Raw genomic sequence first — 57,671 nt, 5'->3', positions numbered from 1 at the left:
CCCGACGCCGAGGACGACCGTCGCGACGAGGCTCGCGACCACGCCGTTCCGGGACTTGCGTTCGGCGGCTTCGAGCGCGAGGATGACCGTGAAGCTACTCGTCAACAGCAGGTACGTGTTGATGAGCCCCGGGATGACGTTGTCCGGGATGGGCTCCCACGCGATCCAGCCCGAGGAGAACCTGAGGAACACGTACGCGCCGATGAACGCCCCGAAGAGCACGACGTCGCTCACGAGGAAGATCCACATCCCCGTCTTCATGTTCGAGACCTTGTCGAACGGCCAGCTCTCGCCGTAGGGGCCGCTCGGGCCGACGAAGTGCTCGCGAGTCATCCCGACGAGCGCGCCGAAGGTCACGACGGCGCCGAGACCCGTCGACGCCTGATGGAGCGCCCCCATCGTGCCGTCGGGCCAGGTCGCGTTCGTGAACCCGGAGAGCCCGAGGAGCAGGAACAGCGACCCGACGCCGACGAGGAACGGCCAGATGCTCGCGTGACTCGCGTGGTGGTCCTCGCCGGCCTGGACCTCCTCGGCGGTGTGCGCGCTCGCCGCGAGCGCCGCCGAGTCTTCGAGCGTCGCGGGCGCGCCACCGTCGGTCGCGGCGCCAGTGCCGCCGTCGGCGGCCGCGGGCGCGTCGTCGTCGACGGTGTCGAGTGCGCTCGAGGACCCGCCGAGGAACTCGAGTTTCCCGCTCGCGTACGACGGCAGCCCGGGGAAGTTCTCCAGTGGCGGCGGCGACGACACCGCCCATTCGGCGGTCGTGACGTAGTTCCAGGGGTCCTCGTCGGCGACCTCGCCGCGGTACGCGCTCGTGACGAGGTTGTAGATCATCACGAGGAAGGAGGCGCCGAGGACGACGGCGCCGACGGTCGCCAGCTGGTGCCAGACGGTCATCCCGGGGTCGTAGTCGAAGACGCGCCGCGGGGTCTCCCACGCGACGAACATCGGGAAGTACAGCAGGTTGAACCCGACGAAGTACAGGACGAAGTGGACCTTCCCGAGGAACTCGTCGTACATCCGCCCGACCATCTTCGGGTACCAGTAGTAGAGCCCGCCGACGAGCGCGGTGACGCCGCCGACCATGACGTAGTGGAAGTGCGCGACCACCCAGTACGTCCCGCGGAACTCGTAGTCGAGGACGACCGCGCCGAGGAAGACGCCGGTGATGCCGCCGAGGATGAACAGGAGGAGGCCGCCGAAACTGAAGAGGAACGGCGTCTTGAATCGTATCTTCCCCTTCACCATCGTGTAGATGAGCGAGAACACCATCAGGTCGAAGGGGAGTGATATCCCGATGGTGGTCGCCATGAACAGCGTCTTGATCTCGAGATTGATGCTGGTGAGGAACATGTGGTGCATCCAGACGATGAAGCTCTGGAGCGCGACGAGGACCATCGCGGCGATGAACCACTTCCGGCCGACGATGCGTCGCCCCGTGAACGTCTGGAAGACCTCCGCCATCACGCCGAGGGCGGGGAAGAAGACGATGTAGACCTCGGGGTGCCCGAAGAACCAGAACAGGTGCGTCCACAGGAGCGCGCCGTTCGCGCCGTTCATCGCGAAGTACGTCGTTCCGAGGAGGCGGTCGGCGGAGAGCAGGAGGAGTGCGGCGAGGAGTGCGGCGAACGCGAACAGCATCATCCAGACGGTCAGCAGGATGGTCCACGAGAACAACGGGAGCCGTCGGAGCGTGAGGCCTTCGGCGCGCATCCGATGCATCGTGGTGAGGAAGTTCACCGAGGACACCGTGACGCTCGCGACGAACAGCATGAGTGCGAGGACGGCGGCGCTCCCGCCGACGCTCGGCGTGAACGCGGGCAGGTTCAGCGGCGCGTACATCGTCCAGCCGCCCGCGAACGTCCCGCCCTGGAAGAACGAGACGAACAGGAGGACCCCCGAGGAGAGGTACAGCCAGTAACTGAGCGCGTTCAGTCGCGGGAACGCGAGGTCCTTCGCGCCCATCTGGAGCGGGACGACGTAGTTCGCGAACCCGAACGCGAACGGTGACAGGAACCAGAACACCATCACGAGCCCGTGCACGCTGACGGCCTGGTTGTACGCCATCGCGGACAGCGGGCCGGCACCTGGGGCTCGAGGCACCCAGAGCTGGGCGCGCATGAGGAGCGCGAGGACGCCGCCGAGCATGAGGAACGAGAGGCTCGTCGCGATGTAGAGCAGCCCGACGTCCTTGTGGTTGGTCGTGACGAACCAGCGCTTCAACGAACTCGTCGGCGGCATCGCGTGCTCGTCGTGGGCGTGCCCGTCGGCGGCTTCGAGCGCGCCACCGTCGGCGCGTGCGCGCTCAGCGTCGTTGTCGTCGATGGCTTCGTCGGTCGGTTCGTCGCCGTGTTCGGTCGGTTCGTCGCCGTGTTCGGTCGGTTCGTCGCCGTGTTCGGTCGGTTCGTCGCCGTGTTCGGTCGGGTCGTCGGTCATGTCAGATCACCTCTGGGTGGTGTCGGGTGGCGATGGGGGCGTGTCGCGCAGGCGCGGCCGTCGGTGCCGGCGAGGCGGGAAGCGCCTGCGTCGACGGCGCGGTCGCGGTGTCGTTCCCAGTCGCGTTCCCGTCCATCGACGCCGCGGTGTCGTTCGCGCTCTCGTTCCCCATGTCCTGGTACCACGACTGGAACTCGGACTGGGAGACCACCTGGACGGTCGCGGTCATGTGCGAGTGCCCGGCGCCGCAGAGCTCGTAGCAGTTCGCCTGGTACGTCCCGGTCTCCTCGGCGAGGAACCACGTGTTCGTCTCCTGGCCGGGGATGGCGTCCGATTTGGCGCGTAGCTCGGGGATACCGAAGTTGTGGAAGACGTCCTCGGACGTCACCACCAACCGGACGCGGCGGTCCTCGGGCACGACGAGCTGGTCGTTCACGGACTGGCCGTTCGGGTACACGAACTCCCAGTAGAACGCGTGGCCGACGACGCGGACCTCGAGCGGTTCCTCCTCGTCCTGGACGGGCTCGGGGTTCTCGACGTAGAGGAGCGTGAGGTACGTCCAGGAGATGAGGGAGACGACGACGATCGCGGACAGCGAGAACGAGAGGAAGAGCTTTCGGCCGCCACCGCCGCCACTTGGGAGTTCGCCGAGTTGCGGGCGGTCGGCGTCGTCGCCGTGGTCGGCGCTGGCGCGGTACTTCCAGGCCTTCCAGAGCATGTACGTGATGACGATCACGCCAACGGCCGTTCCGAGAACGAGGAAGACCTCGTAGATTCGCCTGAAGACGACCGCCCGTGACCCCTCCGGTACGAGCTGCGCGGGGACGACCAGTCCCGCGAGCAGGTTGGCGAATGTTAGCATGGTTCGTGTTCTCATGGCCCTTCACCGTGAGAGCACTTAGAAATTCGGTACGGCACGGTGGTTGGCGCAGGCGTGCTGGCAGTCGCCGCGAACGCCGAACGCGCGGTTTCTGACCCGGCAAACGCCACCGTGGGTTTTCGGCGCGTGCGTCGGGAGACGAACGCATGCCAGAGCGCAGCGACCCAGCGAACCGCATCGACGACGAAGCACGACCGCGCGTCGCCGACGACCGCGAGGACGACGCGCCTGACGTCCCCGAACTCACGCGGTTCGAGCAGGCGTTCCTCGACCACCCGGTCGCTCGCGACGTCGCGCTGTTCGCGTTCCTCGCCGGGTTCTACGGCGGCGGGATGTCGCTCGTCCTCCCGTCCTCGCTCCCGGTCACGTGGCCGGTCGGGATGGGCGTCGCGTTCGCCGTCGGGTGGCTCGCGCTCATGGAGGTGTACGCGCGACGGACGGGGTCGTCGATGGTTCGGTCGCTCGGGGCCGACCCGCACGCCCCGCTGCTCGACGACCGAGAGTGAGAGCGAGTCGTCGCGTCACAGTCTGGAGAGCGCTATCGCTCCAGCCGACCCGATGAGCGTGCTGACGACGGCGACGAGAAGGAGCGCGCCCGCGGCGTCGGCCGTGACGAACCCGACGAGGTGGCCGACGACCGCCACGGCCGCCACCGTCGACGCGCTCGCGCTGGCGCGTCGCTGGACGCGCCACCCGTACGGACGCCCCGACCCACCCATACATATTCTGTTATATCCTGTCGTGTAAAAAATATCGGGGTCGGCATATCAGGGTCGGCGCTGGCCGTGGTCCGTCTGCAATCGAAAGACAAGGTCGAGCGTGCTCGGAGAGTCACCGCACGTCCAGGAGGACTCGGAGAGTCAGTGCGACGCGTCGTCGAGGACGTCGACGCCGTCGGCCGTCACCGAGACCTCGAGGAGTGACTTGACGTCCACGTCGACGAGGTCGTCGCGGGACTCGACGCGTCGAAGGACGCACGCGACGTCCACGAGGTTCGCGCCGACGTCGTCGATCGCCTCGACGATCGCCGCGATGCTCTGGCCAGTGTTCACGAGGTCGTCGACCACCACGACGTCGTCGCCCGCAGTCACGTCGTTCAGGTAGTACTCGCCGTCCGGATGCTCGAACGGAACCTCGTCGTCGAACCCGTACTCGCGGCTCCGGATGACGACGAGCGGGACGTCCGTCGTCAACGAGAGCGCGGTCGCGACGTGCACGCCCATCGTCACGGGCGTGACGATGACGTCCGCGTCCTCGAAGTCGACGAGCCGGAGCAAGCCGTTGACGACCTCCCGCATCAGTTTCGGGTCGAGCGTCGGGATGCCGTTACTGACCGGATGCACGAGGTACCGGTAGCCGTCGCGTTCGACGACGGGCGCGTCGTGGATGGACTCACGGAGTCGGTTCATGCGACCAGAACGCGCGAGAACGGGCTAAAACGCGTCGATTTCGACGGCGTACTCAGGCTCGCCGACGTCCGGACGGCGACCATGACGTCTTCGCTGACACCGCGTCTAACAATGCGTTTCGGTCGGTCTCGTTGAATCGTCCTTGGCGGTATCGTGAACTATCCCACCCTACTCGCTCACCGTTTGCGTGGTTCGCTCCTCGAGGATAGGACTTCCTGTTTCAACGACACACTTTGCATCCACGACGGCAGACGACCCACCAGTCGCGGACGTAGGGAGTGCAGTCTTCGCAGGCGTGACTTCGGCGTGTCCCACGCCTAACGCTGAAAGACCGCGCTGTAGCACGTTGTACGCGGCGTTCTCATCACGGTCAGTCTCGAACCCGCACGTCGGGCACGAATGCTCGCGCACCCACAACTCCTTTTCAGCCTTGATACCGCATTCGGCACACTCCTGTGTCGTGCCTTCGGGTTCGACTTTCACAAAGTGCGTGCCCTCGCGCTCGCACTTGTATTCGAGGAACTCGATGAACGTCCGCCATGACGCCGATGCTCGATTCCGACTGTTCGATGGCAGTTGTATCATTCCGTGAACATCGAGGTCTTCGACCGCTATGAGGTCGTACTCCCGAGCATAATACATCGATAATTTGTGCAGGAAGTCGCGACGCTTCCGAACGATCCGAGCGTGGATACGGGCAACACGACGGCGTTGCTCGTGCCAGTTCTGCGAGCCCTCTTCTTTGCGACTCAATGCTCGTTGCTCGCGTTCGAGCCGCTCGTACTCAGCGTCGAAGTCGAGACTACCGACCATCGTGCTGTCGGTGTCGTGAACGTACTTGGTGATGCCCACGTCGATGCCGACCATATCATCGCGGTTAACCTCATCCAGAACCGGTTTTTCGGGCGCGTCGTCCTCGGTTTCGATGCCGAAGATCGCGTACCACTCGCCCGTTGTCTCTTGCTTGACTGTGACCTGTTTCACATGGACATCGTCGGGAACGTCGCGGTGGAGGTGTATCGGCATCTCACCAATCTTGGATAGGGAAAGGACGGTCTGGTCACTCGTGTTCTTGAGTTCGAAACCAGACTGGTTGTAGGTGAGACTCCGATACTCTCGTGGTGGCTTCCACTTGAGCATCCCGACCCTGCGCCCGTCGTCTTTCTGGTCTTTGAGGCGGTTGAGGTTGTCGCTGACGCGGCGGGCGACCATCTGCAACACCTTCGAGTACACGTCGTTCAACTCAGCCCACCAGTCTTTCATGTCGGGCAGCATATTCTGTATCGCGGTGTAAGACAGGTACTCGTCGGTGTTGCGGATCTCGTACAGGAAGTGATTGTAGAGTTGCCTACAGGTATCGAGGTGCCGTTCTAGCTCGGTTTCGACGGCTTCGGTAGGATCAATGCGATACCTGTAGTTGTAGTTCATCTTGTTAACCGTCCATTATTTCTTCGGGGTCATTTCGTCACCAGCTGGTTCGAACGTGCTCACACACGATGTTATATTTCGCGTTTCGGTTGAACATGAGACTGGGTTGCGACTGTATTTCTGCCCCTTAGCGCTACTCGTTCCCGAAGCTCACTGCGAAGCTCAACGAGGGTAAGGATTTAGCTGGAAAGGTTAAATAGTGATGCCAGCGAAATCCAAGGTGGAATGAATATTTCTGATATCGCGACCGAGGATTACGTCGAAGTCGACGTCGGCACGCGCCTGGGGAAGGTCCGTTCTCGCTTCACCAAGGACAACCTCAAGGGCATCATCGTGACCCGCGACGGCTCCTACGAAGGCGTGCTCAGCGAACGCGAGCTCCTCCAGAGTCACGTCGAGGACGACGCGAAGGTCGCCGCGCTCGTCAAGCCCTCGCGGAACGCGCCCGCGCCGAAGGTCCGCCGACACGAGGACGTCCGTGAGACCGCGCGCGTCCTCGTCGAAGGCGGCGTGAAGGTCGCACCCGTCTTCGAAGGCGAGAACCTCTGGGGGATCGTCACCGTCGACGCGATCCTCGAAGCGGTCCTGCACAACCTCGACGCGCTCTCCGTCGGCGACATCTACACCGACGACGCCGTCGTCATCGAGGAATCCGGGACGCTCGGCCAGGCGATCAACCGCTTGCGCGAGAACGGTATCTCGCGACTCCCCGTCGTGAACGACGACGGCCAGCTCTCGGGTATCGTCACGACCCACGACCTGACCGACGTCGTCGTACGCGGCGACAAGCAGATGACGACCGGGAACCGCGCTGGCGAGTCCGACCGCGTCCTCGACCTCCCGGTGTACGACATCATGTCCAGTCCCGTGCAGACGACGACGACCGCGGAGAGCGTCGAGGACGCCGTCGCGACGATGCTCGAGGACGACCTCGGCGGGCTCGTCGTCACCCCGGACGACGACGACACGGTCGTGAAGGGCGTCATCACGAAGACGGACGTCCTCCGCGCACTCACGTTCACGGAGGAGGACCACCTGGACGTGCAGGTGTCGAACATCTCGCTGCTCGATACGCTCACCCGGGACGACATCCGCGACGCCATCACGCAGGTCGTCGACAAGTACCAGGACATGGACGTCCTGCACGTCCACGTCCGCTTCCAGGAGCACAAGGAGAAGCTCCGCGGGACGCCGCTGATCTACTCGCAGATCCGCATCCGGACGGACAACGGCGGCGTCGCCGGCTCCGGCGAGGGGTACGGCGCCGAGAACGCGTTCCGCGTCGCGCTCGACAAACTCGAGCGGAACGTCCTCGAGATGAAGGAGTACCGCGCGGACGAGGAGTACGAAGGCCAGCTCAAGCGCAAGCTCAACGAGCTCTGAGCGGGTCGTCGTTCCAGGAAGATCGCTTTTTTCGAAGACGCCGATAGCTGCCGTCGAGTCGGTTCCGGGGTCGGGCCGTCGGAAGGTCGGTCGCGTCCCGTCGCTTCAGAACGTGAGGTGTTCGAGGAGCGCTTCGGCTTCCGTGAGCGTCATCGGTTCGTCGTAGATGCGAGCGCCCGGTTCCATGAGGTGGCCGTTCGTGAGCCGACCCATGTCGACGGGTGCGAACCCGGCGTCCTCGATGAGGTCGGCGACGGTTGCCTTCGCGAGCGCGTCGTCGCCAGCGAGGAACACGACGAGTCGGTCCGAGAGGTCCTCGTCCGGTCGCGATTCCTCGCGGAGCGTGTCGTGGTGCATCGTGTTGAACGCCTTCATGACGCGCGATTCCTCGAGGTGGTCGGCGATGAGTTCGGTGTGCGTGCGGCCGTCGAAGTCGATATCGCCGTCGCGGTCGGGGTAGTAGTTCGACGCGCTGATGACGGTCTTCCCGGCGAGTTCCTCGGCGGGGAGCGTCTCGTACTCGCCGAAGGGAATGGCTTCGAGGACGACGCGACCGAACGCCGCGGCGTCCTCGACGGTCGCCGCGTGGACGTTCGAGCCGAGGTCTGTTGCGGCGTCCTCGAGGGACTCCGGGCCGCGCGAGTTACTGATCGCGACGTCGTGTCCGGCGTTCGCGAAGTGCCCTGCGACGGTTCGACCGACCTTCCCCGCGCCGATGATTCCGATCTGCATACCTACCACTACGAGGAGGGGGACGTTAAGCGCACGTTCTCGTCGAGCAGTCATCGGCAAACCCACGTACTCGTCGTGTACGGCTATTTCGAGGGTTCACTCGCCGAATCGACGGTTCCGGTCCTGGTACTCGCGGATGGCTCGCAGGTAGTCGCGTTCGCGGAAGTCCCGCCAGTTCACGTCCGTGAAGTAGAGTTCGCTGTAGACGCTCTGCCAGATCATGAAGTCGCTGAGGCGTTCCGCGCCGGTCTTGATGACGAGATCCGGGTCGTTCGGGAACACGAGCCGGTCCTCGATGGCGGTCTCGTCGACGTCGTCGGGGTCGAGGTCGCCGTCGTCGACGGCGGTGGCGAGGTCGCGGATGGCGGCGGTGAACTCGCTGCGGCCGCCGAGCCCGATGCCGACCGTGATGGGGGCGTCCGCACGTTCGACGTCGTCGGGCTGCCGGACGGCGACCTCGCGCGGGGCGTCCAGGTCCTCGAGTTCGCGGGCGAGCGTCGGTGCGGCGGCACGGTCGAGGACGCTCACGTACACCGTGACGTCCGTCGCGCCGTACTCGAACGCCCACGCGAAGAAGTCCCTGAGGGTGTCGTACGCGCCCTGTTCGAGGAGGTCGCGTTCGGTGATGACGAGCGCGACGTGCTCGGGGACGGCAGCGTCCGTGGTGCGGACGCGGAGCGCGAGGTAGCGGTCGTAGAGGCCCACGACTCGAGGATAGCTCGTCGGTGCCGGTAAAACGCTCGGGTTCACGGTCGACGCGAGTGGGTCGACCGACGACCCACGACGCGGTCGTCCTGAGGAAGGGGGAAGAAGGGACAACCCGGTCACGCGCCCGTCGCGACGCGCGCCGTGCGTGCTCGACCGCACCCGGTAGGGGGAGCGGGCCGCGGTCGGGTGTGTCGACAGGCGAGTTCGGTCGCGTCGCGAGCGCACGCGGACTCGCGGCGCTTCGACGTCGAGGTCGGCCCGGTCCGCGGGCCGACCGAATCGTCGTCGCCAGTAGCGCCGTCGTTACTGGTACTCCGTGATGGTCAGCGTGTAACTCCCGCTGCCACTGTAGGAGTCGACGTCCACCTGCATGTCCGTGGAGTCGTCGGGGCTGTCGATGGTGATGGACTCCTGGCTGTCCGTGGACCGCGACGCGTAGTCGTAGTCCGACGGCGACGCCGCGGCCGTCGTGCCGGTGTTGACGTAGAGGTCGAAGTCGGCGTCGCTCGGGCCGTCGAGTTCGACGACGACCTGGCTCGGCGAGGAGTAGTTCCAGCCGTAGCTGTAGTCGTCGTAGTCCCAGTACCCGTCGAGGGTGCCCGAGACCGAGCTGGACGTGGAGTCACCGCCGTCACCGCCGTCGCCGCCGTCGCCGCCGTCGCCGCCGTCGCCGCTCGGGTCGGTGGTGACCGCGGCGTACGCGTCCACCTGCCCGCTGCCTTGCTCCTGGCTGGAGAGGCCGATGTCCTCGGCGGTGTTCTTGAGGTGGTTGCGGAGTTCGTTGTTCGTGAGGTCCCACTTGGCGAGCGTGAGACCGGCGACACCGGACGTGACCGGGGTCGCCATCGAGGTGCCCGAGAGCTGCTCGTAGCTCCCGCGGGTCTCGGTCGACGTCGACAGGACGTCGACGCCGGGGGCGGCGAGTTCGACGCTGTCGCCGTACTGGCTGAAGCTCGCGAGCTGCTCGTTGTCGTCGACCGCGGACACGGCGACGCACTCGCTGTACGCCGCGGGGTAGGAGACGCCCTGCGTGCCGTTGTTCCCGGCAGCGGCGAAGATGAGCGAGCCGTTGTTCGTCGCGTAGGAGACGGCGTTCTTCATCGTGTCCGTGTACCCGCCGCCGCCGAGGCTCATGTTGATGACTTCCGCGCCCTGGTCGGCGGCCCACTTGACCGCGTCGGCGATGTCAGAGAGGCTCCCGCCGCCGGATTCGTCGAGCGCGCGGCCGCTGATGAGCGTGGAGTTGCTCTGGCCGGCGACGCCCGTGCCGTTGTCGATGACGGCGCTCGCACAGCCGGAAACGTGCGTGCCGTGGTACTCGTCCTGCGGCGCGTCCGGGTAGGGGTCGGCGTCGTTGTCGACGAAGTCCTCGCCCTTGTCCGCGCCGAAGTTCCCGGCGAGGTCGGGGTGGTCGTACTGGACGCCCGTGTCGATGACCGCGATCGTCACGCCCGAGTCACCGAAGGTCGTGTCCCACGCCTGGTCGGACTGGACCTGCTGGGGGGCGTACTGGTCGCCGAACTGGGGGTCGTTCGGTGTGGCGAGTGCGTGGAACGTCGCGTTGTCCTCGGCGTACTTGACGTGGTCCCGCTTCGTGATCGCGTCCTTGAAGTTCTCGCGTGCGGTGTCGCTGCCCTTGAATTTCACCGCGACGTACCGGAGGTCGTCGTTCTGGTGGACGACCTCGGCGTTGCCGGGGACGTGCTGTTCGACGGTCTGTCGGAGGTCGGCGCCGGCGGAGACGCCGACGAGGACCTCGTCCTCTTTCGGTCCGGGGTCGCGTCCGGGTGTGGCTGCCGCCGCGCCCGAGAAGGCGGCCGCCGCGCCCGCTGCACCGGTTGCTTTCAGGAAGGTTCTACGCCCGTGGTCTTGAATGCCATCGTCTACCATGCTGCACGCCCACGGTCTGCGAGGTTATATTAAAGAATTGCGGACATCGAGGAAAGAATGTAAAATTGCTAATGGCAATTTCCAATGGTTATATAAGGGTTTTGGCAGGGTCGAACATGATATAAATTACACTGACCAGAATAGATAGTGATTTTAGAAAATAAAGCCTGGAAACTGGGCGAGTCGAACGCGCGCGACACCACGAGCCCCACGCGTTCACAAACCACACCCACCAGACCACCCCACCGAACGCATCACTCACCACTACCGGACAATGGCACGTCCACGAACGACTCGAACCACAGAAAGAACGGAACGGCGCGCACAGCGATTCGAACCGCAACAGATGGGGATGGGAGCGGACGACAGCGCGTCGCGGGTTACTTCCCGAGCTCGTCCACCGAGATGGTGAACGAACCGCGACCGCGGTAGGAGTCGACGAGGATGCCGAACTCCTGGTCCGGGTCGACGTCGTCGACCACGATCTGCTCGTCCGGACCGTACGTGATCGAGCGCGCGTCGTAATCGTACGTCGACGGCGTCCGGCCGTCGAACGTCACGTACAGGTCGAAGTCGACGCGGCTGCCCGCGTCGAGGTTGAACGTCGCCTGGCACGGGTCGTCGAGGTCCGGCACGAACGTGAAGTTCTCGTCGTCGTACCAGCCACGCAGGTACCCCTGCGCGCTCGAGTTCGCGGACGTGTCGCCACACGACCCACCGGACTGCTCCTCGACCGTGACCTGCAGGGACTTCGTCGAGCTCGCACCGTCGTCGTCCGTGACCGTGAGCGACACCGTGTACTCGCCAGCCGCGTCGTACGCGTGCATGACCGTCGCCGTGCTGCCGGTCGTGCCGTCACCGAAGTCCCACGCGTAGGACTCGATGGAGCCGTCCGAGTCACTGGAGCCGGTGCCGTCGAACTCGACCTCGGCGCCGACCGGGATGGTCGTCGCGCCAGCGTCGATGGAGACCGTCGGCGCCTGATTGTCCTCGTCCTCGGGCTCCTCGACGGTCACCGAGACCGCGTTCGTCGAAGATGCACCGTCGTCGTCCGTGACGGTGAGCTGGACGTCGTACGTGCCCGCGTTCTCGAACGTGAACGTCGCGCTCGGTCCGGTCGCGGTCGCGCCGTTGTCGAAGTCCCAGTCGTAGCTCTCGATGGAGCCGTCGGGGTCACTGGAGCCAGTGCCGTCGAACTCGACGGCCTGTCCGGCGTCGACCGTCGTCGAGGACGCGTTGATGGACACCGTCGGCGGCTGGTTGTCCGGGACGGTCCCGGCTTCGACGATGTTCTTCGCGTCCACGCGACCCGACCCCTGCTTCTCCTCGCTCAGGCCGATGTCCGCCGCGGTGTTCTTCAGGCGTGCGCGGAGCTCGTTCGGACCGAGGTCGGGGTCGGCCGCGAGGCCGAGCGCGGCGACGCCGGAGGCGTTCGGGCACGCCATCGACGTCCCGCTGATCTTGTTGTACTCGCCGTAGCTCGTCGACTCCGTCCACGTGGAGAGGACGTCGACGCCCGGGGAGGCGACGTCGCACTTGTCGCCGTACTGGCTGAAGCTCGCGAGCTCCTCGTTCTCGTTGACCGCGGACACGGCGACGCACTCGCTGTACCCCGCGGGGTAGGAGACGGACGACGAGCCGTTGTTCCCCGCGGCACAGATGGGGAGGGCGCCGTTGGAGACGGCGTAGGAGACGGCGTTCTTCATCGTGTCCGTGTAGCCGCCGCCGCCGAGGCTCATGTTGATGATGTCCGCGCCCTGGTCGGCCGACCAGCGAACTGCCTCCGCGATGTCCGCGAGCGACCCGCTGCCCTCCTCGGAGAGGGCGCGCGCGGAGAGGAGCGTGGAGTTCGAGATGCCCGCGATGCCCGTGCCGTTGTCCGTCACCGCGGCCGCGCTCCCGGCGACGTGCGTGCCGTGGTACTCGTCGGCCATCGAGTCCGGGTACGGGTCGTCGTCGTCGTCGACGAAGTCCTTGCCCTTCACCGAGCCGAACGCACCCTCGAGGTCGGGGTGGTCGTACTTCACGCCCTGGTCGACGATGGAGATGACGACGTCCGAGCTGCCCTGCGTCGTGTCGTAGGCCTGCGGGGCGCGAACCTGCTGGGGCGAGTACTGCTGGTCGTAGAGTTCGTCGTTCGGTGCCTCGAACGCGTGCATCTGGACGTCGTACTCCGCGTACCGGAACTCGGGCTTGTTCTCGAACGCCTCGAGGACGCGGTCGGCGGCCTCCTCGGGGACGTCGACGGAGACGAACCCGAGCGCGTCGGACGTGCGGTAGATTTCGGCGTCCGCGGGCGTCTCGGACTGGACCTGTGCCTGCGCGGTCGACATCGACGTCGTCATCCCGATGCCGAGGTTGATGCGCTTTCGCGTGGTGCCGGTGTCGGCGGAGACGGTCGTGGTGACCGTCATCGCTGCGCCGGCGGCGCCGGCTGCTTTCAGGAACGTTCGCCTGCTACTGTCCGGAATGGAGTCATCCACCATGTTACAACACGACGAACAGCACGCCCAGTATTAAATTTTAGGATATTTACTGCGAAATGTACGTGTTTGTAGCTAGAAATTATGCGTTTCAGGCCCGTAACACGCACTCTGTCGGCACCCCGGCAGTAGATAAAAATATGGATGCAGACGCCTCCCTCTTCATACGGTCACCGAACCGCTCGTGGACCACGACCGACACATTACCGGAGCAGAAAATTAGGCGCGTTACCGCACCACACGGGGACGGCCCGATGGCCGGGACACACCACGACCACGAGACCCACGCCCCCGCAGCGACGCCCGTCACCGGGGAACACATCGCTACGCCTTTGCCATCGACCATCCAAACGTCGACGATGCCCGGCCTCCTCGACCGATTCCTGTCCCCCGGCGACGACCGCGCGCGCGTCGGCGTGTTCGTCGACGGCCCGAACACGTTCCGCGACGAGTTCGACGTCGACCTCGACGACGTCCGCACCGTCGGTCGAGAACGCGGCGACCTCGCGTACTCGCGAATCTACCTCGACGAACACGCCACCCCCGGCCTCATCCAGGCCGCCGAAGCCCGCGGATTCGAAGTCGTCGTCACCAGCGGCGACGTCGACGTCAAGCTCGCCATCGACGCCACCGAAGCCGTCGTCGACGGCACCCTCGACACGCTCATCGTCGTCTCCCGCGACACCGACTTCAAACCAGTCCTCGAGACCGCAGGCCGGTACGGCGTCCACACCGTCGCCATGGCACCCGGCGAACACGGCCGCTCCGACGCGCTATCCAACGCCGCCGACGAAGCGCGACTCGTCAACGACTGACCGGTCACGTCCAGCGACCCACCAGCAGCCATCCCGCGAGGAGAGCGACACCGAGAGCGATCAGGTACTGTACGGTACCGAACACCGCCGCGACTGGTGCTCTACGGACCGAACACCGCCGCAACTGGTGCTCTACGGACCGAACACCGCCGCGACTGGTTCCGTGAGAACGGAGAGAACGGCGTCGGTGCCTTGCGCCGACGCCACCGCCGTGTGGGACCTACCCGCTCAGTCCGCGGTCGTTACTTCCCGAGCTCGCTGACCGAGATGGTGAACGAGCCACTGCCGCTGTAGGAGTCGACGAGGATGCCGAACTCCTGGTTCGGGTCGACGTCGTCGACCACGATCTGCTCGTCGGAGCCGTACGTGATCGAGCGCGCGTCGTAGTCGTACGTCGACGGCGTCCGGCCGTCGAACGTCACGTACAGGTCGAAGTCAGCTCCGGACGGACCCGCGAGGTCGAACGTGACCTGGCACGGGTCGTCGAGGCTGGCGGCGTACGTGAACGAGGAATCGTCGTAGTAGCCGTAGAGGTAGCCGTCGGCGCTCGCGGAGTCGGAGGTGTCGCCACAGGAGCCACCGCCGCCGCTGGGCTCCTCGACGGTCACGTCGATGGCGCTCGTCGAGGACGCACCGTCGTCGTCGGTGACGGTGAGCTGGACGTCGTACGTGCCCGCGTTCTCGTACGTGAACGTCGCGGTCGCGCCGGTCGCGGTCGCGCCGTTGTCGAAGTCCCAGTCGTAGCTCGCGATGGAGCCGTCGGGGTCACTGGAGCCGGAGCCGTCGAACTCGATCGCGGTCCCCGCCTCGACCGTCGTCGAGGACGCGTTGATCGACACCGTCGGCGCCGTGTTGCCGCCGCCGCCACCGCCGCCGTCACCGGCAGCGTCGACGATGTTCTTCGCGTCCACGCGACCCGACCCCTGCTTCTCCTCGCTCAGGCCGATGTCGACCGCGGTCTGCTTCAGCCGCGAACGGAGTTCGTTCGGACCGAGGTCGGGGTCGGCGGCGAGACCGAGTGCCGCGACGCCGGACGCCGCGGGACACGCCATCGACGTCCCCGAGATCTTGTTGTACTTGCCGCCGTACTGGCTCTTGTCCGTCGTCCACGTCGAGAGGATGTCGACGCCGGGTGCGGCGACGTCGCACTTGTCGCCGTACTGGCTGAAGCTTGCGAGGTCCTCGTTCGAGTCGACCGCGGACACCGCGACGCATTCGCTGTAGCCCGCCGGGTAGGAGACGGAACCGGAGCCGTCGTTCCCCGCGGCACAGATGGGGAGTGCACCGTTCGAGACGGCGTAGGAGACGGCGTTCTTCATCGTGTCCGTGTACCCGCCGCCACCGAGGCTCATGTTGATGATGTCCGCGCCCTGATCGGCCGACCAGCGGACCGCTTCGGCGATGTCGGCGGTGGACCCGCTGCCCTCCTCGGAGAGTGCACGACCCGAGAGGAGCGTGGAGTCGGAGATGCCCGCGATGCCCGTCGCGTTGTCCGTCGTCGCGGACGCGATGCCGGCGACGTGCGTGCCGTGGTACTCGTCTGCCATCGAGTCCGGCGCCGGGTCGCTGTCCGAGTCGACGAAGTCCTTGCCCTTCACGGACCCGAAGCGGTCCTGGAGGTCGGGGTGGTCGTAGTAGACGCCCTGGTCGACGACCGAGATCGTCACGTCGCCACTGCCCTGCGTCGTGTCGTACGCGCTCGGTGCACGCACCTGCTGGGGGGCGTACTGTTCGTCGTAGAGACTGTCGTTCGGCGTCTCCAGCGCGTGAAGCTGCTGGTCGAACTCGACGTAGCGGAACTTGTCCTTCTTCTCGAAGGCTTCCTTGACGTTCTCGGCGGCCTGTTTCGGGATGTCCATGGAGATGAACCCGAGCTCGTTCGAGCGTCGGTAGACCTCGGAGTTACCGGGGGTCTCCGCCTGGACTTCCGCTTCGGCCGTCGACATCGACGCCGTGTTCGCCATACCGAAGTTGAGTCGCACCTTCTCCACGCCGTCTGCGGAGACGGTCGTGGTGACCGTCGCTGCGGCGCCCGCCGCGGCCGTGGTCTTCAGGAAGGTTCGTCGCGCCCAAGAGTGGTTGTCATCGCCTGTCATGACACAGAACAGCACTTGGCACCCATGTATTTATATTTTCCTCATTTAGAGCTAAATCAATAGCGATTTGAAACTATTACCAGCCGTTTCAGTAGACGAATTATTTGATTGTGTGCTTTGAAACTACGGGAAACCAATGCGTGATTCACGGAGACTGCGTCGGGTTCGGGATGGCCAGTTGGGAATCATCACGTGTGATACTGGCACACAACTATCACGAACGCGTCGGCGAGCATGACGAGTCACCGACACGAAGTCGCGGGGGGATCTGCAGGTTCCACCGCGAACGAGCCTCGTGAACTCGTCGCGCGCGCACAATCGCGAGCGGAACGCCCGACCTCGACGTCAGCCGACGGCCGACCGCATCGACACCCAGAACCGGACAACACGTCACCACGTGTGGACGACGTCCACCGCACTGGAACGCCAGCCACCCACAACCCAGCATCACCCTTGCCCTTGATTGGGTTGTTACGTGCGGGCGTGTGCGGGACCCGGAGAAATGCTGTCGTCACACGGCGTGAATCAACTCAGCAGGCGACGAACGGCCCGCGACAGAGAAGGGGGAAGGTGGGATGAACGGATGGGTCGACGGAGTCGACCGTGGATGGAACGTGTCCGATAGCGTTCAGGCGCCGAGTTCCTCGACGGAGAGCGTGTAGCTCCCGCTGCCGTCGTAGGAGTCGACGAGGATACCGAACTCCTGGCCGGCGCTCACGTCCTCGACGGTGAGCGTCTCGTCGGCGCCGTACGTCGCGGCGCGCGCGTCGTAGTCGTACGTCGACGGCGTCCGGCCGTCGTACGTGACGTAGATGTCGAAGTCAGCGCCCGAGGGACCGTCGAGGAGGAACGACACCTGGCACGGGTCGCTGGTCGCGGCGCTGTACGTGTAGTTCGCGTCGTCCCAGTACCCCGAGAGCGAGCCGTCGACGCTCGCCGTCTCGGTGACGTCACCACAGGACCCGCCACCGCCGCCGGACTCGGCGGTGACGGCGATGGAGTTCGACGAGGACGCGCCGTCGTCGTCCGTGACGGTGAGCGTGACCGTGTACTCGCCCGCGCTGTCGTACGTGTGCGTCGCACTGACGCCGGTCGCGGTCGCGCCGTCACCGAAGTCCCAGCTGTAGGACTCGATGGAGCCGTCCGAGTCGCTGGACCCGGAGCCGTCGAACTCGACGGCGGTCCCGACGTCGACGGTCGTCGACGAGGCGTTGATGGACACCGTCGGTGCGGAGTTGCCCGGCGGCGTCGTCCCGCCACCGTCGACGATGTTCGCCGCGTCGACGCGCCCCGCGCCCTGCTCTTGCTCGCTCAGGCCGATGTCGACGGCGGTGTTCTTCAGGCGCGCGCGGAGCTCCGTCGGGGAGAGCGCGCCGCTCCCGCCCGCGGCCGCGAGGCCGAGCGCGGCGACGCCGGACGCGGCGGGGCACGCCATCGACGTCCCCGAGATCTTGTTGTACTTGCCGCCGAACTGGCTCTTGTACTCCGTCCACGTGGAGAGGACGTCGACGCCGGGGGCGGCGACGTCGAGCTTGTCGCCGTACTGGCTGAAGCTCGCGAGGTCCTCGTTTTCATCGACGGCGGAGACGGCCATACACTCGCTGTACGCGGCCGGGTAGCTCACGGACGGGTCGCCGTTGTTCCCCGCGGCACAGATGGGGAGCGCGCCGTTGTTCACCGCGTAGCTGACGGCGTTCTTCATCGTGTCCGTGTAGCCGCCGCCGCCGAGGCTCATGTTGATGATGTCCGCGCCCTGGTCGGCGGCCCACTGGACGGCGTCGGCGATGTCGGTGAGGCTTCCGCCCCCGCCCGTGCCGAGTGCGCGCCCGGAGATGAGTCGCGAGTCGGAGATGCCGGTGACGCCCGTCGAGTTGTCGGAGGTCGCCGACGCGATGCCGGCGACGTGCGTGCCGTGGTACTCCTCGCTCATCGACTCCGGCATCGGGTCGTCGTCAGAGTCGACGAAGTCCTGGCCCTTGTCCGCGCCGAAGCGGCTCTGGAGGTCGGGGTGGTCGTACTTGACGCCCTGGTCGACGATGGCGACCGTGACGTCCTCGCTCCCGTCGGTCGTGTCGTACGCGGTCGGTGCGCGGACCTGCTGGGGCGCGTACTGTTCGTCGTACAGTTCGTCGTTCGGCGTCTCCATCGCGTGGTACGTGACGTTCCGTTCGACGGTGTCGACGAACGGGAGTCGTTCGAGGTCCTCGACGATAGGGGAGTCCATCGACGCCGCGCCCGGCGTCGGGGACTCGACGGCCATGTAGCCGAGTGTCTCGTTCCGGTGCGTGACGTCGGCCTTGTCCGGGATGGTTGCCTGTACTTCGGCTTCGGCCGTCGCCATGCTGGTCGTGGCGCTCGTCAGGACGACCCATTCGCCCGTCTTCGGGCCCGGTTCGCGCCCGGGGGTCGCTTGAGTGACGCCCGCGAACGCTGCGGTGCTCGCTGCGACGCCGGTTGCTTTCAGGAAGGTACGCCGATCCGTCTGTGGGTTGCTACGGTCTGCCATGCCCATCAGCTACGATGGACGCCCCATATTTAAATTTTGTTCAGAATTGCTAAAAATAATAGTATAGTAACACAATCTGATAGACAACTGTCGTCGCGGAATAGCCGGACAGCGGCGCTATCGCGCTCGAACCGTCAACATTATTGAACCGCTGCGCACACGTCTGGTGAGATACATGGAGTCCCTCGACATCCCGGTCCTCGATAATCACATGCACCTCGACCCGGCGAACGGTCGCGGTATCGACGCCGTCGAGGACTTCCACCGACTCGGCGGCACGCACCTCATGGTCGTGAACAAGCCGTCCTGGCACGTCCTCGACGAGCTTCCAGCGGACGAGGACGACTTCAGGCGGGTGTTCGAGGTGACCGTCGACGCCGTCGCGGACGCGACCGACGTCCTCGACGGGCGCGCGTGGCCCATCCTCGGCGTCCACCCGGGGCTGGTATCCCAACTCGTCGACGACGGCTACGACCCAGCGGGTGCGCGCGACCTCATGCAGGCGGGCATCGACGTCGCCGCCGACTTCGTCGCCGCCGACCGCGCACTCGGCCTGAAGTCCGGGCGCCCGCACTACGACGTCACCGACGCGGTCTGGGACGCCTCGAACGCCGTGATGCGGTCGGCGTTCGCGCACGGCGCCGACCTCGGCTGCGCCGTCCAACTCCACACCGAGGGGAGCGACGACCTCACCGAGATAGCCGAGTGGGCCGAAGCCGAGGGGCTCGACCGCACGCGCGTCGTCAAGCACTACGCGCTCGGCGAACTCGCCGGCCCCGTCCCGAGCGTGATGAGCGAGAAGGACCGCCTCCGCGTCGCCGTCGACCGCGACGCGCCGTTCCTCATGGAGACCGACTTCGTGGACGACCCCGACAAACCCGGCGCCGTCATGGGTCCGAAGACCGTGCCGCGACGCGTCCGCTGGCTCCTCGACGAGGGCTACGACGACGCGATGCACCGGGCGCACGTCGAGACGCCCGAACGCGTCTACGACGTCGACACCGAAGCGACGCTGGAACGAACGGACTGACCCACCACCCGAGTCCCCCACCACCCGGACCATCCCAGCATCCGACGCCCATCCAGCCATCGGGACGCGGTCGCTGCCCCCCGGAGTCGACGCTTGCGTTCGGTTCCGACGCCCTCGAGTCCGTCGAGAGCGCGGCGCGTGCGGGCCGCCAGCACGGACGCCGCCGAGAGAAAGGTCTTTCAGTCGCCCGGCGTAGTCTCTCACATGAGCACTCCCCCGACCGAGTTCTACTCGGCCGAACGCTGGCAGAACTGGATCGACCGCATCGAAGACGAAGAACTCGACCCCGAAGACGAGGACTCCATGCGCGTCCTCGACCTCATGCAGGACGACGCCGCCATCGCCGTGGCGAAGGTCGTCGCCGCGTACGACGACGGCGAGATCGAAGAGGAAGAGGCCCTGGAGAAGGTCGGCGAGATCCACGAGATCGTGCTCGCTGATCCCGGGTTCGACGACGAGGAGAAGCTGTTCTTCGTCAACAGCGTGCAGACGAGTCTCGTCGTCGTGTTCTACGCCGCCGAAGAGTACGTCCACAGCGGGCCGGCTGAGGACGCGAGCGTCGAGGAGTACGTACAGGCGGCGGTGGACGCGGAGAGCCAGGACGAGATGGAGGCGGCGCTCGGCTACCTCGCGCAGGCGGGAACGCGCATCATCGACGGCGGCGAGCTGACGCCGAACGTCGGCGACGACCTCGAGTTCGGGCCGGTCACCGACTGGCTGAACGGGCTGGCGAGCCTCCAGAGCGCGATGGAGGACCCCGAGGTCGTCGAGGAGGACGAGGCCGAGGACTGACCGGCGCGCGGGGACCCGGCGACCGCGCGGTCGCCGGACTGGAACGGTCAGTACGGACGTTCGGCTGACGGTCGTCGTTTGCCCGCGAACGGGCCGGGGAATCTGCAACAAGGGTTTTACTTGCGCACTGGTTATCGCTTCGTAATGCCGTTCGGTTCGGATGACCGTGCAGCGGCGGTGCAGGTGGGAGCGATAGTGCTGTTCGCGTTCGTCATCATCGCCATCACCGCCTATCAGGCGTCGGTCGTCCCGAACCAGAACGAAGCGGTCGAGTTCAACCACAACCAGGAGGTCCAGCGACAGCTCGCGGACCTCCAGGGCGCGGTCGGGTCGACGCCGGCGGCGGGCGGTGCGCGGACGGTCGTCGTGGAGGCGTCGACGGGGTATCCGGCGCGGACGATATTCGTGAATCCGCCGCGGCCGACGGGACGGCTTCGGACGGTCGGGACGGGTCGCGAGGCGGTCGCTATCGAGGTGCGGAACGCGACCGGGACGGGGGAGACGAGCGACTTCTGGGACGGACGGACGCACAACTATTCGACGGGCGGGTTCGCGTTCGACCCGAACTACAACGTGTACGCGGAGGCGCCGCGGACGTTCGTGTCGTACTCGCTCGTGTACAACGAGTTCGCGGACGACACCATCGTCGTGAACTCGCAGTCGCTGTTCGACGGTCGCCGCATCTCGCTCGTCGCGTTGAACGGATCGTACGACGAGCAGGGTGGGGCGGCGTCAGTAACGGTACGGCCGGTGAGCGCGTCCACGAACCGCATCAGCGTGGAGACCGAGAGCACGAGCGACCCGCTGTCGGTCGCCATCGTCACGCGGTTGACGGTCGGGCAGTGGGAGCGCGTGCTCGACGCCGCCGGCGAGTACGACCCGGGGAACAACACGGCGAACGCGTACGTCACCGCCGTCCGGAAGAAGGGCGAGGTGGATCTCCCGAGCGGGCAGACGCTGAACCGCATCGAGTTCGTTCTGGAGGGCGGGACGACGTACTCGCTGTCGCTCGCGAAGGCGGGCGTCGGAACGAACGTGAACGCGACGCCCGCGGACCGCTACGTGACGACGGCGTCCGCGAAGAACGTGTCGACGACCGCGGGCGCGAAGGAGACGCTGACCGTGGAGGTCAGAGACGAGTTCAACAACCCCCTGTCGGGCGTGCCGATGAACGCGACCATCGAGAACGGCCAGGGGAGTATCGTGGAGCCGAACGGGACGAAGACGGGGAACGACGGCCGCGTCGGGTTCACGTACGAGGCGCCAGACGCGAAGACCGACGCGCGCGTGAACGTCTCCATCGCGAAGGCGGGCGGTGAGATGACGGCGGCGACGTTCAACGTCTCGGTGTCGAAGGCCAGCGGCGGCGGCGGCGGTGGCGGGAACGGCGCGTACAACGTGACGCTCCGGAACGTCTCCGAGACGAACTCGCCGACGGGCGCGGTGAGCTGCCCGAACTGGCCGACGAACCGCACGTGCATCGTCGACGGCAGCCAGCTGTCGACCGTGAACGTCACGATGGGCACCAGTCCGACCGCGGTCGGCGCGAGCGTGTCGTGGGCCGTGAACGACACCGCGGTCGCGACCGTCGACCCCGAGAGCGGCGAGACCCAGGGGAACGGCGAGAACAGCACCGACGTCACCCTGAACCAGAACGGCGACGTCGTCGTGTTCGCCTCCAGCGGCGCCGGCGGAAACCGAACGACGCTCCGCGTGACGAACCTGAACGCGTTCGGGCCGGTCTCGGTGGCGTTCGTGGACGCGAACGACAACAGCGTCCTCCGGCTCGTCGACCCATCCGGCCAGTTCCAGACGCTCGGCGATAACGGTGGTGCGAGCGTGCTCTACGTCGGCGCGAAGCGGAACCTCGACGCCGACAGCGACCTCGAGGTGCCGTACGTCGACGGGAACGGCGAGTTGCGCCTGATGCAGGCCGACGGGACCGCGATGACGCTGACATCGAACGTGAAGACCGACGGCGGTATCGGCGTCGACGCGGCGAACGACGCGGTCTTCTACGTGAACAGTGGTGGGGACGTCCGGCGGAAGGTCGTCGGCGGGAGCGACACGGCGGTGACGTACGTGCAGGGGTCGTCGAAGACCGCGAGCGGTATCGCGGCTGCCGGGGCAGCGGACCTCGGGCCGAACGACGCGGACCCGGACCCGATATACTTCACGTCCACGAACCGGATTGCGTACATCGACGGCGACACGCGGACGCGGTCGAAGATCGACCCCGTTACGCTCGGCCAGGGTAACGGGTACGCGGTCGGGTCGCCGGCGAACTTCGGGAGCGGTGTGCGCGTACCTATCGTCGACTCGAACCAGAACGTCGTCCTCGTCGACCCGACGAACGGGGACGTGAACACCATCTACTCGGGGACGAGTCCGACGCCGGCGCTCGGCCCGCTCGCGGTCGTGAACTGGGACGGTGACGCCGAGGAGGAGATACTGTTCGTGACGAGTAACGGCGAGATAGCGGTGCTCGACCAGTCCGGTGGGACGTGGTCGGTGACGATAGTCACGGGCGGTGGGGAAGGGACGACGGGTGGGGGTGCGGGATGACCGACGAGGTGGTGGGTCGTGCGTCGCTCTGACGTCGGCGACGAGCGACGCGCGCAGTCGGAGACCATCGGGTTCGTGCTCCTGTTCGGGGTGCTCATCACGGCGGCGGTCGGGTGGCAGGTCGGGGTGGTTCCGCAGCAGAACGAGCGCGTGGAGTTCAATCACGTGCAGGAGGTGCAGTCCCAGATGCAGGAGTTGGGGGCGACGGTCGGGTCGATGGGGTCCGGGTCGGGGACGAAGCAGGTAGGGGTGTCGTTCGGGAATCGGTTCCCGGACCGGACGTTGTTCGTGAATCCGCCGCCGACGGGCGGCCGGTTGGTGACGGTCGGCAGCGGCGCTGACGGGTTCGCGGCGAACGTGACGAACGCGACCGCGGTCGACGAGGAGGAGAACGACTACTGGACGGGCGCGAACAAGTCGTTCGGAACGGCGGCGTTCGTGTACGACCCCATGCTGCAGGCGTACGACGGCGGGCCCGAGCGCGTCGTGTACGAGAACTCGCTGGTGTACTCGACGTACGGCGACTTCTGGCGTCAGCACGCCGACCAGGGCATCGTGAACGGGCGGGACGTGTCGCTCGTGACAGTGAACGGGTCCTACTCGGAGGGGTCGAGCGGCGAGGTCGAGCCGACGGACGTCCGGCTGTATCCGGCGTCGGCGTCGCCGACGACGGTCCGGGTGCGGAACGACTCGGGCGGACCCATCCAGATCCGGGTGCCGACGAACCTCGACCAGGCGACGTGGGAGGACCGGCTCGCGAGCGAGTACGACCCCTCCGACTCGAACCCGAACCGGTACGTGCGGGCGGTCGAGGTGAAGGACAAGGACATCGGCGCGGAGAACTGGGACCTGCTCGTGGTGACCCTGGAGGGCAACGAGACGTACGACCTCCAGTTGTCGAAGGTCCGCGTCGGGTCGGCGCCCGAGCGCGACGAACCACCGGCGTACGTCACGGCGGTCGACGGGCGGACGGCGACCGTGCGCGAGGGCAGCGACCACCGCGTCACCTTCGAGGTCCGCGACCGGTACGACAACCCGGTGTCGAACGCGACCGTGAACGTGACGCTCGTCGGCCCCGGCGAGCTGACCGCGGACGGCGCGTCGAAGCGGACGTTCACGAACCTCCGGACCGACCCCGACGGCGAAGTGACGGTGACCTACGGCGTCGACGACGTGACCGGCGACCAGCCCGTGGAGGTGCGCGTGAACCGGAGCGGCGACCCCGCGGGGTCGTTCGACCGGGACCGGGCGTCGAACGCGCTCGTCGCGTTCACCGTCGTTGACGCTGACGCGGACGACGGCGGGACCGGTGGCGGCGGTGGCGGCGGTGGTGGGGGGTCATACACGGTGACGTGGAACGACTCCGGGCCGATAACGGTCGACAAGTCGAGCGCGTCGGTCCTCCAGTTGAACGCGACGACGGGCGACCTCGGGAACGTGCCCGTGGAGTTCAGCGTGAGCGACGGGAGCGTCCTGTCGGTGAAGAACGCGACGCCGCGGTCGAACGCCGCTGGCGTCGCGTCGGTGAACTTCACGCTCGGTGCGACCGGGACGGTGTACGCGTACGTCACCGGCGGTGGGACCGGCGACCGCGTGACCGTGAACGTGGTGTCGAACCTCGTCCCGAACCTCGTCTGGCAGGACGCCGGTGACTTCGACGCCGCGACCAGCGAGTCCGGCGTGGTCCACGCGGCCTACGGCGACCGACGGGATTCCGTCGTCCTCCTCGGGAACGGCCCCGGCGACGCGGGACTCGTCGGGTACTGGCCGCTGGACGAGGATCGCGGGCCGACGGCCGCGGACGCGTCCGGGACCGGGAACGACGGCTCGGTACAGGGCGACCCAGCGATGGGGCAGTCCGGCATCCACGGGTCGTCGAGTTACGGGCTCGACGGCTCGAACGACTGGGTTCGCGTCCCCGACGACAGCTCGCTGGAACTCAGTCGCACGGACGAGGCGACCGTCTCCGCGTGGGTGCGGAAGGACAGCGCACAGTCGGGCTGGATCGCGATCGCGCAGCACTCCGACCAGTCCTATAACCTCCAGTTCACGAACGGCGACGTCCCGGCGTTCACCATCTACGACGGCGGGTGGCAGACGGCGCAGGCGGATTCGAGCCTCCAGACCGGCCGCTGGTACCACGTCGTCGGGACGTTCGACGGGTCGACGGTCCGCCTGTACGTCGACGGCGTCCTCGTCGACACCACGTCCGCGAGCTACATCGCGGACGCCGGCGGGACCGACCTCGGACTCGGCGAGAACGTCGAACAGTCGGGACGACACCTTGACGGCGACCTCGACGAGGTCAGGATATACGAACGCGCGATATCGACCGCCGACGTCAGAGCGCTCTACAACGGGACCGCACCGACTGCGAGTGGCACCTTCGAGGGGTCGCTCGTGACGGACGCGCGGACGTTCAACTCGCCGCAGGACCCGACGACGCTGAAGCTCGAGAACGCGAGCGCGGACGTGCCCCCGGGGACGACCGTGACGGTGTCCGTCGAGTCCGACCCCGACGGCGACGGGACGTTCGAGGAGTCTTCGGACCCGATTACGATAACCGACGGCGTCGCGAACTACCCGCTACCGGGCACCGGCGACCTGTCCACGCAGAGCGACACGTACCGCGTTCGCGTCGAGCTCTCCTCGGACGACCCGACGGTGACGCCGTGCTTCTCCGGGACGGCGCTGTCCGCGGACGACAGTTCCCGGACGACGGTCGGCGCGAGCGACTGCCCGGCGGAGAACGACCCGCCGTCCCCGTCGTTCACGGTGACGCCGGATACCGCGAAGACCGGGGAGACGGTGACGTTCGACGCGTCCGCGAGTACGGACGACACCGGCTCGATAACCTCGTACGTCTGGGACTTCGACGGCGACGGCCCCGACGGGAGCGACCCGACCGGCGAGGTCCTCGACGAGACGTTCGGCGACGACGGGACGTACGACGTCACGCTCTACGTCACCGACGACCTCGGCGCGCGCTCGAGTACGTCCGGGTCAGTGACCGTCCGGAATCGACCACCGACGGTCTCGGCGACCCTGAACCGGACGACCGTGCGGACGTTCGACGCCGTCGAACTCGATCTCTCGGCGACGACCGACCCGGACGGCGACCTCGTGAACTACACCGTCTTCTGGCAGGGCGGGAATCAGAACTACGAGGAGCAAGCGAACACGTCGAAGACGCAGACGAACCGGTACGCCGACGACGGCACGTACACCGTGTACGTGAACGCCTCCGACGAGGACGGGAACTGGACGAACGTCTCCGTCGGCACCGTCACCGTCCAGAACCGCCCGCCGAACGCCGACTTCTACGTGCAGGACGGCCTCCCGAGTCCCGGCGAGCAGGTTCGGTTCGAGGACCGCTCGCGCGACCGCGACGGCTCCATCGACACCATCGAGTACCAGTTCGGCGACGGGAACACCTCCACGACTGCCGTACCGACGAACCAGTTCGCCGCGGGCGTGTACAACGTCACGCTCGTCGTCACCGACGACGACGGCGCGACCGACACCGAAGCCGTGCGCGTCCAGTCGCTGTCGCCGCTCGTCCTGAACGAGTACGTGCTCGGGAAGACCCAGGCGGTGCTCGAATCCGACTTCGAGGGCGGGAACCCTGCACGAGAGTGGTCGGTGACGACCCAGGACGGCGACACGCAGGCGTACATCGCGACAGAGACCGCGAACTCGGGGAGTCAATCCGTCGGATTGGAGGGCGATGAGGGGCTTCACTTCGCGGTCTCGTGGGTGAACATCACTTCGGATCCCGTCGACCTGACGGGATCGGAGAGTGCGACGGTCTCGTACTGGGTGCGTCGTGGGGGGTTCGCGGACTCGACGCGGTACCCCGGTGAAAACGAGGATCTCGTCGTCGCATACGAGACGACGAGTGGGGCGTGGAAGCAACTCGAAGTGTACGACGGAAGTGGGACGCCCGGGGAGACGTTCCTGGAAACCGTGCCCGTACCGACGGACGCAGACCGCGGGTCGTTCCGGCTTCGGTTCGCGTACCGCGACGCGAACTCGTCGTTCTTCGACCCACCCGAGGGCGGGAACTGGTACGTGGACGACGTCGCGATTACGAAAACGCCGTACATGGAGGCCGTGAGCACGCAGTCGCTGGTCGACCCGAGCGAGTACCGCGTGGACGTGACGCGCGACGGCTCGACGACTGCCGTCTCGGTCGGGACCGACGGCTTGCTGGCGGCACGCGAGGTCGTCGGTCTCGGTGATCCGAGCACGGGCCCGAAGGGCGACACGCTCGTCGAGGTCGTGCACCAGCCGAGCGGTCGCGTCGTCGACTGTCTCGCGGTTGGGAGCACGTACTCGACGCAGTGCGCGTTCAACTTGCCGAGCAGTGGTGGAGACGACACGTACTATCGGAACGTCGCGAACGATACCGACGCTGCCGCCGAGTGGTCGCGAACGACAGGACCGACCGCGAACGCGTTGAATCCCGGGCAGACCACCGCGTTCCGGTCGACCGTCGACTGGACGCGGAAGATAGACGAAGGGTTCGAGTCCGGATCGCTGCCCGCGGGGTGGAGTGGAGACGCGAGCACGTTCGTCACGGACGACACGGCGCGGTCGGGGACGTACGCGCTCGTGCACAACGAGTCCGCGGGGAGCGTCGAGTCGCCGACGGTGAACACGAGCACGGCGAACGCGGTCGTCGTCGAGTACTGGGTGCGTCGCGGCGGATTGTTCGGCAATAGCGAGATGCCGGACGAGACCCAAGAGGACGACCTCGTGGTCGAGTATTACGCGACCGACGGCACGTGGACGGTGCTCGAACGGTACGAGGGTGGGCCGCCTCGCGGTGAGCAGTTCGGCGAGGTGCTGACGCTCCCGGCGGACGCGGTCCACGACGAGTTCGCGCTCCGGTTCCGGCAGGTCAACGGTGGTGGGGAGACGTTCGACTACTGGCACGTGGACGACGTGGTGGTGCGGACGCTCGGCGAGAACGAGTCGGTGCCGTCGCCGCGGGTCGTGCCGGCGTCCACGGTGGCTGCGACGGAGCCGGTCGCTGGAGCGAGCACGACCGCGCCGGACGGCACGACGGTTCGGCTCGATGCGTCCCGCGCGGCGCCACGGCAACTAGTCGCACGAACTTCGACGATAGTCGAACGATTCATCGACACGCCCAAATAGCGGCCGAGTCGAGTAGGGGGTATGACAAGCGTGGGTATCGACGCGGTCGAGCTGTGGACAGGGAATCTGAAACTCGACTTGGCGGAGACGTTCGCGCCGGAGAAGGGCGACGACCCGGAGAAGTACACGAAGGGCCTGGGGTTGCGGGCGTCGTCGTTCCCGGATAGTTACGAGGACATCGTGACGATGGGCGCGAACGCCGCGAAGCGCCTGATGGACCGCAAGGGCTTGGAGCCGGACGACATCGGGCGTATCGACGTGGCGACGGAATCCTCGTTCGACAACTCGAAGCCGATCTCGACGTACATCGCGGGCTGCCTGGAGCAAGTGTACGAGGGTGATTTCCATCACGCGAACAAGGGCGAGCGGAAGTTCGCGTGCATCGCGGGCACCCAGAGCATCGACGACGCGTACAACTGGATCCGCGCGGGCCGGAATCGCGGCCGGAAGGCGATCGTCGTGGCGACGGACACGGCGCTGTACGAACGTGGGGATGCGGGCGAGGCGACGCAGGGCGCTGGTGCGGTGGCGCTCCTCATCGACGAGGACCCGGACCTCGTCGAGCTCACGATGGAGCAGGGCTACGGGAGTGCGGACGAGACGGACTTCCTGAAGCCGAACCAGCAGTTCCCGAGCGTCGACGGGAAGCGCTCCGTGCAGGTGTACCTCGCGCGGATGCGCGAAGCCCTCGAGGATTACGAGAGCGTCGCGGGCGACGTCCACCTGGAGGACTTCGCGTACGCGCCGTTCCACACGCCGTTCCCGGGGATGGTCCGGAAGGCGGCGGCGCTCGCGTACCGGCACGTCACCCGGGACACCGAGCACGAGGAGGCGCTCGCGGAGGAGATCGGTCGGCAGCCGCGTCGGGAGAGCTTCGACGACGACGCGGAGTACGAGGAGGCGGTCCGCGAGTACATGAGCGCGCTGAAGGACACCGACCAGTACCGGGAGTGGTACGACGCGACGGTCGACCCGACGCTCTCGATCTCGCGCGACGTCGGGAACTGGTACACCGCGTCGGTGCACGTGGCGCGCATCGCGGCGCTGAAGTACGCGTACGAGAACGACCGCGACGTCACCGGCGAGAGCCTGCTGGTCGCGTCCTACGGGTCGGGCGCGCAAGCCGAGATTCACGGTGAGACGGTGCAGGACGGCTGGCACGAGGAGATAGCCGAACTGAACGTCGACGAGCAGGTGGCGGCGCGCTACGACCTCTCGTGGGCGGAGTACGAGGAGGTCCACGACCGCCACAATCACGACATGGACAAGGAACTCGAGGAGTTCACGACGCCGAACGAGGAGTTCGTGTTCGACGGCTGGGGCCGCATGGGCGAACGGAAATATACGTACGTGGAGTAACGCGAGATCCGAGCGAAGCGAGGGTCTCGCGTCGAACGTCGAGCGGGGACCGGAGCGACCCGCGAGGCGTCGCTGTCGGCTGTTTCTCGTCGTTCTCTGGGTGGTCGTCGAGCGGAGCGAGTCGTCTCTCGATGCCGTCGGCCAGGAGCCGTTGGGTGCTCAGGGCGTGGCGGCGAGGATGTGCGTCGGGAGGACGACGAGTTCGCCGACGACGAAGAACACGCCAGCGACGAGGAGGACGAACAGCGGATGGGCTTCGCCCATGTCGCCCGCGTGGAAGGGTGCGCGCGCGTCGAACACCAACTGCCAGGAGTAGGCGGCGACGCCGCGCACCACTGGGTTGACCGCGTAGGACGTCCAGAAGAGGGCGGGGCCTGCTCCGACGAGGGCGCTCGTGGCGAGCGTGCCGCCGGTGGTGGCGTTGTAGTAGGTGGTGGCGCCAGCGAGGAGGAACGCGAGGACGAACGCGCCGGCGAGCAGTCGCTCACGGACGCTCGTGAGGTCGAAGTACCGGTCCCCGACGATACCGGCCACGTCGAGGAGGACGCGAGGAACGAGGACGGCGACTGCGACGAGGACGTAATCGGCCATCGTGTCACACCGCTTTCTTGTCGGTTCTTCGAATATCTTCCGGTGGATGCGTCCGTCGAGGAACGGACCGGAAGCGGCTCGTCGTCGACTCAGGGAAGCCCGGCGAGGGCGTCCAGCATCTCGTCGGGGTCTTGCTGGGTGAGGGCGAGGCTGACGCCGTCGGCGCGCGCGAGCTTGGGCGCGTGCTCCCAGAGGTCGTCCTCGGTGATGCCGTGGAGGACGATGGCGTTCGGCGTCGGGGTGACGACGCGCTGGGCGACGAGCGGGCTCTCGCCGCGCGTGATGTCCGTGAATACGAGCGCGCGACTCGTCGACTGGCCGTAGAGCCGGTAGAACTCCTCGCTGGACAGTCTGGTGATGACGGCGATGGAGTTGATGACGGTGTGGCCGCTGACGCGGTCGGCGTCCCCTGCCTGGACTTCGGTGGCGTCGATGGCGTCGTAGAACCGGTCGAGTGGGACGGTGCGGGGGTACTCGCGGAGGTCGGCGACGACGTCGCTGTCGAAGCCGGCGGAGACGACGCGCGCGTACTGGCGGATGCGGTCGCCGCCGCGTGATTCGTCGATGTCGAGCAGGCCGTCGACGACGCGGCGGACGAACCCGATGCCGGGGCTCTCGCGGCGGCCGCTCTCGTAGTCGGAGATGACGGAGGATGAGACGTCGAGCGAGTTCGCGAGTTCGGTCTGGCTGACGTCGAAGTCGGTGCGCCACTTCCGGATGGTCGCGCCCGGGTCGCTGGACAGGGTCACCTCGCCGGCGATGCGCCGCGCGAGGTTGCGACGCGGGTCGGTGTCGGTCATGGGGCGACCGTCGCGGCCGGACGGCAAAAGCACGTCGAAAAGTGGGTTCGACGAGCGACGAACCGAGAGTGGTGTGTCAGTCCGCGGGCTGGCGCTTGCGGACGGGGTCGCCGAACGCGTACACCGTCGAGTGCCCCGTCACCTCGACGTCGACGAAGTCACCGGGTTCGAGGCCGTGCTCGCTCGCGTTCTGCACGATGATCTGGCGGTACGCCGCGTCGCGGCACTTCACGGAGTCGCCGGTGCCGTGCTCGACGACGAGGCAGTCCTCGCGCGTCTCGCCGACCATCGCGTCGTACGCCTCGCCGACGACGTCCATCTTCAGCTCGCTCATGGCCTTCGAGCGCTCCTTCTTGACCGTGCCGCCGAGGCCCTTCATGTCCGCAGCGTCGGTCCCGGGGCGCTTCGAGAACCGCGTGACGTTGATCTTCTCCGGACGCGTCTCCCGGAGGAGCGCCATCGTCTGCTCGAAGTCCGCGTCGGTCTCGGTCGGGAACCCGACGATGAAGTCCGTCGACAGCGTCCACTCCTCCAGTGCGTCGTCGAACGTCTCGACGACCTCGACGTACTCGCTGACCTGATGCTGGCGGCGCATGTCGCCGAGGACGTCGTCGCTCCCGGACTGCACGGGCGCGTGCAGGAAGTTGTAGAGTTCGTCGTGCTCGGCGAACACGGCGGCGAGTTCGTCGCGGATACCGTGGACGCCCTTCGGGTTCGCCATCCCCACGCGAACGCGGAACTCGCCCTCGATCTCCGTGCAGATGCGGTCCAGTAGCGTGTGGAGTTTGCGTTCGCCGTCGTCCCACCCGTAGACGCCCGTGTCTTGGCCGGTGATGCGGAGCTCCTTCGCACCGGCGTGGACGAGCGCGCGCGCCTTCTCGACGTTCTCCTCGACCGGCGGGGAGTCTATCTTGCCCGTCGCCGCCTTCGTGATACAGTACGAGCAGTCGCTCATGCAGCCCCGCGCGATGGGGAGGATGCCGACGACGCCGTCGAGCACCGGCTCGGTGCCGGGACCGGGCGTCGGGCACTCGCCGTTCGTCACCGCCTCAGGGACGTCGTCCCAGTGCAGTATCTGCGCGTCGACGTCGTGGTCGCGGAACTCCTCGCTCTGGGCGAGCGCCATGCAGCCCGTGACGATGAGATCCGCGGTCTCGTCCTCGAGTTCCTTGGCCCGACGGAGCATGTTCCGCTCCGTCTTCTCCACGACCGTACAGGAGTTCATGATGGCGACGTCGGCCTCGTCGGGCGAATCGACCTTGTAGTGGCCGGCGTCGCGGAGGGCGCTCTCGATCTGACGGCTCTCGCCGCGGTTCGAGGTACACCCGTACGTCTCGATGTGGTACCGGGCCATGCCAGTTACGCGTGTTTGCCGTCGGGCGACCAAAAGCGCGACGATACCCCGTCGATGGCGTCCGCGAGTGTGCGGTGCACCGGTTCGCGTCGGGCGTCGACAGCACGCGCGTCGCGACGAGCGCGGCCCTCGGGCCAGCGGAGCCGTTCGGTGCGGAGTCGACGCCGAGAACCAGCAGCCGTTACCGGTTCGGAGCGCGTCGGAAGCTTCTCACTTTCCGATAAGACAGGATCTCAGCGTGGCCTGGGCGCGAACGATAGCCGAGCGAAATTTCGGGCCACCACCACGCCAGCACGATGTTTTCACCCGGATACACCACGTATCATGTGAACGCACCGCAACGAATGTCAAACGGGAAACGATTATAGTAGCCCAGTGCTACGAACTAGTGCATGGAATTCCCCGACAAACTACGGTCGTCCACCGCCTTGCTGGTGGCGCTCCTCGTCGTCTGTTCGAGCGCCGCGAGCGTTACCGCCCTGGCGGGCGCGACGACAGCCCCCGCGAGCGGGGCGTCCACGGCGTCCGTCGGCGCGACGACGCCGGCGGACAACGACACGGTCGAATCGGCAGACGAGATCTTCGTGCACGAGAACGGTGACGCCGTCCTCGTCTACGAGCAGAACGACAGCGAGGCCGGCACGAGCACGTCCACCGCAACCGGCCACCTCGGCCTGAACGTCACCGAGGGCCTGATGCACGTGCTCGTCCGCGACGACATCGAGGACGGGACGAACGTCACGGGCGGCGCACAGGTCGTCCTGACGTCGTCCTCGCTCGTCGGCAACGGCTCGTTCCAGGCGCCGCGCCCGGAGAACCTCGAGAGCCTCGACGTCGACGTGAGCGCGAAACGCACCGAGTCCGACGCGTCCGCGCGAGCGAACTTCGACATGACGTACGTCGACGACAGCGAGTACTCGATGACCTCCACGGTCGAGTCCGCGTCCACCGAGGGCCAGCTCTCGGTCGCCGCGAACGAGTTCTCGACGAGCGGGTCCGCGAACGTCCAGTACGCGGAGGACCTCGGAACGGTCCAGCACCGCGAGTACACGCTCGAGGAGGGCACGAACCAGTACCGCCTGCAGGCCTCGGAGGAGTACTACGTGTCGTCGTACTTCGCGAGCCAGTGGGACACCGAGGAGAACGCGACCGAGACCATCGAACAGCAGTACGCGAGCATCGCGAGCGCGCTCGGCGGGAGCGCCGACGTGCGCGTCTCGAGTTACTCGTTCACGGAGGCCGACGACGGCCGGATGCTGCTGGACATCGAGTACCAGATCGTGTACTCGAACATCGACGACGCGCTCGGCCAGCAGGTCGCGCAGTCGATCACGAGCGCGGAGGACGTCGAGGTGTCCACGGAGACCGCCGAAGCGGTCGGTGACGCCGTGGCGGAACTCAACGTCGACCGCGTGCACGCGAAGCTCGACGCCGAGGGCAAGTCGATGCAGGCGTCGTGGGACGTCCAGCTCTCGGGCTACGAGCCGCTCGTCGACGCCGGATTCGACCTCGCGGAGGAGGCGAGCGACGACGAGAACGTGACCGAGCAGATCGAGACGGCACGGACGAACTACGAGGCGATGAAGGCCTCGGACTTCGTGCAGACGTACTCCTGGGAGGGGTCGGTTTCCTCGCCGAGCGAGGACGCGGTCCGCGTCCAGGGGTCGTTCCAGTTCGACACGCAGAACTACGAGGCGTACGTCGCGGAGCTCGAGAGTCGCGACGTCCCGACGGGCGGCTCGGTGTCGTTCTCGGCGACCGCGCAGACCGAGGGCGAGGAGGTCGTCGCTGAGATGGAGTACAGCGTCGAGCAGGAGAACCTCGTCGATGGGGCGCTCGACAGCTTCATGGAGTCCGCTGACTCCGCGAGCACTGGGACTGGGGCGAACACCGACAGCGTCAAGCGGTTCGTCGAAGCGTTCCAGCGGTCGGAGTTCGAGAAGGCGAAGATGAACGTGAACGTCGGGAGCGACGAGGTGACGTTCCAGGCTGGTGCGAGCTTCGAGAACATGACGTCGTTCCGCGCCGTGATGCAGGACGAGTTCGGCGGGGACATCGCGTCGATGAACGCGAACCTCGGCGAGGACTCGAAGGCGTACGTCGCGGTCGAGGGGGCGTTCGGCGAGAACGCGTCCGAGAGCGAGGTACGCGCGCACGAGGCCGTCGGTGAGGACACCGAGGTCCACCTCCCCGGTGACTGGGACCCGGCGTCCCAGTCGTTCCCGAAGATGGACCAGGAGGAGGCGCGTGACTACCTCGGTATCGAGGAACCCGAGACGAGCGACGGAACCGATAGCGGCACCGAGGGCACCGGGAGCGGTGGCCTGCCCGGCTTCGGTGTGCCCGCGGCGTTCGCCGCGGTCGCCGCGGTCTCGGCGCTGCTCCTCGGTCGCCTCCGCAGTCGCGACGAGTAACCACGCGGTCGCCCTCCACCGGTTTCTTCGTTCTTCGAGTCGGTCGCCAGCGACGGCGCCGGCCACCGCCCGCAGAGATGTCAGCCACCGAACGGTTGAAGGGGGTGGGTGTCGTCCGTCGGGTGAATGCGTTACTCCTCGCAGTCGGACCGCCCGTTGGTCGTCCTCCTCGTCGTCGCGCTCGTCTGCGCGACGCCAGCGACCGCGGCGACGACCGGCGGTGGAGCGGTCGGAAGCACGGCCGGTGCGGCCGACCTCGGGCGTGCGTCCGCGTCGTCGGTCGCCGTCGCTGCCGTCGGGCCGGAGAACGACTCCGTTCGCGTCGGCGACGCGGTGTACGTCCGGGAGAACGGCGACGCCGTCCTCGTCTACGAGACCGACGGCGAGAGCGGCGAGAGCGTCGTGCCCGCGGGCGGGAGCGGGGACCTCGGCGTGAACGCGACCTCGGGACTGGTGGACGTGCTGGTCCGCGACCGGCTCGCACAGACGACCGACGTCGAGGGGGAGGTGGACGCGACGTTCACGCCGAACGCGGTGACGGGAGACGCCGGCGTCGAGCTAGGGACGCCCGCTGCGGTCCGGGAGGTGGACGCGTGGGGCGGCATGCACCTGCTACGGCGGAACGCGGACGACGGCGGTATCGAGGGGCAGGCGTACGGCCAGCTGAACGTGACGGCGACGTTCTCGCGGGACCCCGAGGACGTCGGGTCGCCGCGGATCGACGCTGCGCGGACGGCCGGGACGGTGTCGGTGAACGCGAGCAGGGTCGCGTCGAGCGGTCGGGCGACCGTCCGGTTCACGGGCGAGCGCGGGGAGCGCTCGCACCGCGAGTACGCGCTCGAGGAGGTCGCGAACGGCTACCGACTGGTGGCCACGGAGGCGTACCGGGTGCCGAACGGGAGCGTCGCCCGCTGGGACTCGGTGGCGAACGCGACGGCGACGCTCGAGGCCCAGTACGGCCGCATCGCGCGGTCGCTCGACGGCACGGCGACGGTCGAACTGCGCTCGTACGACTGGATAGACAACGAGAGCGCCTCGAACCGGGTGACGGTCACGTACGCGGTCCGGTACGAGGGCGTGGACGCGGGCGTGGCCCGGCGCGTGTCGGCGTCGGTCCGGACTGCCGTCGGCGACGACGCAGGGTCGACGCCGCCGCCGGACGCGCTCGTCGACGGCGTCGAGGCGCTGTCCGTCGAGCGCGTGCACGTCCGGGTGGACGCGGACCGACGGTCCGTGCGGCGGACGTGGGACGTCACCGTCTCGAACTACCGGCCGCTGGTGCGGGCGGCGCTCGGCGTCGCAGCGAACGCGAGCGACGACGCTCGCGCGACCGCGGCGGTCGAGCGGGCACGGGCGAGCGTCGCGGCGATGGGAGCGTCCGGCATGAAGGGGACGCTCGGCTGGGCGGCGTCCGTGAACGCGCCGAGTGACCGCACGCTCATCGTCGATGGAAGCGTCAGGTTCGACGCGACGAACGTGACCTCGTTCCGCGCGGCACGTCGGGACCGCGGGCTCGCGCCGCTGCCGAACGTGACCGTCGGCGTGGACGTTGGGACGCACGAGGGTCGAACGCACGCGGACCTCGAGTACGAACTCGAGCACGAGTCGCTCCTCGAGTCCGCCGGAGGCCTGCTCGGCGACGGCAACCGGACGCCGCGACTGGGCGCGGTCGACCCCGAAGGCCTGGTCGCCGCGGTCGCGCGGTCCTCGCTCGAGGAGGGGAAGCTAACCGTCGATCTGGACGAGGACTCGGTGCGAGTACGGGCGGCGACGCTCGCCGAGAACGGGTCGACGCTCCGCGCGTTCCTCACTCGGGCGTTCGGTCGGAACGCCACGACCGCGGTGGCGGCGGCCGCCTCGTCCGAGAGCGCTGAGACGTACGTCCACCTCGACGGCGCGTTCCCCGCGAACGCGACCGAACGCGAGGTCCGTTCGCACGCGGCGGTCGGCCCGAACACGACCGTCCACCTCCCCGGCACCTGGACGCTCGCCATGGAGCAGTTCCCGACGCCTGACACCCTCGACAGCCTGTACTTCCTCGGTCGCTACTCCGGGTTCCAGGGCGACGACAACGTCGAGGCGCCAGTGACGACGACGCGGACGGAGAGCGGCGGCAGCCCTCTCCCGGGGTTCGGCGCGCTCCCCGCCGTCCTCGCACTCGTGGGCGTGCTCGCGCGCCGCGTCCAGCGTCGAGCGCGCCGCGAGTGACCGTCGCGAGACCGCTACGTTGACGCGTCGTAGTCGTCGACGATGGCGGCGCCCGACGAGGCGCCGATGCGGACGGCGCCCGCGTCGAACATCTCGCGGGCAGTCGAATAGTCCCCGACGCCGCCGCTGGCTTTCACGGGGAGGTACTCGCTCATCAGGGCGACGTCTTCGACCTCGGCGCCGCCGTCGGCGAACCCCGTACTGGTCTTGACCATGTCGGCGTCAGCGGCCGCGGCGGCCCGGCAGGCGGCGTGTTTCTCGTCGTCGGTGAGGAGCGCGGTCTCGATGATGACCTTCACGGGGATGGGAACGGCGGCGACGAGGTCCGCGAGCTCGGCCTCGACGGCGTCGACGTCGCCGGCTTTGAGCCGTCCGATGTTGATGACGACGTCGAGTTCGTCGGCGCCGTCGTCCCACGCGCGCGTCGCCTCGTCGAGCTTCGCGCCGGGGGCGTGCTGGCCGTGCGGGAACCCGACGACGGTCGCGAGCGTCACGTCGGGCGCGTACTCGCTGGCGTCGGCGACGTAACACGGTGGGATGCACGCGTTCATCCCGTACTCGCTCGCGGTGTCGAGGACGGCGTGGACGTCGTCGAGCGTGGTCTCCGGGCCGAGGACGGTGTGGTCGATGCTGGCGGCGAGTTCCTCGCGGTTCATGGCCCGGCGTTCGGGCGTGGGGACCAAAAACCGCGCGGGTGAGTCGCGGCCGACGGGCGCGTCGGTGGCTGGCGCTATCGGAACCGCGACCAGGGTCGGCCCGTCCGGGTGAGGGCGACTGCGAGGGGGATGGCGGCGGCGGTGGCGGCGAGCACCCCGACGTGGAGGGTGACGGTGACGTCGTCGAGCATCAGTTCCCTCACGTCGTTGCCGGTGAGTCGGAGCACGTGGACGTCGTCCACGGTACCGGTCGTGAGCACGGTGACGAGATCGCTGGCGGCGGCGAGGACGGGGGCGGCGGCGACGAGGAGGGCGGCGTGGAGTGCGCGGTCGTGGCCGGTGAATGCGAAGACGAGGAGTGCGGTGCCGGTGCTGGCGTTCAGGACGGTGCTGTTGTACGACCCGAAGAATGGGCCGGCATCGGGCGTCCCCTGGCCGGCGATGATGGTGAAGCCCCCCTGGAGTTCCCAGGCGTACTCGCCGACGGTGACCCAGGGGACGAAGGCGGAGGCGAGGAGGAGACCGCCCGCCGCGGCGACGTACGGTGCGTGTGGGGTCCGCTCGAATGCTTCGGTTCGCCTGGCGAGGGCGGCAGGGACGAGTGCGGCGACGAGCACGATGAACGCGTCGAGAAACATGTTGATTCAAATTGCCTTCAAGTATAAATAAAATGTTGGTCCGGTGTCGCTGTCGCGTCGGTGAGCGACCGTCCTACGCGGGCACCGCGTCCCGTCGACGGCCGCGGCGGTGGACGAGCGTCATCCAGACGCCGACGAGGAATCCGACGGCGTGCGCGCCGTTCAGCCAGTCGAACGTGAGGTACGGGCCGGTCGCGACGTCCGCGACGACGGTGGCGGCGGCGGCGACGCCGAAGACGGCGGCGACGCGCTCCCCCGGCGTGGTGCGGTCGAGGACGCCGTAGACCGAGAGCGCGTCTCGGTCCAGAGAGACGCCGGCGACGGGGAGGCCGAGTGCGTAGCCGGCGACGGCGTACGCGAGCCCACTCGCGCCGTAGGCGGTCACGGGGCGGACGGTGAACGCGGCCTTCGAGAGGTAGCCGCCGAGGCCGGCGAGGACGGCGGCCGCGAGGAGGAACGCGACGTAGTCCCGGCGTCGGAAGTGCGGTTCGACGACGGTGCCGACGAACGCGAGGACGACGACGTTCGCGGCGAGATGCGGGAGGTCGCGGTGGAGGAGCGGCGAAAGAAGCCATGCGAGCACGGGTTCGCTGACGAACACGGACGCGGTGACGACGCCGATGGGCGCGTCCAGACGGACGGCGGTGACGGCCTGCACGACGAACACGACGAGGATGCTCGCGACGACCAGCGCCGTGACGGGTGCGTCGCGGTCGCGGACGTCGACGGCGAGTGCGCTCGCGCCGCGGGCGAGCAGCGAACGCAGCGACTCCTCGTGCGGCTCGGTCACGTCAGATGAGGCGGGCTACGGGCGCTTAACGGCTCCGCCAACAGCGGCGGCGGCGCGTCCGAATGACCCGGCGGCGAGCGCCGCGTCCGCCGTCAGCGCAGGTGCGCGTCGACGCCCCGTCAGCGCAGGTGCGCGTCGACGCCCCGTCAGCGCAGGTGCGCGTCGCCGCGGTAGTCGGCGGTGAGGTCGGCGGCCATGACGAAGTCGGGTTCGTCGCTGATGCCGGCGCGGACGAGGCTCGCGTCGGAGACGTGGCGTGCGGTCTCCGGGATGAGGACGCGCGTCGCGGTCGCGTCGAGGGTGGCGGCGTCGCGGGCGATACCGGCGACGAGCGCGCGGAGCGCGGCCGCGGAGTCCCAGCCGGCGACGCCGTACTCGGCGTAGGTCTGCTCGACGCCGTCGTCGTCCTCGCGCTCGAAGTCGCGGACGCGATAGGAGACCGCGTGCGTTCCCCGGTCGCTCCCGACCGCGAGGAGTTCGCGGTCGTCGGCCGCCGCGGCGAACGACTCGCGGGTGAGTTCGCTGACCGCCCAGGACTCCTCGTCGGTGAGCCCGAGGCCGCCGAGGTGCGCGCGAGCGTCGCTCGCCGTCCAGTACGACCACGCCGCGTTCACGTCGCTCGACAATCGATAGCCGCCCGGTATCGCGGCGTCCGCGTCCGGGTCGGGGTGCATCCAGCGGAACTCGGTCGCGGGCGCGAACCCGACGCCCCGGGAGTGCCCGAGGCCCGCCATGTTCCACGAGAACACCATGTTCCGCGCGACCGTCGCACCGTGCTCGCGCGCCCAGTCCCACATCTCGTGCGTGAGTTCCTTCCCGATGCCGACGCCGCGATAGTCGGGGTCGGTACGCATCCCCTGACACCACGCCTCGTGCTCGCTCAAGAGAACGGTCTGGGCGATGGAGACCACGGAGCCGTCGACCTCGGCGACGCACGTGTACTGCTGGTCGTGACGGTCGGGGTCGTCGGCCTCGATCCAGTCGTGGTAGATGCGCGGGATGTAGTCGCTGCCGTCGCGGTCGCTCCACGTGTCCTGCGTGAACGCCTCCACGTCGTCGTAGTCGTCGTGGGTCGCACGCCGGTACGTCGCGTCCGCGGGGTCGACGCGTCCGTCGACGTCGCCGCTCATTCCCACGGCACGGAGCGCTCCTGTATCTCGCCGGCGAGATCCTCGCCCATCGCGGCGGCGGGGTCGTCGCGGTTCGCGAGCACCCACATGAGCTTCACCTTCGCCGTCCCCGGAAGCATGTCCTCGCCTTCGACGACGCCGGCGTCCAGCAGGTCGCGGCCGGTGTCGTACACGCGGTCGCAGACGCGGCCTTCGAGGCACTGGCTCGTCATGACGACGGTCGTACCGTCGTCGACGTGCGATTCCAGCGTGGGGATGAAGTCCGTGTGGACGTGCCCGAGGCCGGTGCCTTCGACGACGACGCCGGCCTTCCCCTCGCAGTACTCGAGGAACGCGGGGTCCATGCCGGGCGTGAACTTCACGAGCTCCACGTCCGACGCGAGCGCCGGCTCGATGTCGAGGTCGACGCTGTCGCGCTCGGCGTGCTCGCGGCGGAACCGGACCGCCTCGGGGTCCTCGTCGGCCGCAGCGTCGTAGTCGACGACGCCGAGCGGTTCAGCGCCGACGGTCTCGAACGCGTCGCGGCGACTCGTGTGGTTCTTCCGCACCCTGGTGCCGCGGTGGAGCGCGCAGTCGTCGTCGCTCTCGCTCCCGTGCATGCAGACGAGGACCTCCGCGCAGTCGCTCTTCGCGGCTTCGACCGCACACACCGCGTTCATGACGTTGTCCGAGGACGGCCGGTCCGCCGACCGCTGGCTGCCCGTGAACACGACCGGAACGGGCGTGTCGAGCATGAACGCGAGCGCCGACGCGGAGTACTGCATCGTGTCCGTCCCGTGCATCACGACGACGCCGTCGGCGCCCTGCTCGATCTCCTCGTGGACGGCGTGCGCGAGCTCCTGCCAGATGCCGGGGTCCATGTTCTCGCTCAGGATGTTCGCGACGACGCGCCCGCGGTAGTTCGCGCGCCCCGCGAGGTCGGGGACGGCACGCAGGACGTCCTCCGCGTCGAACTGCGCGGTCACCGCACCGGTGCGGTAGTCGACGGTCGACGCGATGGTCCCACCGGTGGAGATGAGGCTGATAGTCGGGAGGTCCTCGTCGAACTCGATGGTCGAGCTCTCGCCCTCGTCGGGCTCGTCGCCCTCGATGTCGTACACGCCGGACTCGAGCACGTCCACGTCCGCGTCCTCGCGCAAGACGCCGACGTTGTAGCCGCCGTCGAGCTTCACGACGAGTTGCTCCGCGTCACTCGACGGCAACAGCACGCCCTCGTACGTCTGGTCCGCGCGGTCGACGCGAACGCGGTCGCCTGGATTCATACCTCGCGGTACCGCGTGCGTGGACTTGAAGCCACTCGTTTGGCCCCAGTTCTCGGGGCATCGCCGCGGCACGCCACGACGCCACTACCGACGCTCCCGCGACGCCCACCCACCAGAGAGGTTTACATTAGACGTAAACCTGCGGCGTGGTCGCGGTGCGGTCCGCCGCACTCACCGCGAGCGCTCGGAGCGCGCGAGCGACCCGTTTCGACGTTCTTTCGGGCGGTGCTCGCCGAAGGCGACGCGACGCAGAAGGAACGTCGGCGAAAGGCCCATGTCAGTTGGAGGGAAAATGTGGGGTATGAGCGACGGGTCGAAGGAGGAGACCGTCGAGAAGTCCACGGACGAGTTGTTGTCCGAGACGGACGACATCCTGCGTGGGTTGGATGAGGACGGGAGCGGTGGCGAGGCGGGGTCGTCGAGCGACGGGTCGACTGGTGGGTCGAGTCTCGACGACGCGATGGGTGGCCTGGAGGCGGACGTCGGGAGTCGAGAGCGTGCGCGAACGCGGGACGCGGAGACCACGGGGACGGCGGCGGAGGCGACGGACGACCGCGGGTTCCGGAAGTACTTCGACCCGACGAGCGCGGGAATCTCGGCGGTGCTGGTGTTCGCCGGGGCGATGGCGGGCGGCCTCATCCCGATCCCGTTCGTGGGTGGGCTCGCGCGCTTGCTCGGCGTCGGCGTCGCCGCGTTCGCACACGGCGTCGGCGCGAGCGACAGCCGATACCTGGAGACGCTCGTCGCCAGCGGCGTCGTCGGCTTCCTGTTCGCGCTCATCACGACGAACATGTTCGTCACGCTCTCCGGTATCGGCGTCCCCATCCTCGCCGTCTCGACGATCGCGACGATGCTCGTCGCACTCCTCGGGCACTACTTCGGGCGCGACCTCCGCGCCGGCCTCACCGCCGACGTCGAAGGCGGCAGCGGCGGCGACGACGACGTCCCCGGCTGGTAATCCCGTCGACGCGGAGACCTGTCTCGCGGACGGAACGTATTTTCCGGCGTCGGTCGAAGCCCGGCGCGTGTTCGACCTCACGCACGACGCGTACGCGCTCGACCCGTGGCGGACGCTCGCGGTGTTCGCCGCGACGCTGCTCGCGCTCGTCGGCGTCGTCCGCGTCGCGGCACTCGCCGCGAACGCCGCCGGCGTCGACGCGACCGTGACGCTCTACCTCGGCGTCGCCCTCCTCGTCATCGTGCCAGCCATGACCGTCCTCCGACTGTGGTCGGACGCGCGCTTCGACCACGCCGCGTACCGCGACGCCCGCACCACCCGCGGGGTCGTCCGCGACCACGCACTCGGCGTCGCGGTCGCCCTCCTCGGGTTCGCGGCGTTCGCCCTCCTCCTCAGCGACTTCCCCGACGTCCTCGTGGGGCTCTTCGCAGTCGTCGAAGGGACCCTGCTTGGCGTCACCGCGACGATGGGCGTCGCTCGCGAGTACTACGACGACGACGCACACCCGCGCTACTTCGCGCTCCTCGACCGCCTGGCCTAGTCGTCGGTCGCGAGCGTCCAGCCCTCGGGTTCGTGCGTCACGAGCCCGTTCTCCTGGAGGTCCACGAGCACCTCCTCGACCATCCCCGGCGGCGCGTCGACCGCGTTCGCGAGCTCGACGACGCCCCGGGGTTCCTGCTTGACCGCGGAGAGGACGTCCGCGTACATCCCCGAATCCTGCCCGGCACCGACCGCCTCCGTGATGCGCTCCAGGACGTCCGTCATCCGTCCCTGCACGTACCGCTGCGCGAGCGAGAGCTCGTTCTCCAACTCCTCCAGGCGCGCGAGGTCGCTCAATAGTTCGTCCGTGTCGTGGTCCTCGTCGGCGTCCTGGATCTCGAGCGTGAGGTGCGAGCACCGGTTCAGATTGAGGGACTTGGAGGCGGGGTACGCGCTCTTCGTCGCGAACCCGTACGGCGACACGTTCACCTCCAGTCGGAGGTTCCGCGCGATGTGGAAGTACTTCCGGCGCTGGTCGTCCGTGTGACTCTCGATGAGGCCCGCGGCCTCGAGCTTCCGGAGGTGCTCGATGACGGCCTTCGGGGAGACGCCGAGGTACTCGCTTATCTCCGTGACGTAGCACGGTTTTCGAGCGAGCAAGCGGAGGATCCGCCGTCGGTTCTCGTTCCCGAGGAGGTCCAGTAAGGCCGCGGAATCCATTCACCTACGAGTTGACGGCGAGCGCGTAAAAGAATGTCTGCTGTCGACGACCGCGCGAGGTTAGCGCCGGCCGGCGATTCGCTCGGACACCGACGGCGCGTGCTCGCCGTCGGTCGCGGTCAGCGCGTTCGGGCCGTTCCCGCCGCCGTTCCCGCCGCCGTTCCCGCCGTCGCTCCCACTACCACCGTCGCTTCCGCTACCACCTGGCCCACCGCCGGAGGAGTTTCCCGCGGTCACGCTCCCGTTGGAGCCGTTCGTCGTCGGTCCCTGGATGGTGTCGTTCCCGGGGTTCTCGACGGCTGGCCCGCCGGTGCTTCCGTTCTGGCCGCCGGGCGTGCCGTTCCCCGGCGTGGAGTTGTTCGCGGCCCCTGCGCCGTTCCCGGGCTCGTTCTGGCCGGGCGGCCCGGCGCCACCGGGACCCTTGCCGGGCGTACCGGCGGGTGGGCCGCCGACGCCGACGCTGAGGTTCCGCGCGATAGCGGCGACCTCCGGCCCGGTCAGGTTGTTCGCGTTCGACCGGAGTTCGTCCAGGCGCGTCGCGTTCACGCCCGCCTTCCGGGCGCGGTCGCTCGTGGCGTTCAGCGCGCTCTGGAGCGCGTCGATGCGAGCGGCGAGCGCGCTCATCCGAGCGGTGTACGCGACGTCGCTCACGTCGTCCTTCTGCGCGAGCAAGCGCTCCTTCTGGTTCTGGAGCGCGTTCAGGCGGTTCTCCAGGGCGTTCGCGCGCTTGTCGACGAGCGAGTCGGCGCTGGCGTTGCTCTGATTCCACTCGGCGGCGAACATGCCCTCGTCGACGGAGGCGTTCGCGTCCGAGGCGCTCGCTTGCATGAACGCGGACACCTCCGCGCCCATGCTGGCGGTACTCCCGTTCGATGCCGTCGCACCGGCGTCGGCGGCGGCCGGTCCCTGGCTCCCGACGGTGGCGGGTCCGAGCGGGCCGGCCGCGGCGACGGAGACGGCGCCGAGGACCGCGACCAGCACGAGGGAGACGGCGAGGGTCGTTCTCATCACTTCGTCGAATGACTGCCACATCCTAAAAGGAGGTCGTTCGTTTCGAACCGTTCACGGCGGTTTCGGGGACGCGACCCGACCGTTCAGGAGCGTTCAACCCGCCGTTTGGTGGCGATTCCGCTCGCGGACGGTGGCCGCGGCGACGGCGAGCCAGTGGACGAGTTCCGGGCTCCGAACGTGCGGTTCGAGGGGCGGGCGTGCAGACGCGATCTCTGGAGCGAGAGCGCGGCGTTCGCGGTCGGGCTCGGCTCGTCGGTCGTTCCGTCTGGCGTTTCGAGTCCCGAATCCCCCGGAAGGCTTTTGGTAACAAGTATCATGGGCTAGATTGCGAGATGTTCGAGGAGTTCTCCAGCGGCTACTACCTCGGGCGACTGTACGTCACGCCGTCGCGCGAGGAGCGTGCGCTCATCGAGCGCACCACGCACGAACGGGTCAGCGAGCAACTGTACACCAGCGACGCGACGGCGTCGACACCGGAGTCGCTCGTCATGAAGCTCGACACGGCGCACTTTCCGGTGCACGGCGACGACGGCGTCCCAGCGGAGACACTCGCCATCCCGGAGGAACTGCTCTCGTCGCTCGACGTGGGGAATCCGCCGACGTTGACCGAGGTGTTCCTCGCGAAGGCCGACCGCGCCGAGCAACTCCTGCGGTTCACGCGTCCAGCGACCCGCGACGACGACGACGAGGGCGGCGGCGATGGTGCGACGCGGTTCGGGCCGAGTGGCCCGCGTGGCCCGCGCGGCCCGGGCGGTCCGACCGGGACCTGACCCGGACGCTGCTGGCCCGCACCCGTCGCGTCCGGCCCGCGCACGGACGGCCGGTCCCGCGGGCTGGTCGCCCGGGGGTCGCGTCGCGAGTCCCGGAAGCGTCAAGGCGCCGGCCGCCGGCGTCGTAGACGATGCTCGACGAGTTGCTCGGGCGCGCCGCCCTGAAGGACCGCATCGACGAGCTCGAGGACGAGAAGCGACGGCTCCGCGAGCAGTACGAGGCCGAGGAGCGCCGACGGTCGGAGGCGGCGAGCGCGCGCCAGGACGCCGAGGAGCGCGTGAACCGCCTCGAGGACAAGATCGCGCAGCTCGAGGGCGAGGTCGAACGCGAACGCGACCGCGGCGACGGGGACGCGTCGCTGTCGTACCGGCGCGTGGAGATGCTGCGCGGCGAGCGATTGGACGCGGTGCTCGCGCGCCTCCGGAGCGTGGACGCGGGCGCGGAGGGCGCGCTGACGGCGTACGTCGACGACGACGACCTCCCCGAGGCCGTCGCGGACGCGTTCGGTGACCGCGCCGCGCTCGTCCAGCGCGCCGCGCCGTGTCTCGCGGTCGCCGACGACGCCGGGGTCGTGAGCGCAACCCTGGACGTGCCCGCGCCACCGGCGGCGTTCTGCGAGTGGGGCGACGGGTTCCGCGTCGACGACGAGTGGATGCGGCCGACGGGGTCGTTCGCGCTCGCGCTCGTCCGCGCCGGCGTGTTCGCCGTCGGCGAGTACGACGGGCGCGACCGCGTCTCGTTCCGTGGGTTCCGGAGCGACGTGAAGGGCGACCACTCGAAGGGCGGGTTCTCGCAGGGGCGCTTCGAGCGTCGCCGGGACGCCCAGATCGACGAGCACCTTGCGGACTGCGAGGCCGCCATCCGCGACGTCGACCCGGACCGGCTGTACGCCGTCGGCGACGCTCGCCTCGTGGACGCGCTCGACGTCGACGCGACCGCGACCGCGGCCGTCGACGCCAGCGGCGACCCCGAGGACGCGCTCGACGACGCCTTCTACGAGTTCTTCGCGACGACGCTCCGCGCTATCTGACGCGGCACGCTCCGTCGCCGTATAGAGCGTGCCGTCGCCACTACTGACTGCTCCCTTAGAGCGTGCCGTCGCCACTACTGACTGCTCCCTTAGAGCGTGCCGTCGTCGCCGCGCCAGCGGCCGTCGTCCGCGTCGGGGTCGCGGGTCGTCCCGGCGATGGGGAGTTCGAGCGTGACGGTGGTGCCGTCGTCGACCGTTATCGACACGCTGCCGTGGAGGCGTTCGATGCCCCATGCGACGATCCAGAGGCCGAGGCCGCTCCCGTGTTCGAGCGCGGATTCCTCGCCGTTGCGGAGTGCTGCGAGTTCGACGTCGGGGATGCCCGGGCCGTCGTCCGCGATGGTGAGTTCGACGACGTTCCCGTCGACGTGGCCGTCGATGCGGACCGAGCACGTGCCGTCATCGTCCGTTCGTCCGTGTTCCACGGCGTTCCCGGCGTCCCGCCGGGAGCAGGGAGAACCATGTTCGACCGCGTTCTCGACGAGGTTCGAGACGACGGCGTACACGACCGTGCTTCGAGCGACGGTGACGTCCGGGACGTTCACGTCGAACGCGACCTCGGGGTGTTCGTGCGTCATCGAGTCGACGAGGTCGCCGACGAGCGCCGAGAGCGACCGCGTCTCGGCGGTGTCGTTCGCCATGATGGTCTCGACGGTGCGTGCCTTGTGTGAGAGTTCGACGAGTTCGTCCGCGACGTCCGCGATCTCCGTTGCGGTTGCGGCGTCCTCGCCGTCGAGTCGCGCTTCGAGTTCGCGGGCGCGTCCGGTGACGACGTTCATGTCGTTCCGGAGGTTGTGTCGGAGGACGCGGTTGAGGACGGCGAGGCGTTCCTCGCGGCGTTCGGTCTCGGTGACGTCCCGGAACACGAACACGCGGCCGACCTCGTGGTCGTGCTGGTCGACGACGGGCGATTGCTCGATGGCGTACCGGCGCGTGCCGTTCGTGTTCCAGAGGTGCGCGTTCTGGTCGAACGTGCCGTCGACGAGCGTGTCCTCGTCGACGAGTGCGTGAATCTCGGCGCCGAGCGCGTCGTCGGGGTCGACGTCGAGGATTCGGCCGGCGACGGGGTTGCATTCGACGACGCGGTTCCGGTCGTCGACGACGAGCACGCCGTCGCGGAGGCTCTTCGTGACGACGTGCTGGCCGAATCGGCGCGTTGCGGGCGCGTTCTCGAGGAAGTCGTAGCGGAACATCGCGTTCCCGAACGCGACGGCGGAGACGGCGAGCGCGTACGGCGTGACGTTCAGGCCGCGGAGTGGCGTGACGTCGACCATGGAGAACAGCGAGACGAGGATGGGGGTGGCGACGCCGACGAGGAGTGCGACCGTCTGGTCGCGGTAGAGGTGGCCGGCGGTGAGACCGAAGCGGACGATGACGGCGGCGCCGGCGAACGTGACGGCGAACAGGTAGAGGCTGAGTGCGAGCGTCGCTGGACCGAGGTTGTGGTCGATGAGGTAGAGGCCGCCGACCTCGACGGGTTCGTAGGACGACCAGACGAGGGTTCCGGGGTCGACGAAGAGGACGACGACGAAGACGACGGTCGGGGCGACGAGGAGCGCGAACCGACGGGGCGTGAGTTCGGGGCCGTACCCCGAGTACTCGAACGCGAACCACAGCCAGAAGACGGGGACGATCGCGGCGTACACCCAGTGCATGCGTTCGAGGAACAGGCGCGTGTCCAGGCTCTCGACGAGGAGGCCGACGCACGTCGTCGCCGCCCAGGCGGCGAGGAGGATGCAGAGCGCGCCGAACGGGCGAGATGCTGGCCGGTCGCGGTGCCGGTAGGCGGCGACACCGAGTGCGAGCGTCGCCACCGTCGCCACGACGAGCCCGAGCACGTACGGTGACGCGAGGACCGCGAGCATCGAATCGACAGGACGTACGAGAGATTAGGGCATAAAGCCTCTCGCCGATTCCGGTCGGCGTTTCCGGTAATCACCGCGACCGCTTCGTGGTACCGGGGCGTGGTCGCGACCGAGAGCGACGCCCACACCAAGTGTCGGATCTGTGATAACAACCGGGCATCGGGAGAATCGACCGACGAGCGCCGGTCGTGGGTCGGTCGACGCAGCACTGCCGCTACCGGCAAGGTTCAAGCGAGGGGCACTCATCGTCGAGGGTATGCAGCTAGTCATCCTCGCTCACGAGCAGTTTCCCGGGCGCGCGAAGACCGCGCTCGGCGTGCTCCGGTACGGCGACCACGACGTCGTCGCGGTCCTCGACCGCGACAACGCGGGCGACCGCGTCAGCGACCACGTCACGGGCGTCCAGGACGCCCCCATCGTCGCGTCGATGGCGGACGCGCCGGACGCGGACGCGCTTCTCGTCGGTATCGCCCCGATCGGCGGCGGGTTCGAGGAATCCTGGCGCGACGACGTCCGCACCGCGCTCGAACGCGGCGACGACGTCGTCTCCGGGCTCCACTACTTCCTCGCCGAGGACGACGAGTTCGCCGCGCTCGCCGCCGAGCACGGCTGCGAGATAGACGACGTCCGCCGTCCGCCCGAGGACCTCGGGGTCGCGGAGGGCGTCGCGAGCCAGGTCGACGCCGAGGTCGTCCTGACCGTCGGCACTGACTGCTCGGTCGGGAAGATGACCGTCACCGAGGAGCTCGCGCGCGCCGCGGAGGCTCGCGGCGTCGACGCGGCCGTGGTCCCGACCGGCCAGACCGGTATCATGATCGAGGGCTGGGGGACGTGCGTCGACCGCGTCGTCAGCGACTTCACCGCCGGTGCGGTCGAGGAGATGATCCTCGAGGTCGGCGACGACCACGACGTCCTCTTCGTCGAAGGCCAGGGCGCCATCACGCACCCGGCGTACTCCGCCGTGACGTGCGGTATCCTCCACGGCGCGCAACCCGACTCGCTCGTGCTCTGTCACGAGGCCGGCCGCGACGCCGTCCACGGCTACGAGGACTACGCGCTCCAGGCGCCCGAGACGTACGTCGACCTCTACGAGTCCCTCGCCGCACCTGTCCACGACGCCGAGGTCGTCGCCGGCGCGCTGAACACCGTCGACGTCGACGACGACGGCGACGCCCGCTCCGCGATAGCGGACTACGAGACCGCGCTCGACGCCCCCGCGGGCGACCTCGTCCGGTTCGACGACGACCGCGAGCGCGTCCTGGAGGCGGTGCTATGACGCTCCAGGTCGAGTTCGAGCGCGTCGACCTCCCGCTCGCGGACACGTTCACCATCTCCCGTGGCTCGCAGGACGTCGCGGAGAACGTCGTCGTTCGCGTTCGCGACGACGCTGCCGATGACGGAGACGACGCCGTCGTCGGCGTGGGTGCGGCCGCGCCCTCACGGCATTACGGCGAGACCGCGGCGACCGTCGAGGCGGTGCTCTCCGACCTCGAAGCCGCTATCGCGGACGTCGACCCGTTCCAGACGCGCCGGATAGAGGCCGAGTGCGAGCGCGCGGTGCACGACAATCCGGCGGCGCGCGCCGCGGTCAGCATCGCGGTCCACGACCTCGTCGCGAAGCGCCTCGGCGTCCCGCTCTACCGGTCCCTCGGGCTCGACCCATCGACTGCGCCAGACACGTCGTTCACCATCGGGCTCGATTCGGTCGACCGAGTCCGCGAGAAGGCCGCGGCCGCTGCGGACGCGGGCTACGGGACGCTGAAGGTGAAGGTCGGGACCGACCGCGACCGCGCGGTCGTCGACGCCGTCCGCGAGGGCGCGCCGGATGCGACGCTGCGCGTGGACGCGAACGAGGCGTGGACGCCGAAGGAGGCGGTGCGGAAGGCCGAGTGGCTCGCGGACGCGGGCGTCGAGTTCGTCGAACAACCCGTTCCCGCGACCGACCCCGAAGGCCTTCGGTACGTCTACGAGCGCTCGCCGCTCCCCATCGCGGTCGACGAGTCCTGCGTCGTCCCGAGCGACGTCCCACAGATTGCTGACCGCGCGGACATCGTGACGTGCAAGCTCATGAAGTGCGGTGGCGTCCAGGCCGCCCGCGACCTGTTCGCCGCCGCTCGCGCGAACGGCCTGGAGACGATGCTCGGCTGCATGGTCGAGTCGAACGCCGCCATCTCGGCGGGCGCGCACCTCGCACCGCTGTGCGACCACGTCGACCTCGACGGGTCGCTCCTGCTCGCCGACGACCCCTACGACGGCCCCGTCCGCGAGGGCGGCGCCATCGCGTTCGCGGACGACCAGCCAGGGACCGGCGCCGTCGAGCGCTGAACGAGCGAGCGCTCGGGGAACGCGGTCGTCGACCGATTCAGGCGATGGCCGTCGTCGCGACCGCGGCGACGTCGTCGGGGTCCGCGGTCGCGAGTCGGTCGTCCGGGAGCGCGAACGCGTCGCGGTCCAGCAGCCCCGCGCTGGCGAGGTCCTCGATGCGTGCGTCGACCGAGGCGGGGCTGGCGAGGCCGCTATCGGCCGCCCAATCACGGAGCGCGTCGGGGTCGACGTCTGCGCGCGCGGCGGCGAGGACGGCGGCGGTCGCGGCGTCGGAGTCGCCGGTGCCGCGCGTCCGCCCCATCGCGTCGTGGATGGCGGTGAAGTCCGCCGCCGCGTCGGTGCCGGCGACGCGCTCGAAACCAGCGCCGAACGCGTTCACGGTACGCGCGGGCTCCGGGACCGCGAACCCGAGGCGGACGTAGACGCCGCGGCAGACGAGGTACCCGCCGACGAGCACGCCGACGGCGGCGACCGCGAGGAACCACGGCGCGGGGTTCGTGCGGGCGGCGACCGCGACGACGGTGACGGTCGCGATGACGAGCAGGAGCGTCTCGAGCGCCGCGATGACGAGGTTCGCGGCCTTCGACGCGTCCAGGAGCCGCGAGGGCTCGCGGAGGTCGGCGCGTGTGAGGTACGCGACGTCGTCGACGAACAGCTGTCCGCGGCCGCCGCGCACGTCGAACCGGCCGGCGTACAGTCCCCACGCACCCACGGCCAGCAGCACGCCGACGCCGGCCGTGACGAACCCTTCGAGCATGACGATACAACCATGCAAATTCAGAATATTAAGATTATGGGCCAGGTCGGCGCGAATTAGTCCCGGGTCGCCGCCCGTGGGCTCGGTGCCCGGTCACTGCCTGGTGGCAGATGGTCACTCCCTGGCGGCAGATGGTCACTCCCTGGTGGCGGCTGCTCAGTCCTCGGGGTCGTCGAACGCGAGCCGTGCGGACAGCCGCCGCGGCCGGGGTGCGGTCGCGGCCGGCACGGACGCCGCACCGTCGACGGTCCCCTCGGCGACGGCGTCCGCGACCGTCGCGGCGAGGTCGTCGACGCCGCGGTCGCGCTCCCGACCGGTCGCGACGTCGGTCAGCGGCAGGGCGCCGTCGGGGGATTCGTCGTCGCCGACGACGACGTACCGCGGGACGCGCTCGCGGTCCGCGGCCGCGATGCGTGCGCCGACGGTGTGCGCGCGGTCGTCGACGTCGACGCGGACGCCCGTCGCTGCGAGCGCGTCGGCGATGCTCCCGGCGCGGTCGACGTGGTCGTCGGCGACCGGGACGAGTCGGACCTGCGTCGGCGCGAGCCAGTCCGGGAGCGGCGTCGACGCCCCCGCGACCGCGCCCGACCCGTCGTCGGCGGTCGCGGGCGCGCCGGCGTCGCAGATGGCTGCCAGGGTCGCGTCGAGCGCCCCGGCGGGCGCGGCGTGGACGACCGCCGGAACGGAGTCGCCGTCCGGCGCGAAGTGGCGGAGGCCGTCGTCGTCGACGCGGACGACGCCCGTCCGGAGCGCGTCGCCCTCGGGCGTGGCGACCGCGGCCTCGACCTGGAGCGGCCACGCCGCGGGTGCGTCCTCGTCGACGCGGACGAGCACGGGCGCGTCGAGGCGTGCCGCGAGCGCCGCCGTCCACGCCTCGTGCGCGTCCTCGAACGCCGGCGAGACGGTGACGACGGGGAGTACATCGAGCCCGCAGGCCTCCGCGAACGCGACGGCGAGCGCGGCGTGGTCGGCGGCCGCGTCGCGAGCGGCCGCGACGGTCGCGTACGCCTCGTGCGTCGCCGGCCCGCGCGACCCTGCCGTCGGGAAGCCGTCCGCGGAACCGGTCGCGTCCCACGACCCGGTCGCGGCGGGCGCCAGCGCGTCAGCGTCGAACACCGCCACCGGCGCGTCCGTCGCGTTCACGCCCGCGTCGGCGAGCGTCGCGAGCGCCGTTCCGGCGCCGAGCGCGTCCGGGAGCACTCGTCGGTCCGCGAGCGCGACGCCGTAGCCGTCGACGCCGAGCGTCGCCGCGTACGCTCGCACGGCGTCGTCGGCGAGGTCGAGCGCACGCGGCCCGGCAACGCGCTGCGGCGTCGGGTCGCGCCCCTCGACGACGGCGGCGACCGCGTCCGCCAGGCGCTCGCGGAGGAACGCGCCGGCGGGCCGATGGCGGGCGTCGGCGTCGAGGGGGTCGCGGTCGGCGACGCCGAGCGCGCGAGCGCGGTCCGCGCGGTCCGGCGGTCGCTCGCCCGACCGCGCGCTCGTCGTCCGCGGTGGCCCGTCGAGCGCTGGGTCGACCGCACGGAGCGCGCGCTCGACGCCAGCATCGAGGTCGTGGTCGGCGACGAACGCCGCTGGCGACGCTCGCGTCCCGTCCGGCGCGACCACCGTCCAGGTCGACGCGCTCCCAGCGGTCGCTCCGGCCGCCTTCGCCGGGTCCACGGTCCGCACCGCGGTTGCGAACGGATGCGCCTTCGCCCCCACGTCCAGGGCGTACCGCCACCCGAACCCGGCCGCCGTCGTCTCGAACCCCGCCGACGGCGTCTCGAGCCCGGGCGTCGAATCGTCCTCGCCCGCGACCGCGGCAGCGAACCCGGCCCAGACCGCCGCGGCCGCCGCCGCGGGCGCCGCGCGGTCGCTCAGGAGCGCCGACGGCACCAGGACGACGTCGTCCGCGCGGAGGTCCGCCGCGACCTCCTGGACCGCGTCCGCCGCCGCCGCGCGAACCGCGTCCGGGGCCGTCCCATCGCCCGACTCGACCGTCGCGAACGCGACGAGCGCATCCTCGACGGACGCCGACGCGACCGCACTCTCGGCCGACGCCGTCGCCGCGCGCTCGTCCGCGTCGTCCTGGTCGAGCGCCCGGTCGCCCCGGGAGAGCGCCACCGCCTCGGCGTGCACGAACAGCAATCGCATACCCCGACTACCCGACGCGGCGAGAAAAAAGGCGCGAGCGACGGCCGACCGCGCCACGACCGCCGCACAACGACCGACCGCCCCGCCACGACCGCCGCACAACGACCGACCCGCGACGACCGACCGGACTCGGCTCAGGCGTCGCCGTCGTCCTCGACGGTCGCACTGTCCCAGTCCAGGTCCGCGCTCCGGTCGGTCTCCCGGAGGATGAACGGCCCGATGGAGAGCGTGCGCTTCGTCACCGTCGCGATACGGACGACGTACGACAGCAGTATCGCGAACGGGAACACCGCCACCGTCGACGCCGCCGCGACGAGGACGAGCGCGTGCGACAACCCCGCGGTCGCGCCAGCGAGGAACGGGGCCTTCGGCTCGAAGAACACGATCATCGACGCCGACGTCGCGAGCGCCGGAATCGCCGCGTAGAGGATCGCTCGCGACAGGTCGACGAGCTCCCACTGGAAGTACAGCGTCTTGAAGTGCTCGCGCGCCGGCCCGAACAGCTCCAGCGCCACCGTGAGGTCGTCGAACGCCGCGTCGACCGCGTCCGTGCACTCGTCGGCGTACTCGTTCCGGAGCCTGCGTGCAGCGTACAGCTTCCACGAGTAGTTGTAGTCCAGTGCCGCGAAGATGACGTCGAACGTCCCGAACTGCTCGCCCTCCAGCGCGTCCCCGACCGCGTTCGCGTTCCCCGCGACGTCCCGCGCGAACGAGTCGACGGCGTCGGCGAACTCGTCGCTCGCGTTCGCGTCCTCGACCGCGTCGACGAGCGCGTCCGCCCGGTCCGCGCTCGCGTCCACGAGCGACCGCAGGAACGCCGACGGTTCAGGTGGTGCCGCCGCCGACGACAGCACGCTCTCGGCGTCTCGGCGGAAGGACATGGCGCCCTCCATGCGCTCGCGCTGGTCGCCGACCGCCCCGAGCTCCTGGGAGAGCACGAGCTGGTTCAACGTCAGCACGAGCGTCACGCCCGTGATGATGGCGCCGACGAACGCCTGGAACAGCGTCTCCACGGGGTCGCCCGTCCGCAGCATCTGGATGGCTTCCGTCGGATGCACGACCCCAACGGCGACGATAGTCGCGAACACGAAGCCAGCGATAGCGAACGCGAGCACCCACCGGTTCACGCCCATCAGGACCCGTAGCTTCCGCGAGCTCGCCGCCGCGCGCTCGCGCATCGTGTCGCTGGGCTGCTCGGGGTCGTCGCTCATGCCGTCACGGTTCGACCGCGTCCGTCAAAACAGTCCGGCCAATCCACCCCGACCCCGCGAAACGCATCACGGGACGCGTCCGGAGAACGGGTCGTTACTGCTCTTCGTCCTGCAGCTCCTCGAGTTCCGCCTCGACCTCGCTGTCCGCGACCTCGCCGCCGGCGTCCTCGCTCGCGTCCCCGCCATCGGCCGCTTCCGTCTCCGTCTCGGTCTCCGTCTCGGTCTCCGTCTCCGCGGGCTCGCTCTTCCCCATCTCGGCCTTGAGCGTGTCGAGTTCCGCGTCGACGCTCGAATCCGTCGACACCTGCTCGAGTTCGCGGTCGATGGAGTCCTTGTCGCTGAGGACGTCGTCGAACGCGCCCGAGTCGTGGAGTTCGTCCATCGCCGCCGCGCGAGCCTCCATGTCGTTCGTACGCTCCTCCGCGCGCTCGATGGACCGGCCGATGTCCTCCATCTCGTCGCCCGCTCCCGTCATCGCCTCGCTGACGCGCGCACTCGCCTCCGCGGCCTCGTAGCGCGCCTTCATCGACTCCTTCTTCGTCTTGAACTCCTCGATGCGCTGCTGCAAGGTCTCCTTCTTCTCGACGAGCTGGTCCTGGGTGTTCTGGAGGTCCGCGATCTGGGACTCCAGCTCCTCGATCTGGTTCATCTTCGACTTCTTCTTCTCGAGGGCCTTCCGCGCCAGGTCCTCGCGGTCCTGTTTGACGGCTTCGCGAGCCTGGTCGTTGTGCTTCTCGACGTTCTCCTCGAGGCGCTTCTTCTGCATCTCCAGGCGCTTCTTCTGCGTCGTCAGGTCCGCGATGCCCTTCTTGACCTGCTGGAGTTGGTCGCGCATCTGCTCGTAGGAGTAGTCGAGCGTCTCCCCCGGGTCCTCCGCGCGGTTGAGGATCGAGTTCAGTTTCGACCGGATGATGTACGATGCCCGAGACAGGATTCCCATACCCGTTTCCTAGCAGCCACGACCTTAAAAGCGTCAGGTTTCGAATGGGTATCCGTCGGTCACAAAGGAAGAACGCGTTACATGTTGACCCAGGCCATGACAGTCCATGCTCGGGGGATTTTGCGGGACGTCTCCTACCCCCTCGTGCAACGGGTCAACTCCGTTGCCACCGCAGCGTCACCGGGACGCGGGCGACCGGACGCCTCCTCCCCGGGGGGAGAGGAGGCCTCGACCCGGTTCTACCGTTCACGCCACGAGACAGTTCTACCGTTCACGCCACGACCACGACCCGGGGCGTTCAAGGGCCGACCGCGCCTACGTCGTCGACATGACCGACTCCGACGTGGTACTCGTCCCGGGGGCCCGGGACGTTCGCGCGACACACGACGTCGCCGCCACCGACGCGACCGCGTGCGTGGTCGCGTGCCCACCTCACCCGCAACTGGGCGGGGCGCGAACCGACCGTCGACTCACCGCCACCAGCGACGCGCTCACCGATAGCGGCGTCGACTGTCTCCGGTTCGACTACGGCGACTGGGACGACGGCTACGGCGAACGCGAGGACGCCCGGAACGCGCTCCGGTGGGCCGCCGACCGCTACGACGCCGTCGGCGTCTACGGCTACAGTTTCGGCGGCGCCATCGCCATCCTCGCCGCCGCCAGCGTCGACGTCAGCGTCGAGGCCGCCGCCGTGCTCGCGCCCGCGAGCCGCCTGAACGACGACCTCGATGCCGCAGCAGCGGTCGACGAACTTCCCTGTCCGCTCTGGGTCGGGTACGGCGAGCGCGACGAGACCGCGGACTCGATCCCGGTCGTCGAGGCCGCCGAACGCTGCCAGCAGTCCGTCCACGCGTACGGGAGCGACCACCACTTCGTCGGCCAGCACGACAAGGTCGGCGCGGACGCCGCCGCGTTCCTCCGCACGCATCTGGGCGTCGATACCGACGAGTAAGCGTCGTCCGTCCGCCGAGTGTTCGGCGTCGAACTCACCAGAGGTCGACGTCGCAGACGTCGCCGACGACCTCGAAGGACTCGACGCGGGCGCGCTCGTCGGTCTGCCGGTCCACGACCACGCCCTCGGACGGAAGGAACCGATAGTAGTCGTGCTGCGCGGTCCGGACGTCGAAGTGCTCGTCGGCGACGTCCTCGACGACCTCCGGCGCGGTGCGGCCGTTCCACCGGACGAGGTCGCCGACCTCGACGCCGTCCAGCCGGGCCGCGAGCGAGTCCTGCATGGGAAGACGTACGCGCGCAGCCAGCATCACGATTCGGGTGTCCGTCGCGCGCCTTCGGTGCCGACGGGGCGTCGCACTCCCGGCCGCGACGGGGCGTCGCACTCTCGGCCGCGACGGGGCGTCGCACTCTCGGCCGCGACGGGGCGTCGCACTCCCGACCGCAACGACCACAAGTCCCGGCCGCGAACCGACGAGTCGAATGCCGTCACTGCTCTCGAAGACGAGTGCCGAACTCGGGTGGACCGCGCTGTACGTCGGGCTCGTCGTCGCACCCGCGAGCGCGGTGTTCGCCGCCGGCGCACCGACGCAGGGCTGTTATCCGGAGTGCGTCGGGACCGTCGACTCGACGCTCGCCATCGTCGGCCTCGCCGCGCTCGTCGTGGGTGTCGTGCTCGCCGCCGTCGGCCGCCGATTAGCCCGACGCGAGTGACGACCGAGCGGTCAGTCGCTCTCGTCGTCGTCGGGGAGTTCGGAGAGCGGGCCGCGTCGCCGCGCGCGGAACCCGACGCTGTCGTCGTAGCCGTCCGTGGACATGAGGACGGGGTAGAACGGGTCGTCGGCGACGAGTTCGTCGTCGCCGCGTCGCGCGAACGGCGTGCCCGCGGGCACCGCGACGAAGTTCTCGCCGAGGAACTCGTAGCCGGTGCCGTCGACGCGGTCCGTGACCTCGAAGACGGTCGGGTCGGCGACGACGCCGTCGCCGTCGAGGACGCCCGCGGT

General features: G+C 68.6%; 46 protein-coding genes (2 of these 46 cut by a window edge). 18 read left to right on the top strand and 28 right to left on the bottom strand.

The annotated features are described in order from the left end of the window. Both VYJ16_RS20590 and coxB read right to left on the bottom strand, forming a co-directional pair. Positions 1-2,322, bottom strand: the 5' portion of a protein-coding gene (locus tag VYJ16_RS20590; protein WP_379762921.1) for a cbb3-type cytochrome c oxidase subunit I. Its footprint begins 273 nt before the window's first position; only the first 2,322 of its 2,595 coding nucleotides appear in the window; its start codon is at positions 2,320-2,322; its stop codon lies beyond the left edge, outside the window. A gap of 112 nt (positions 2,323-2,434) precedes the next feature. After that, complete coding sequence (coxB, locus tag VYJ16_RS20585) at positions 2,435-3,295, bottom strand: cytochrome c oxidase subunit II (protein ID WP_379762919.1); 861 nt, start codon at positions 3,293-3,295, stop codon at positions 2,435-2,437. Between the two features lie 164 nt (positions 3,296-3,459). Between coxB and VYJ16_RS20580 the strand changes: the two genes are divergently transcribed. Next, positions 3,460-3,819: a hypothetical protein gene (locus VYJ16_RS20580; protein ID WP_336352195.1), complete on the top strand. Its 360-nt coding sequence runs from the start codon at positions 3,460-3,462 to the stop codon at positions 3,817-3,819. 15 nt (positions 3,820-3,834) lie between these two features. Here VYJ16_RS20580 and VYJ16_RS20575 read toward each other — a convergent pair whose 3' ends face one another. From VYJ16_RS20575 to VYJ16_RS20565, 3 genes are all read right to left on the bottom strand, one after another. Then, positions 3,835-4,032, bottom strand: coding sequence for a hypothetical protein (locus tag VYJ16_RS20575; RefSeq protein WP_336352194.1), 198 nt, complete (start codon positions 4,030-4,032; stop codon positions 3,835-3,837). A 141-nt stretch (positions 4,033-4,173) separates the two neighbouring features. Next, complete coding sequence (locus tag VYJ16_RS20570) at positions 4,174-4,722, bottom strand: adenine phosphoribosyltransferase (protein WP_336352193.1); 549 nt, start codon at positions 4,720-4,722, stop codon at positions 4,174-4,176. A 168-nt stretch (positions 4,723-4,890) separates the two neighbouring features. Continuing rightward, a complete protein-coding gene (locus tag VYJ16_RS20565; RefSeq protein ID WP_336352192.1) occupies positions 4,891-6,150 on the bottom strand; it encodes an RNA-guided endonuclease InsQ/TnpB family protein in 1,260 nt (419 codons plus the stop codon). A gap of 225 nt (positions 6,151-6,375) precedes the next feature. Here VYJ16_RS20565 and VYJ16_RS20560 point away from each other — a divergent pair, with 225 nt between their 5' ends. Beyond that, positions 6,376-7,533, top strand: coding sequence for a CBS domain-containing protein (locus VYJ16_RS20560; protein ID WP_336352191.1), 1,158 nt, complete (start codon positions 6,376-6,378; stop codon positions 7,531-7,533). Between the two features lie 105 nt (positions 7,534-7,638). Here VYJ16_RS20560 and VYJ16_RS20555 read toward each other — a convergent pair whose 3' ends face one another. The 4 genes from VYJ16_RS20555 to VYJ16_RS20540 form a co-directional block, all read right to left on the bottom strand. Continuing rightward, positions 7,639-8,265, bottom strand: a complete 627-nt coding sequence (locus VYJ16_RS20555; RefSeq protein ID WP_336352190.1) for an NADPH-dependent F420 reductase — start codon at positions 8,263-8,265, stop codon at positions 7,639-7,641. A 96-nt stretch (positions 8,266-8,361) separates the two neighbouring features. Then, positions 8,362-8,970 carry an undecaprenyl diphosphate synthase family protein gene (locus tag VYJ16_RS20550; protein WP_336352189.1) on the bottom strand — a complete coding sequence of 203 codons (609 nt, stop codon included), beginning with the start codon at positions 8,968-8,970 and terminating at the stop codon, positions 8,362-8,364. Between the two features lie 306 nt (positions 8,971-9,276). Next, a complete protein-coding gene (locus tag VYJ16_RS20545; RefSeq protein WP_336352188.1) occupies positions 9,277-10,863 on the bottom strand; it encodes a S8 family serine peptidase in 1,587 nt (528 codons plus the stop codon). 380 nt (positions 10,864-11,243) lie between these two features. Beyond that, positions 11,244-13,349, bottom strand: a complete 2,106-nt coding sequence (locus VYJ16_RS20540; RefSeq protein ID WP_336352187.1) for a S8 family serine peptidase — start codon at positions 13,347-13,349, stop codon at positions 11,244-11,246. Between the two features lie 356 nt (positions 13,350-13,705). Between VYJ16_RS20540 and VYJ16_RS20535 the strand changes: the two genes are divergently transcribed. After that, a complete protein-coding gene (locus VYJ16_RS20535) occupies positions 13,706-14,161 on the top strand; it encodes an NYN domain-containing protein (RefSeq protein WP_227133530.1) in 456 nt (151 codons plus the stop codon). A 242-nt stretch (positions 14,162-14,403) separates the two neighbouring features. Here the strand turns inward: VYJ16_RS20535 and VYJ16_RS20530 are convergent, their stop codons facing one another. Together VYJ16_RS20530 and VYJ16_RS20525 are read right to left on the bottom strand one after the other, a co-directional pair. Further along, a complete protein-coding gene (locus tag VYJ16_RS20530) occupies positions 14,404-16,257 on the bottom strand; it encodes a S8 family serine peptidase (protein WP_336352186.1) in 1,854 nt (617 codons plus the stop codon). Between the two features lie 628 nt (positions 16,258-16,885). After that, entirely contained in the window at positions 16,886-18,763 is a 1,878-nt protein-coding gene (locus VYJ16_RS20525; protein ID WP_336352185.1) for a S8 family serine peptidase, read from the bottom strand. Between the two features lie 175 nt (positions 18,764-18,938). Here VYJ16_RS20525 and VYJ16_RS20520 point away from each other — a divergent pair, with 175 nt between their 5' ends. The 5 genes from VYJ16_RS20520 (at position 18,939) to hmgB (ending at position 29,669) form a co-directional block, all read left to right on the top strand. Continuing rightward, entirely contained in the window at positions 18,939-19,793 is an 855-nt protein-coding gene (locus VYJ16_RS20520) for a TatD family hydrolase (protein ID WP_336352184.1), read from the top strand. A 204-nt stretch (positions 19,794-19,997) separates the two neighbouring features. Continuing rightward, on the top strand, positions 19,998-20,585 hold the full coding sequence (locus tag VYJ16_RS20515) for a DUF2150 family protein (RefSeq protein WP_227133527.1): 588 nt from the start codon (positions 19,998-20,000) through the stop codon (positions 20,583-20,585). 144 nt (positions 20,586-20,729) lie between these two features. Further along, a complete protein-coding gene (locus VYJ16_RS20510; RefSeq protein ID WP_336352183.1) occupies positions 20,730-23,150 on the top strand; it encodes a hypothetical protein in 2,421 nt (806 codons plus the stop codon). Positions 23,151-23,168: 18 nt separating this feature from the next. After that, positions 23,169-28,310, top strand: a complete 5,142-nt coding sequence (locus VYJ16_RS20505; RefSeq protein ID WP_336352182.1) for a PKD domain-containing protein — start codon at positions 23,169-23,171, stop codon at positions 28,308-28,310. A gap of 21 nt (positions 28,311-28,331) precedes the next feature. After that, positions 28,332-29,669: a hydroxymethylglutaryl-CoA synthase gene (hmgB, locus tag VYJ16_RS20500; protein ID WP_336352181.1), complete on the top strand. Its 1,338-nt coding sequence runs from the start codon at positions 28,332-28,334 to the stop codon at positions 29,667-29,669. Positions 29,670-29,828: 159 nt separating this feature from the next. Here hmgB and VYJ16_RS20495 read toward each other — a convergent pair whose 3' ends face one another. From VYJ16_RS20495 to VYJ16_RS20485, 3 genes are all read right to left on the bottom strand, one after another. Next, entirely contained in the window at positions 29,829-30,260 is a 432-nt protein-coding gene (locus VYJ16_RS20495; RefSeq protein WP_336352180.1) for a hypothetical protein, read from the bottom strand. Between the two features lie 89 nt (positions 30,261-30,349). Continuing rightward, complete coding sequence (locus VYJ16_RS20490) at positions 30,350-31,060, bottom strand: helix-turn-helix domain-containing protein (protein WP_336352179.1); 711 nt, start codon at positions 31,058-31,060, stop codon at positions 30,350-30,352. A gap of 76 nt (positions 31,061-31,136) precedes the next feature. Then, positions 31,137-32,414, bottom strand: coding sequence for a tRNA (N(6)-L-threonylcarbamoyladenosine(37)-C(2))-methylthiotransferase (locus tag VYJ16_RS20485; RefSeq protein ID WP_336352178.1), 1,278 nt, complete (start codon positions 32,412-32,414; stop codon positions 31,137-31,139). Between the two features lie 392 nt (positions 32,415-32,806). Here VYJ16_RS20485 and VYJ16_RS20480 point away from each other — a divergent pair, with 392 nt between their 5' ends. Beyond that, a complete protein-coding gene (locus VYJ16_RS20480; RefSeq protein WP_336352177.1) occupies positions 32,807-34,828 on the top strand; it encodes a hypothetical protein in 2,022 nt (673 codons plus the stop codon). A 126-nt stretch (positions 34,829-34,954) separates the two neighbouring features. Then, entirely contained in the window at positions 34,955-37,036 is a 2,082-nt protein-coding gene (locus VYJ16_RS20475) for a hypothetical protein (RefSeq protein ID WP_336352176.1), read from the top strand. Between the two features lie 14 nt (positions 37,037-37,050). Here VYJ16_RS20475 and deoC read toward each other — a convergent pair whose 3' ends face one another. The 5 genes from deoC to gatD all read right to left on the bottom strand — a co-directional run bounded on the left by deoC (position 37,051) and on the right by gatD (position 41,512). Next, positions 37,051-37,692, bottom strand: coding sequence for a deoxyribose-phosphate aldolase (deoC, locus tag VYJ16_RS20470; protein WP_336352175.1), 642 nt, complete (start codon positions 37,690-37,692; stop codon positions 37,051-37,053). 74 nt (positions 37,693-37,766) lie between these two features. Further along, positions 37,767-38,330 carry a hypothetical protein gene (locus VYJ16_RS20465; protein ID WP_336352174.1) on the bottom strand — a complete coding sequence of 188 codons (564 nt, stop codon included), beginning with the start codon at positions 38,328-38,330 and terminating at the stop codon, positions 37,767-37,769. 73 nt (positions 38,331-38,403) lie between these two features. Next, positions 38,404-39,120 (bottom strand): rhomboid family intramembrane serine protease, encoded by a 717-nt coding sequence (locus VYJ16_RS20460; RefSeq protein ID WP_336352173.1) that lies wholly within the window; start codon positions 39,118-39,120, stop codon positions 38,404-38,406. Between the two features lie 146 nt (positions 39,121-39,266). After that, positions 39,267-40,250 (bottom strand): GNAT family N-acetyltransferase, encoded by a 984-nt coding sequence (locus VYJ16_RS20455; RefSeq protein ID WP_336352172.1) that lies wholly within the window; start codon positions 40,248-40,250, stop codon positions 39,267-39,269. Further along, a complete protein-coding gene (gene gatD / locus VYJ16_RS20450) occupies positions 40,247-41,512 on the bottom strand; it encodes a Glu-tRNA(Gln) amidotransferase subunit GatD (protein ID WP_336352171.1) in 1,266 nt (421 codons plus the stop codon). Before gatD ends, VYJ16_RS20455 begins: the two co-directional genes overlap by 4 nt. A 301-nt stretch (positions 41,513-41,813) precedes the next feature. On the opposite strand from gatD, the gene VYJ16_RS20445 reads away from it, so the two are divergent. Then, a complete protein-coding gene (locus VYJ16_RS20445) occupies positions 41,814-42,470 on the top strand; it encodes a hypothetical protein (protein ID WP_336352170.1) in 657 nt (218 codons plus the stop codon). Between the two features lie 67 nt (positions 42,471-42,537). Further along, the gene (locus tag VYJ16_RS20440) at positions 42,538-43,011 is read left to right on the top strand and encodes a hypothetical protein (protein ID WP_336352169.1); all 474 of its coding nucleotides are present in this window, start codon (positions 42,538-42,540) and stop codon (positions 43,009-43,011) included. Here the strand turns inward: VYJ16_RS20440 and VYJ16_RS20435 are convergent. Beyond that, the gene (locus tag VYJ16_RS20435) at positions 43,008-43,670 is read right to left on the bottom strand and encodes an ArsR/SmtB family transcription factor (RefSeq protein WP_336352168.1); all 663 of its coding nucleotides are present in this window, start codon (positions 43,668-43,670) and stop codon (positions 43,008-43,010) included. The two genes, VYJ16_RS20440 and VYJ16_RS20435, sit on opposite strands and share 4 nt — an antisense overlap. 60 nt (positions 43,671-43,730) lie before the next feature. Next, the gene (locus VYJ16_RS20430) at positions 43,731-44,678 is read right to left on the bottom strand and encodes a hypothetical protein (protein WP_336352167.1); all 948 of its coding nucleotides are present in this window, start codon (positions 44,676-44,678) and stop codon (positions 43,731-43,733) included. 335 nt (positions 44,679-45,013) lie between these two features. Here VYJ16_RS20430 and VYJ16_RS20425 point away from each other — a divergent pair, with 335 nt between their 5' ends. Both VYJ16_RS20425 and VYJ16_RS20420 read left to right on the top strand, forming a co-directional pair. Further along, positions 45,014-45,451 carry a DUF5802 family protein gene (locus tag VYJ16_RS20425; RefSeq protein WP_379762887.1) on the top strand — a complete coding sequence of 146 codons (438 nt, stop codon included), beginning with the start codon at positions 45,014-45,016 and terminating at the stop codon, positions 45,449-45,451. 131 nt (positions 45,452-45,582) lie between these two features. Then, positions 45,583-46,482: a Vms1/Ankzf1 family peptidyl-tRNA hydrolase gene (locus tag VYJ16_RS20420; RefSeq protein ID WP_336352166.1), complete on the top strand. Its 900-nt coding sequence runs from the start codon at positions 45,583-45,585 to the stop codon at positions 46,480-46,482. Positions 46,483-46,571: 89 nt separating this feature from the next. Here the strand turns inward: VYJ16_RS20420 and VYJ16_RS20415 are convergent, their stop codons facing one another. Continuing rightward, a complete protein-coding gene (locus tag VYJ16_RS20415; protein ID WP_336352165.1) occupies positions 46,572-48,347 on the bottom strand; it encodes a histidine kinase N-terminal 7TM domain-containing protein in 1,776 nt (591 codons plus the stop codon). Positions 48,348-48,603: 256 nt separating this feature from the next. Between VYJ16_RS20415 and VYJ16_RS20410 the strand changes: the two genes are divergently transcribed. Beyond that, a complete protein-coding gene (locus tag VYJ16_RS20410; RefSeq protein ID WP_336352164.1) occupies positions 48,604-49,623 on the top strand; it encodes an N-acetyltransferase DgcN family protein in 1,020 nt (339 codons plus the stop codon). Then, positions 49,620-50,672, top strand: a complete 1,053-nt coding sequence (locus VYJ16_RS20405; protein ID WP_336352163.1) for a dipeptide epimerase — start codon at positions 49,620-49,622, stop codon at positions 50,670-50,672. Before VYJ16_RS20410 ends, VYJ16_RS20405 begins: the two co-directional genes overlap by 4 nt. Before the next feature lie 37 nt (positions 50,673-50,709). Here VYJ16_RS20405 and VYJ16_RS20400 read toward each other — a convergent pair whose 3' ends face one another. The 4 genes from VYJ16_RS20400 to VYJ16_RS20385 all read right to left on the bottom strand — a co-directional run bounded on the left by VYJ16_RS20400 (position 50,710) and on the right by VYJ16_RS20385 (position 55,716). Beyond that, positions 50,710-51,429 carry a transcriptional regulator TbsP domain-containing protein gene (locus tag VYJ16_RS20400; RefSeq protein ID WP_336352162.1) on the bottom strand — a complete coding sequence of 240 codons (720 nt, stop codon included), beginning with the start codon at positions 51,427-51,429 and terminating at the stop codon, positions 50,710-50,712. A gap of 156 nt (positions 51,430-51,585) precedes the next feature. After that, entirely contained in the window at positions 51,586-53,565 is a 1,980-nt protein-coding gene (locus VYJ16_RS20395; RefSeq protein WP_336352161.1) for a threonyl-tRNA synthetase editing domain-containing protein, read from the bottom strand. 134 nt (positions 53,566-53,699) lie between these two features. Next, positions 53,700-54,776, bottom strand: coding sequence for a DUF7972 family membrane protein (locus VYJ16_RS20390; protein ID WP_336352160.1), 1,077 nt, complete (start codon positions 54,774-54,776; stop codon positions 53,700-53,702). A 94-nt stretch (positions 54,777-54,870) separates the two neighbouring features. After that, positions 54,871-55,716 carry a PspA/IM30 family protein gene (locus VYJ16_RS20385; RefSeq protein WP_336352159.1) on the bottom strand — a complete coding sequence of 282 codons (846 nt, stop codon included), beginning with the start codon at positions 55,714-55,716 and terminating at the stop codon, positions 54,871-54,873. Positions 55,717-56,044: 328 nt separating this feature from the next. On the opposite strand from VYJ16_RS20385, the gene VYJ16_RS20380 reads away from it, so the two are divergent. Then, the gene (locus VYJ16_RS20380; protein ID WP_336352158.1) at positions 56,045-56,668 is read left to right on the top strand and encodes a dienelactone hydrolase family protein; all 624 of its coding nucleotides are present in this window, start codon (positions 56,045-56,047) and stop codon (positions 56,666-56,668) included. Between the two features lie 34 nt (positions 56,669-56,702). On the opposite strand, the gene VYJ16_RS20375 is transcribed toward VYJ16_RS20380, so the two are convergent. Next, a complete protein-coding gene (locus VYJ16_RS20375; protein WP_336352157.1) occupies positions 56,703-56,951 on the bottom strand; it encodes a hypothetical protein in 249 nt (82 codons plus the stop codon). A 199-nt stretch (positions 56,952-57,150) separates the two neighbouring features. On the opposite strand from VYJ16_RS20375, the gene VYJ16_RS20370 reads away from it, so the two are divergent. Then, a complete protein-coding gene (locus VYJ16_RS20370; RefSeq protein WP_336352156.1) occupies positions 57,151-57,381 on the top strand; it encodes a hypothetical protein in 231 nt (76 codons plus the stop codon). Positions 57,382-57,392: 11 nt separating this feature from the next. Here the strand turns inward: VYJ16_RS20370 and VYJ16_RS20365 are convergent, their stop codons facing one another. After that, positions 57,393-57,671 carry the end of a M14 family metallopeptidase gene (locus VYJ16_RS20365; protein ID WP_336352155.1) on the bottom strand. Its footprint extends 519 nt past the window's final position, so only the last 279 of its 798 coding nucleotides appear in the window; its start codon lies off the right edge, out of view; its stop codon occupies positions 57,393-57,395.

Origin of the sequence: Halorubellus litoreus, from assembly GCF_037081675.1 — an archaeon.
GTDB classification, from domain to species: domain Archaea; phylum Halobacteriota; class Halobacteria; order Halobacteriales; family Natrialbaceae; genus Halorubellus; species Halorubellus litoreus.
The sequence above is the reverse complement of the archived record's forward strand: the minus strand, read 5'-3'. Positions and strand labels throughout refer to the sequence as shown.

Bases quoted from the DNA above. Each gene is read 5' to 3' on its own strand.
- coxB (WP_379762919.1), bottom strand. From the start codon at position 3,295: ATGCTAACATTCGCCAACCTGCTCGCGGGACTGGTCGTCCCCGCGCAG.
- VYJ16_RS20580 (WP_336352195.1), top strand. From the start codon at position 3,460: ATGCCAGAGCGCAGCGACCCAGCGAACCGCATCGACGACGAAGCACGA.
- VYJ16_RS20575 (WP_336352194.1), bottom strand. From the start codon at position 4,032: ATGGGTGGGTCGGGGCGTCCGTACGGGTGGCGCGTCCAGCGACGCGCC.
- VYJ16_RS20570 (WP_336352193.1), bottom strand. From the start codon at position 4,722: ATGAACCGACTCCGTGAGTCCATCCACGACGCGCCCGTCGTCGAACGC.
- VYJ16_RS20565 (WP_336352192.1), bottom strand. From the start codon at position 6,150: ATGAACTACAACTACAGGTATCGCATTGATCCTACCGAAGCCGTCGAA.
- VYJ16_RS20560 (WP_336352191.1), top strand. From the start codon at position 6,376: ATGAATATTTCTGATATCGCGACCGAGGATTACGTCGAAGTCGACGTC.
- VYJ16_RS20555 (WP_336352190.1), bottom strand. From the start codon at position 8,265: ATGCAGATCGGAATCATCGGCGCGGGGAAGGTCGGTCGAACCGTCGCA.
- VYJ16_RS20545 (WP_336352188.1), bottom strand. From the start codon at position 10,863: ATGGTAGACGATGGCATTCAAGACCACGGGCGTAGAACCTTCCTGAAA.
- VYJ16_RS20540 (WP_336352187.1), bottom strand. From the start codon at position 13,349: ATGGTGGATGACTCCATTCCGGACAGTAGCAGGCGAACGTTCCTGAAA.
- VYJ16_RS20535 (WP_227133530.1), top strand. From the start codon at position 13,706: ATGCCCGGCCTCCTCGACCGATTCCTGTCCCCCGGCGACGACCGCGCG.
- VYJ16_RS20530 (WP_336352186.1), bottom strand. From the start codon at position 16,257: ATGACAGGCGATGACAACCACTCTTGGGCGCGACGAACCTTCCTGAAG.
- VYJ16_RS20525 (WP_336352185.1), bottom strand. From the start codon at position 18,763: ATGGCAGACCGTAGCAACCCACAGACGGATCGGCGTACCTTCCTGAAA.
- VYJ16_RS20520 (WP_336352184.1), top strand. From the start codon at position 18,939: ATGGAGTCCCTCGACATCCCGGTCCTCGATAATCACATGCACCTCGAC.
- VYJ16_RS20515 (WP_227133527.1), top strand. From the start codon at position 19,998: ATGAGCACTCCCCCGACCGAGTTCTACTCGGCCGAACGCTGGCAGAAC.
- VYJ16_RS20510 (WP_336352183.1), top strand. From the start codon at position 20,730: ATGCCGTTCGGTTCGGATGACCGTGCAGCGGCGGTGCAGGTGGGAGCG.
- hmgB (WP_336352181.1), top strand. From the start codon at position 28,332: ATGACAAGCGTGGGTATCGACGCGGTCGAGCTGTGGACAGGGAATCTG.
- VYJ16_RS20495 (WP_336352180.1), bottom strand. From the start codon at position 30,260: ATGGCCGATTACGTCCTCGTCGCAGTCGCCGTCCTCGTTCCTCGCGTC.
- VYJ16_RS20490 (WP_336352179.1), bottom strand. From the start codon at position 31,060: ATGACCGACACCGACCCGCGTCGCAACCTCGCGCGGCGCATCGCCGGC.
- VYJ16_RS20485 (WP_336352178.1), bottom strand. From the start codon at position 32,414: ATGGCCCGGTACCACATCGAGACGTACGGGTGTACCTCGAACCGCGGC.
- VYJ16_RS20480 (WP_336352177.1), top strand. From the start codon at position 32,807: ATGGAATTCCCCGACAAACTACGGTCGTCCACCGCCTTGCTGGTGGCG.
- VYJ16_RS20475 (WP_336352176.1), top strand. From the start codon at position 34,955: ATGCGTTACTCCTCGCAGTCGGACCGCCCGTTGGTCGTCCTCCTCGTC.
- deoC (WP_336352175.1), bottom strand. From the start codon at position 37,692: ATGAACCGCGAGGAACTCGCCGCCAGCATCGACCACACCGTCCTCGGC.
- VYJ16_RS20465 (WP_336352174.1), bottom strand. From the start codon at position 38,330: ATGTTTCTCGACGCGTTCATCGTGCTCGTCGCCGCACTCGTCCCTGCC.
- VYJ16_RS20455 (WP_336352172.1), bottom strand. From the start codon at position 40,250: ATGAGCGGCGACGTCGACGGACGCGTCGACCCCGCGGACGCGACGTAC.
- gatD (WP_336352171.1), bottom strand. From the start codon at position 41,512: ATGAATCCAGGCGACCGCGTTCGCGTCGACCGCGCGGACCAGACGTAC.
- VYJ16_RS20445 (WP_336352170.1), top strand. From the start codon at position 41,814: ATGAGCGACGGGTCGAAGGAGGAGACCGTCGAGAAGTCCACGGACGAG.
- VYJ16_RS20435 (WP_336352168.1), bottom strand. From the start codon at position 43,670: ATGGATTCCGCGGCCTTACTGGACCTCCTCGGGAACGAGAACCGACGG.
- VYJ16_RS20430 (WP_336352167.1), bottom strand. From the start codon at position 44,678: ATGAGAACGACCCTCGCCGTCTCCCTCGTGCTGGTCGCGGTCCTCGGC.
- VYJ16_RS20425 (WP_379762887.1), top strand. From the start codon at position 45,014: ATGTTCGAGGAGTTCTCCAGCGGCTACTACCTCGGGCGACTGTACGTC.
- VYJ16_RS20420 (WP_336352166.1), top strand. From the start codon at position 45,583: ATGCTCGACGAGTTGCTCGGGCGCGCCGCCCTGAAGGACCGCATCGAC.
- VYJ16_RS20415 (WP_336352165.1), bottom strand. From the start codon at position 48,347: ATGCTCGCGGTCCTCGCGTCACCGTACGTGCTCGGGCTCGTCGTGGCG.
- VYJ16_RS20410 (WP_336352164.1), top strand. From the start codon at position 48,604: ATGCAGCTAGTCATCCTCGCTCACGAGCAGTTTCCCGGGCGCGCGAAG.
- VYJ16_RS20405 (WP_336352163.1), top strand. From the start codon at position 49,620: ATGACGCTCCAGGTCGAGTTCGAGCGCGTCGACCTCCCGCTCGCGGAC.
- VYJ16_RS20400 (WP_336352162.1), bottom strand. From the start codon at position 51,429: ATGCTCGAAGGGTTCGTCACGGCCGGCGTCGGCGTGCTGCTGGCCGTG.
- VYJ16_RS20395 (WP_336352161.1), bottom strand. From the start codon at position 53,565: ATGCGATTGCTGTTCGTGCACGCCGAGGCGGTGGCGCTCTCCCGGGGC.
- VYJ16_RS20390 (WP_336352160.1), bottom strand. From the start codon at position 54,776: ATGAGCGACGACCCCGAGCAGCCCAGCGACACGATGCGCGAGCGCGCG.
- VYJ16_RS20385 (WP_336352159.1), bottom strand. From the start codon at position 55,716: ATGGGAATCCTGTCTCGGGCATCGTACATCATCCGGTCGAAACTGAAC.
- VYJ16_RS20380 (WP_336352158.1), top strand. From the start codon at position 56,045: ATGACCGACTCCGACGTGGTACTCGTCCCGGGGGCCCGGGACGTTCGC.
- VYJ16_RS20375 (WP_336352157.1), bottom strand. From the start codon at position 56,951: ATGCAGGACTCGCTCGCGGCCCGGCTGGACGGCGTCGAGGTCGGCGAC.
- VYJ16_RS20370 (WP_336352156.1), top strand. From the start codon at position 57,151: ATGCCGTCACTGCTCTCGAAGACGAGTGCCGAACTCGGGTGGACCGCG.